At 74.1% G+C, this 53,201-nt stretch carries 46 protein-coding genes and 1 tRNA gene; 21 read left to right on the top strand and 26 right to left on the bottom strand.

What is annotated here, in order from left to right; all coding sequences use genetic code 11:
* Positions 1 to 148: 148 nt before the first annotated feature.
* Both ACZ7IF_RS19040 and ACZ7IF_RS19035 read right to left on the bottom strand, forming a co-directional pair.
* On the bottom strand, positions 149 to 565 hold the full coding sequence (locus ACZ7IF_RS19040) for a GNAT family N-acetyltransferase (RefSeq protein WP_470972518.1): 417 nt from the start codon (positions 563 to 565) through the stop codon (positions 149 to 151).
* Between the two features lie 6 nt (positions 566 to 571).
* On the bottom strand, positions 572 to 1,273 hold the full coding sequence (locus ACZ7IF_RS19035; RefSeq protein WP_470972516.1) for a 4'-phosphopantetheinyl transferase family protein: 702 nt from the start codon (positions 1,271 to 1,273) through the stop codon (positions 572 to 574).
* Positions 1,274 to 1,355: 82 nt separating this feature from the next.
* Here ACZ7IF_RS19035 and ACZ7IF_RS19030 point away from each other — a divergent pair, with 82 nt between their 5' ends.
* Entirely contained in the window at positions 1,356 to 2,132 is a 777-nt protein-coding gene (locus ACZ7IF_RS19030; protein WP_470972514.1) for an alpha/beta fold hydrolase, read from the top strand.
* A gap of 9 nt (positions 2,133 to 2,141) precedes the next feature.
* On the opposite strand, the gene ACZ7IF_RS19025 is transcribed toward ACZ7IF_RS19030, so the two are convergent.
* Positions 2,142 to 2,684 carry a hypothetical protein gene (locus tag ACZ7IF_RS19025; protein WP_470972512.1) on the bottom strand — a complete coding sequence of 181 codons (543 nt, stop codon included), beginning with the start codon at positions 2,682 to 2,684 and terminating at the stop codon, positions 2,142 to 2,144.
* 268 nt (positions 2,685 to 2,952) lie between these two features.
* Between ACZ7IF_RS19025 and ACZ7IF_RS19020 the strand changes: the two genes are divergently transcribed.
* The gene (locus ACZ7IF_RS19020) at positions 2,953 to 3,471 is read left to right on the top strand and encodes a phospholipase (protein ID WP_470972510.1); all 519 of its coding nucleotides are present in this window, start codon (positions 2,953 to 2,955) and stop codon (positions 3,469 to 3,471) included.
* A gap of 234 nt (positions 3,472 to 3,705) precedes the next feature.
* On the opposite strand, the gene ACZ7IF_RS19015 is transcribed toward ACZ7IF_RS19020, so the two are convergent.
* A tRNA-Arg gene (locus ACZ7IF_RS19015) sits at positions 3,706 to 3,778 on the bottom strand.
* 332 nt (positions 3,779 to 4,110) lie between these two features.
* On the opposite strand from ACZ7IF_RS19015, the gene ACZ7IF_RS19010 reads away from it, so the two are divergent.
* From ACZ7IF_RS19010 to ACZ7IF_RS18990, 5 genes are all read left to right on the top strand, one after another.
* Entirely contained in the window at positions 4,111 to 5,724 is a 1,614-nt protein-coding gene (locus ACZ7IF_RS19010) for a dynamin family protein (protein WP_470972508.1), read from the top strand.
* 4 nt (positions 5,725 to 5,728) lie between these two features.
* A complete protein-coding gene (locus tag ACZ7IF_RS19005; protein ID WP_470972506.1) occupies positions 5,729 to 7,699 on the top strand; it encodes a GTPase in 1,971 nt (656 codons plus the stop codon).
* Positions 7,700 to 7,798: 99 nt separating this feature from the next.
* Positions 7,799 to 8,206 carry a single-stranded DNA-binding protein gene (locus ACZ7IF_RS19000; protein ID WP_470972504.1) on the top strand — a complete coding sequence of 136 codons (408 nt, stop codon included), beginning with the start codon at positions 7,799 to 7,801 and terminating at the stop codon, positions 8,204 to 8,206.
* A 68-nt stretch (positions 8,207 to 8,274) separates the two neighbouring features.
* Positions 8,275 to 9,648, top strand: a complete 1,374-nt coding sequence (locus ACZ7IF_RS18995) for a TQXA domain-containing protein (RefSeq protein WP_470972502.1) — start codon at positions 8,275 to 8,277, stop codon at positions 9,646 to 9,648.
* Between the two features lie 32 nt (positions 9,649 to 9,680).
* Positions 9,681 to 11,162: a phosphatase PAP2 family protein gene (locus ACZ7IF_RS18990; protein ID WP_470972500.1), complete on the top strand. Its 1,482-nt coding sequence runs from the start codon at positions 9,681 to 9,683 to the stop codon at positions 11,160 to 11,162.
* On the opposite strand, the gene ACZ7IF_RS18985 is transcribed toward ACZ7IF_RS18990, so the two are convergent.
* The gene (locus ACZ7IF_RS18985) at positions 11,147 to 11,722 is read right to left on the bottom strand and encodes a hypothetical protein (RefSeq protein WP_470972498.1); all 576 of its coding nucleotides are present in this window, start codon (positions 11,720 to 11,722) and stop codon (positions 11,147 to 11,149) included. The genes ACZ7IF_RS18990 and ACZ7IF_RS18985 overlap by 16 nt on opposite strands.
* Positions 11,723 to 11,900: 178 nt before the next feature.
* Here ACZ7IF_RS18985 and ettA point away from each other — a divergent pair, with 178 nt between their 5' ends.
* From ettA to ACZ7IF_RS18970, 3 genes are read left to right on the top strand one after another with little or no spacing between them, the layout of a single operon-like run.
* Positions 11,901 to 13,565, top strand: coding sequence for an energy-dependent translational throttle protein EttA (ettA, locus tag ACZ7IF_RS18980; RefSeq protein ID WP_125598948.1), 1,665 nt, complete (start codon positions 11,901 to 11,903; stop codon positions 13,563 to 13,565).
* Positions 13,566 to 13,574: 9 nt separating this feature from the next.
* A complete protein-coding gene (locus ACZ7IF_RS18975; protein WP_405980640.1) occupies positions 13,575 to 14,042 on the top strand; it encodes an acyl-CoA thioesterase in 468 nt (155 codons plus the stop codon).
* Positions 14,039 to 14,758 (top strand): DUF8010 domain-containing protein, encoded by a 720-nt coding sequence (locus ACZ7IF_RS18970; RefSeq protein WP_470972496.1) that lies wholly within the window; start codon positions 14,039 to 14,041, stop codon positions 14,756 to 14,758. The genes ACZ7IF_RS18975 and ACZ7IF_RS18970 overlap by 4 nt, the downstream gene beginning before the upstream one ends.
* A 69-nt stretch (positions 14,759 to 14,827) precedes the next feature.
* Here the strand turns inward: ACZ7IF_RS18970 and ACZ7IF_RS18965 are convergent, their stop codons facing one another.
* From ACZ7IF_RS18965 to ACZ7IF_RS18955, 3 genes are all read right to left on the bottom strand, one after another.
* On the bottom strand, positions 14,828 to 15,175 hold the full coding sequence (locus tag ACZ7IF_RS18965) for a DUF1036 domain-containing protein (protein ID WP_470972494.1): 348 nt from the start codon (positions 15,173 to 15,175) through the stop codon (positions 14,828 to 14,830).
* 10 nt (positions 15,176 to 15,185) lie between these two features.
* Positions 15,186 to 15,389: a hypothetical protein gene (locus tag ACZ7IF_RS18960; protein WP_470972492.1), complete on the bottom strand. Its 204-nt coding sequence runs from the start codon at positions 15,387 to 15,389 to the stop codon at positions 15,186 to 15,188.
* A 208-nt stretch (positions 15,390 to 15,597) separates the two neighbouring features.
* Positions 15,598 to 16,002 (bottom strand): globin, encoded by a 405-nt coding sequence (locus tag ACZ7IF_RS18955; protein WP_470972490.1) that lies wholly within the window; start codon positions 16,000 to 16,002, stop codon positions 15,598 to 15,600.
* Positions 16,003 to 16,110: 108 nt separating this feature from the next.
* On the opposite strand from ACZ7IF_RS18955, the gene ACZ7IF_RS18950 reads away from it, so the two are divergent.
* Complete coding sequence (locus ACZ7IF_RS18950) at positions 16,111 to 17,100, top strand: methyltransferase domain-containing protein (RefSeq protein WP_470972488.1); 990 nt, start codon at positions 16,111 to 16,113, stop codon at positions 17,098 to 17,100.
* Here the strand turns inward: ACZ7IF_RS18950 and ACZ7IF_RS18945 are convergent.
* On the bottom strand, positions 17,024 to 17,383 hold the full coding sequence (locus ACZ7IF_RS18945) for a transposase (RefSeq protein WP_470972486.1): 360 nt from the start codon (positions 17,381 to 17,383) through the stop codon (positions 17,024 to 17,026). The two genes, ACZ7IF_RS18950 and ACZ7IF_RS18945, sit on opposite strands and share 77 nt — an antisense overlap.
* 106 nt (positions 17,384 to 17,489) lie before the next feature.
* On the opposite strand from ACZ7IF_RS18945, the gene ACZ7IF_RS18940 reads away from it, so the two are divergent.
* On the top strand, positions 17,490 to 18,722 hold the full coding sequence (locus ACZ7IF_RS18940; protein WP_470972484.1) for an RCC1 domain-containing protein: 1,233 nt from the start codon (positions 17,490 to 17,492) through the stop codon (positions 18,720 to 18,722).
* A 237-nt stretch (positions 18,723 to 18,959) separates the two neighbouring features.
* On the opposite strand, the gene ACZ7IF_RS18935 is transcribed toward ACZ7IF_RS18940, so the two are convergent.
* The 14 genes from ACZ7IF_RS18935 to ACZ7IF_RS18870 form a co-directional block, all read right to left on the bottom strand.
* On the bottom strand, positions 18,960 to 19,922 hold the full coding sequence (locus ACZ7IF_RS18935; RefSeq protein WP_470972482.1) for an FHA domain-containing protein: 963 nt from the start codon (positions 19,920 to 19,922) through the stop codon (positions 18,960 to 18,962).
* Between the two features lie 46 nt (positions 19,923 to 19,968).
* On the bottom strand, positions 19,969 to 21,297 hold the full coding sequence (locus tag ACZ7IF_RS18930; RefSeq protein WP_470972480.1) for a VWA domain-containing protein: 1,329 nt from the start codon (positions 21,295 to 21,297) through the stop codon (positions 19,969 to 19,971).
* A 38-nt stretch (positions 21,298 to 21,335) separates the two neighbouring features.
* Entirely contained in the window at positions 21,336 to 22,949 is a 1,614-nt protein-coding gene (locus ACZ7IF_RS18925; RefSeq protein ID WP_470972531.1) for a protein phosphatase 2C domain-containing protein, read from the bottom strand.
* A gap of 9 nt (positions 22,950 to 22,958) precedes the next feature.
* Positions 22,959 to 25,760 carry a serine/threonine-protein kinase gene (locus tag ACZ7IF_RS18920; protein ID WP_470972478.1) on the bottom strand — a complete coding sequence of 934 codons (2,802 nt, stop codon included), beginning with the start codon at positions 25,758 to 25,760 and terminating at the stop codon, positions 22,959 to 22,961.
* Positions 25,757 to 27,016 carry a hypothetical protein gene (locus ACZ7IF_RS18915; RefSeq protein ID WP_470972476.1) on the bottom strand — a complete coding sequence of 420 codons (1,260 nt, stop codon included), beginning with the start codon at positions 27,014 to 27,016 and terminating at the stop codon, positions 25,757 to 25,759. The genes ACZ7IF_RS18920 and ACZ7IF_RS18915 overlap by 4 nt, the downstream gene beginning before the upstream one ends.
* Positions 27,017 to 27,126: 110 nt before the next feature.
* Positions 27,127 to 28,218, bottom strand: coding sequence for a glutamate ABC transporter substrate-binding protein (locus ACZ7IF_RS18910; RefSeq protein WP_470972474.1), 1,092 nt, complete (start codon positions 28,216 to 28,218; stop codon positions 27,127 to 27,129).
* Positions 28,215 to 29,621 (bottom strand): hypothetical protein, encoded by a 1,407-nt coding sequence (locus ACZ7IF_RS18905; protein WP_470972472.1) that lies wholly within the window; start codon positions 29,619 to 29,621, stop codon positions 28,215 to 28,217. Before ACZ7IF_RS18905 ends, ACZ7IF_RS18910 begins: the two co-directional genes overlap by 4 nt.
* Positions 29,622 to 29,839: 218 nt before the next feature.
* On the bottom strand, positions 29,840 to 30,829 hold the full coding sequence (locus ACZ7IF_RS18900; protein ID WP_470972470.1) for an N-acetylglucosamine kinase: 990 nt from the start codon (positions 30,827 to 30,829) through the stop codon (positions 29,840 to 29,842).
* Positions 30,820 to 32,085, bottom strand: a complete 1,266-nt coding sequence (locus tag ACZ7IF_RS18895) for a 6-phospho-beta-glucosidase (RefSeq protein ID WP_470972468.1) — start codon at positions 32,083 to 32,085, stop codon at positions 30,820 to 30,822. Before ACZ7IF_RS18895 ends, ACZ7IF_RS18900 begins: the two co-directional genes overlap by 10 nt.
* Before the next feature lie 5 nt (positions 32,086 to 32,090).
* Positions 32,091 to 32,939: a carbohydrate ABC transporter permease gene (locus tag ACZ7IF_RS18890; RefSeq protein ID WP_470972466.1), complete on the bottom strand. Its 849-nt coding sequence runs from the start codon at positions 32,937 to 32,939 to the stop codon at positions 32,091 to 32,093.
* The gene (locus ACZ7IF_RS18885) at positions 32,936 to 33,901 is read right to left on the bottom strand and encodes a carbohydrate ABC transporter permease (protein ID WP_470972464.1); all 966 of its coding nucleotides are present in this window, start codon (positions 33,899 to 33,901) and stop codon (positions 32,936 to 32,938) included. The genes ACZ7IF_RS18890 and ACZ7IF_RS18885 overlap by 4 nt, the downstream gene beginning before the upstream one ends.
* Before the next feature lie 6 nt (positions 33,902 to 33,907).
* The gene (locus ACZ7IF_RS18880) at positions 33,908 to 35,242 is read right to left on the bottom strand and encodes an extracellular solute-binding protein (protein ID WP_470972462.1); all 1,335 of its coding nucleotides are present in this window, start codon (positions 35,240 to 35,242) and stop codon (positions 33,908 to 33,910) included.
* Between the two features lie 132 nt (positions 35,243 to 35,374).
* On the bottom strand, positions 35,375 to 36,589 hold the full coding sequence (locus ACZ7IF_RS18875) for an ROK family transcriptional regulator (protein ID WP_470972460.1): 1,215 nt from the start codon (positions 36,587 to 36,589) through the stop codon (positions 35,375 to 35,377).
* A gap of 133 nt (positions 36,590 to 36,722) precedes the next feature.
* Positions 36,723 to 37,796 carry a mechanosensitive ion channel family protein gene (locus tag ACZ7IF_RS18870; protein ID WP_470972458.1) on the bottom strand — a complete coding sequence of 358 codons (1,074 nt, stop codon included), beginning with the start codon at positions 37,794 to 37,796 and terminating at the stop codon, positions 36,723 to 36,725.
* A 273-nt stretch (positions 37,797 to 38,069) separates the two neighbouring features.
* Between ACZ7IF_RS18870 and ACZ7IF_RS18865 the strand changes: the two genes are divergently transcribed.
* Positions 38,070 to 38,603, top strand: coding sequence for an HNH endonuclease (locus tag ACZ7IF_RS18865; RefSeq protein WP_388938867.1), 534 nt, complete (start codon positions 38,070 to 38,072; stop codon positions 38,601 to 38,603).
* A gap of 79 nt (positions 38,604 to 38,682) precedes the next feature.
* On the opposite strand, the gene ACZ7IF_RS18860 is transcribed toward ACZ7IF_RS18865, so the two are convergent.
* The gene (locus tag ACZ7IF_RS18860; RefSeq protein ID WP_470972455.1) at positions 38,683 to 41,682 is read right to left on the bottom strand and encodes a beta-N-acetylglucosaminidase domain-containing protein; all 3,000 of its coding nucleotides are present in this window, start codon (positions 41,680 to 41,682) and stop codon (positions 38,683 to 38,685) included.
* 258 nt (positions 41,683 to 41,940) lie between these two features.
* Here ACZ7IF_RS18860 and ACZ7IF_RS18855 point away from each other — a divergent pair, with 258 nt between their 5' ends.
* From ACZ7IF_RS18855 to ACZ7IF_RS18845, 3 genes are read left to right on the top strand one after another with little or no spacing between them, the layout of a single operon-like run.
* Entirely contained in the window at positions 41,941 to 42,153 is a 213-nt protein-coding gene (locus tag ACZ7IF_RS18855; protein ID WP_470972453.1) for a hypothetical protein, read from the top strand.
* Positions 42,154 to 42,171: 18 nt separating this feature from the next.
* Entirely contained in the window at positions 42,172 to 44,172 is a 2,001-nt protein-coding gene (locus ACZ7IF_RS18850) for a 4-alpha-glucanotransferase (RefSeq protein WP_470972451.1), read from the top strand.
* A gap of 20 nt (positions 44,173 to 44,192) precedes the next feature.
* Complete coding sequence (locus ACZ7IF_RS18845) at positions 44,193 to 44,426, top strand: hypothetical protein (protein WP_385770679.1); 234 nt, start codon at positions 44,193 to 44,195, stop codon at positions 44,424 to 44,426.
* A 120-nt stretch (positions 44,427 to 44,546) separates the two neighbouring features.
* On the opposite strand, the gene ACZ7IF_RS18840 is transcribed toward ACZ7IF_RS18845, so the two are convergent.
* Complete coding sequence (locus ACZ7IF_RS18840; RefSeq protein ID WP_470972449.1) at positions 44,547 to 45,056, bottom strand: MarR family winged helix-turn-helix transcriptional regulator; 510 nt, start codon at positions 45,054 to 45,056, stop codon at positions 44,547 to 44,549.
* Positions 45,057 to 45,224: 168 nt separating this feature from the next.
* On the opposite strand from ACZ7IF_RS18840, the gene ACZ7IF_RS18835 reads away from it, so the two are divergent.
* The 4 genes from ACZ7IF_RS18835 (at position 45,225) to ACZ7IF_RS18820 (ending at position 49,186) form a co-directional block, all read left to right on the top strand.
* Positions 45,225 to 46,166, top strand: coding sequence for an EamA family transporter (locus ACZ7IF_RS18835; RefSeq protein WP_470972447.1), 942 nt, complete (start codon positions 45,225 to 45,227; stop codon positions 46,164 to 46,166).
* A 45-nt stretch (positions 46,167 to 46,211) separates the two neighbouring features.
* Positions 46,212 to 47,171, top strand: coding sequence for a DMT family transporter (locus ACZ7IF_RS18830; RefSeq protein WP_470972445.1), 960 nt, complete (start codon positions 46,212 to 46,214; stop codon positions 47,169 to 47,171).
* Positions 47,172 to 47,181: 10 nt separating this feature from the next.
* Positions 47,182 to 48,084: a LysR family transcriptional regulator gene (locus tag ACZ7IF_RS18825; protein ID WP_470972443.1), complete on the top strand. Its 903-nt coding sequence runs from the start codon at positions 47,182 to 47,184 to the stop codon at positions 48,082 to 48,084.
* Between the two features lie 634 nt (positions 48,085 to 48,718).
* Positions 48,719 to 49,186, top strand: coding sequence for an NUDIX hydrolase (locus ACZ7IF_RS18820; protein ID WP_470972441.1), 468 nt, complete (start codon positions 48,719 to 48,721; stop codon positions 49,184 to 49,186).
* A 652-nt stretch (positions 49,187 to 49,838) separates the two neighbouring features.
* On the opposite strand, the gene pepN is transcribed toward ACZ7IF_RS18820, so the two are convergent.
* Positions 49,839 to 52,421: an aminopeptidase N gene (gene pepN / locus ACZ7IF_RS18815; protein ID WP_470972439.1), complete on the bottom strand. Its 2,583-nt coding sequence runs from the start codon at positions 52,419 to 52,421 to the stop codon at positions 49,839 to 49,841.
* Positions 52,422 to 52,560: 139 nt separating this feature from the next.
* Between pepN and ACZ7IF_RS18810 the strand changes: the two genes are divergently transcribed.
* Positions 52,561 to 53,079, top strand: coding sequence for a DUF1203 domain-containing protein (locus ACZ7IF_RS18810; RefSeq protein ID WP_470972437.1), 519 nt, complete (start codon positions 52,561 to 52,563; stop codon positions 53,077 to 53,079).
* Positions 53,080 to 53,201 lie beyond the last annotated feature (122 nt).

Raw genomic sequence — 53,201 nt, 5'->3', positions numbered from 1 at the left:
ATCTTCGTGGATCAGGCCGCGGGGTCTGGTGCGGTGCATCGCAAGGCGGAGGAGCGCAGCTCGTACTCGGCCGTACTCGCGCGCTCCGACAACGCTGCGAGGTGCCGTGCCGGACGTCGCGGGCCCGCGAAGATCGCCCGGACAGGGCCTAGGCGTCGCCCAGGGACCAGCCGCGCATCGAGAAGAGGCCCTCGTCCTCGGCGCCCGCAGACGCGTACGTGGCCAGCGCCTCCTCGTTGTCCGTGTCGACCCCCACCCACATGCCGTAGCAGCCGCGGGCCTTGGCCTCGTCGGCCAGGGCCAGGGTCAGGGCCCGGCCGATGCCGCGCCGGCGGTACCCCTCGGCCACGGACAGCTCGTACAGGCACATCTCGGTGCCCTTGTCGGGGTGGGTCATCTCGACGCCGGAGACCATGCCGGCGGGCACGCCGTCGACGTACGCGATGAGCATCAGGTGTCCGGTCTGGGCGAGGAAGCGCTCGGACCACTCGGGGCGGGCGGGCCCGTCGAAGAGGCCCTCGGCGGCCGCGAGTTCGGCGACGCTACGGGCGCGGCGGATGTCCATGGCGGCTCAGGCGGCGCGGACCGCGACGGCCGCGGCGTAGGCGTCCGGGGCGGGGAGGTCGCGCAGGGTCCAGCCCGGGACCGGGGCGGGGGCGAGCCCCGAACTCACGTACGGCTCGGCCAGGCCGAAGGCGACCCCCACGCCGGTGCCCTTCAGGCAGGCCTCCTTGCGGGCCCACACCCGGGCCAGCGCCGTCTGCCGCTCCGCTTCCGGGAGCGCGGTGATCTCGCCGGCCTCCGCCGGATGCAGGCTGCTCAGGACGTCGGCCACCGCGCTCGCCCTCGGCACCCCCTCCACGTCGACGCCCACCGGCACCCCCGCGAAGGCGAAGTACGCCACGTTCTCGCTGTGGGACAGCGAGAAGTGCACCGCGCCCCCGGCCACGGCGGGACGGCCGTGCGGGCCCCCGCACCCCGGGCAGTCCTCGCGGACCAGGACCACCTCCTCCGGCGGCAGCCCCAGGTACCCGCCGAGCAGCACGCGCAGCCCCAGGTGCGAGGCGAGGTAGCTGCGCTGGTCGTCCGGGCGCAGCAGCCTGGCGGCCCGCTCCCGTTCGGTCGCGTCCAGCAGCGCCCGCGCCCCGCCGGCCTCGTGACCGCCGATCGCCTCGCGCGTGGTGTCCAGCGACCACACGGCCACACCGGACCCGGCAGGGGGTGGTCCGGTCAGGGGCGCGGCACCGTCGAGCTGGTTCACGTACAAGGTCATCCGACGAGGGTAGACGAGGCAGTTGGAGCCCCGGTTACCCTCGTGCTGGACTTGTCGATCATCACTTCAGGGGGAACTCACCGTGCACAGTGCCGTCGTGACGCCGGAAGGCGACCGGATCCGCTGGGTCGAACTCCCGGGAGCGGAAGCGCCCCGCGTCTACCTGCACGGGCTCGGCTCGACCTCCCCCGCCTACTTCGCGGCGAGCGCCGTGCACCCGCTGCTGGCCGGGCGGCGCTCGCTGCTGCTCGACATGCTGGGGCACGGCCACAGCGACCGTCCCGAGGCGTTCTCGTACACCCTGGAGGCGCACGCCGACGCCGTGGCGGAGGCCATGACCGCGGCCGGTGCCGGAGGGGCCGAGGTGATCGCCCACAGCATGGGCGGAGCGGTGGCCATCGTGCTGGCCGCCCGGCACCCCCGGCTGGTCTCCCGCCTCGTCCTGGTGGACGCCAACCTGGACCCGCTGCCGCCCACCCCGGGCACGGCCGGCAGCAGCGGCCTCGCCTCCTACACGGAGGAGGAGTTCCTGGCCGGAGGCTGGACGGAGGTCCGCGACCGGGTCGGCGCGCACTGGTGGTCGACGATGCGCCTGGCCGGCCGCACCGCTCTGCACCGCAGCGCCGTGAACCTGGCCGCGGGCACCACGCCCACCATGCGGGAGCTGCTGCTGGAGCTGAAGGTCCCGCGCGGCTTCCTCTTCCCGGCGGAGGACGGATCCCTCGCCGGCGCCGAGGCCCTGGAGGCCGCCGGAGTCGCCGTGGTGGCCGTACCGGACTGCGGGCACAACATCATGCTCGACAACCCGGAGGGCTTCGCCCGGGCCACGGCGGCGCTCCTCGCCCGCGACACCGTCTGAGCGGCTCCCCTACCTGGCGGTGGTGCCGCCGGACACCGCGGCGGGCGCGACGGCCGGGGCCCCGCCGTCCGGTATTCGGGCTCCGGGGGAGGGCGTCCCGTCGGTCCAGGCGTAGACCTGCCGGCCGCGTACCGAGACCTGGTACTGGTAGCGGTCCCGGCACTCGGGGCGCTCCTCGCGCCGGGTGTCGCCGGGCCACCAGCGGGCGCCCAGGCGGGGACCGCCCGCCTTCTTCGGCGCCCCGGCGGCGCACTGCGGACCGTCGAGCGGGGTCTTGCCGAGGGTGAACCGGATCAGCCGGGCCCCGCCGTCACGGCGCGCGCGGATCCGTATGTCGGTGGCGTCCCCCGGTATCCAGGTGGGCAGGACGAACGCCCGGTCGCCCTTCTTGGGAGCGTCGGCGGCACTGGCGTACCGCTTGCCCTTCTCCCGCAGGACCTGCTTCTCAAGGGCGTCCGTGACCGGGTTGGGCGGCAGGTTGGGCAGCGCGAAGGCGGCCAGGGCGAGTACTCCCGCGACGGCGGCGGCGATGACGAGCGGACGGCGGTTCATACCCATAAGTGTTCGGGCCGGGAGTCACGCGCGCGTCCCTCCCCGGTATCAACCTCGAATCTGCCGCAGGTCGGATACGGGGTCATACCTGAGAGGGGCGCGGTCCAGGGCGCACCGGGCCGACACGTATGCGTCCGGGCCGCGTTATAGGGGCGGTAGGGGTCGGGGATATGGCGTGCTCCGAGGGTGAGTCCCGACGCCGCACCGGGAGTTGGACCGGGCGGCCCCGTCGCCCGCTCGCCCCGCCGCCCCCACTCGGAGGAATGCCATGCGCCGCCGTCTCGTCCCCCTGCTCGCGTCCGTGTCCGCCGGCCTGCTGGCCGTCGCCACCCCGGCCTCGGCGGTCCCGGCGGACAAGCCGCAGGTGCTGAGCGGCTGGACGCAGACCAGCGCCTCCAGCCACAACGCCTGGGTCGCGGCACGCGGCAGCCAGGGCAACTGGGGCTCGTACGCCTTCGACTGGTCGACGGACTACTGCTCCTCGTCCCCCGACAACCCCTTCGGCTTCCCCTTCCAGACGGCCTGCGCCCGCCACGACTTCGGCTACCGCAACTACAAGGCGGCCGGCGCGTTCCCCGCCAACAAGTCCCGGCTGGACGACGCCTTCTACGCCGACCTGAAGCGGGTCTGCTCGCAGTACTCGGGCGTCAAGAAGGGCTCCTGCGACAGCACGGCCTGGACGTACTACCAGGCGGTCAAGGCCTTCGGCGTCTCCCCGCAGGACGCTCCGGCCGGCTCGGCCGACTCGGCCACCGCCGAGTCCGCTCCCGCCTCCCCGGCCCACTGATCCCGGACCGGGCCCCCGCCCGAGCCCGGAGCCACCCCGCACTCCGTCCCGCCCGAACGAACCCCCGTCGGGCGGGACGGTGCTCTTCCGGTTTTCGGCTTTCCGGTTTTGCGGGTGCAAGGATCCCGCAAGGGTCCTGTCGAGTGAATTTCCGCCAATCGCGGACGCCGCGGCGACCCCTGGTCCAGGCGGCCCGGACGGCCCCGGGAGACCTCTCGGGGAGGTGGAAGGAAGTGCCCCCGGCAGGACTCGAACCTGCGGCCAAGCGCTTAGAAGGCGCCTGCTCTATCCACTGAGCTACGGGGGCCGGAAGGTGACCGTGGTGGCCTGGAGCCCCTTGGTGGGGGTGGGACTGCGGTCCGTGCCGGGTCAAGGATAGGGCTCCGGTTGCCTTGTCCCGGTTGCTTCACTCGCGTGCCACGTTGTGGAGGTTCGGTGAAGCGGTCCCGATAATCGCAGGCAGGTGCGATTCTCGCACCGCTTTTGCGCCGCGTCGGCCTGGGTGTTGTGCACTCGTTATGCCTGCGTCCCACTCGTCCGCCGTGTCCATGATGTCCCTCTGGAGTCGCGGTCGGCGCGCAGAGGGCGTATAAGCTTCAAAAATGGTCCTAAATTGGGCATTCTTCGCATGTGGTGACCTTGGATGTTCGGCCTCAGCTGCTCGATGCCCTGTCCGCCCTGCGCGACCGGGTCGCGTCCGTGCGTCTGCCGCTGCCCCTGCCCGGCGCCCCACGCGCCCGCCAGACCAGAGCCGAGCTGCTCGCGCAGCTCGACGACTACCTCGTCCCCCGGCTGAAGTCGCCCGAGGCGCCGCTCCTCGCCGTCGTCGGCGGCTCCACCGGGGCCGGTAAGTCCACCCTCGTCAACTCCCTCGTCGGCCGCCAGGTCAGCGAAGCCGGAGTACTGCGCCCCACCACCCGCACCCCGGTCCTCGTCTGCCACCCGGACGACCACCACTGGTTCGCCGGGATGCGGATCCTCCCCGACCTCATGCGCGTCTGGGCGCCCCAGCCGGACGAGGAGCTGGTGCCCTCCTCCAGGAAGCACCCCGTGCGCGCACCCGGCCACCCCGCCGCCACCAGCGAGCTGCGGATCGAGACCGTGGCCACCCTCCCGCGCGGCCTCGCCGTCCTCGACGCCCCCGACATCGACTCCCTCGTCGTCGAGAACCGCACCCTCGCCGCCGAGCTGATCTGCGCCGCCGACGTCTGGGTGATGGTCACCACCGCCTCGCGGTACGCCGATGCCGTCCCCTGGCACCTACTGCGCACCGCCAAGCAGTACAACGCCACCCTGATCACCGTCCTCGACCGGGTCCCGCACCAGGTGCTCGCCGAGGTCTCGCGCCAGTACGGAGCGCTGCTGACCCGCGCCGGGCTGGGCGACGTACCGCGGTTCACGGTGCCCGAACTGCCCGAGTCGGCCGGCGGCGGCGGGCTGCTGCCGGCCAGCGCCGTCGCGCCGCTGCTCGCCTGGCTCACCCACCACGTCCACGACCCCGCCGCCCGGCAGTACGCGGTCGGCCGGACCGCCCTCGGCGCGCTCGACTCCCTCAAGCGCCGCATGCCGGAGCTGGCCTCCGCCGTCGCCGCCCAGCACGCCGCAGCGGTCCGGCTGACCTCCGCCGTCGAGGACGCGTACCGGCAGGAGGGCAAGCGGGTCCGCAACCGCCTCGACAAGGGCGCCGTGCTCGCCGGCGACGCCCTCACCCGGTGGCGCGGCTACCCCCTCGACACCAGCGCCGACGAACTCCTCGACTCCCTCGCGGAATCCCTCGCCGCGCTCCTCCAATGCGCCGTCGCCGCCGCCGACGAGCGGATCGCGGAGGTCTGGCGGCGCGAGCCCGCCTCCGGGGCGGTGCCGCTGCCCGCGCCCGACCGGGAGGCGGCGGAACGTATCGGCATGGCCGTACGCCGCTGGCGGCGCGTACTGGAGGAGCTCGCCGAGGAGGAGGTCGCCAAGCTCGACAAGCAGCCCGCGCCCGACCCCGACGGCGTCGCCGCCCTCCTCGTCGCCGCCCTCCTCGGCGGCAAACGGGCCCGTCCGGCGGGGGAGAAGCTCGCCGAGCGGATCGGCGTACAGGCCGCCGTACGCCTGCGCGACCGGGGCGGCGAGCTGGTCGGGGACCACCTCGACGAGGTCCTGCGCGCCGAACGGGACCGCAGGCTCGCCCCCCTCCAGGCCCTCGAAGTCACCCCCGAACCACAGGCCGAGCTGATCGCCGCGCTGTCCGTACTGCAGAAGGAGAGGTGACGCGGTGACCGCCGTGACCGACCGCGACCACGCCGGCGACCGGTGGGACGACGGGTTCATCGCGCGCTCGCGCCACCGGGCCACCCGAAAGGGCGGCTCGCGCGGCACCGGCACGCGCGCCGGCGACGCCCTCATCGACGACGCGCTGCTCGACGCGGCCCTCCTCGCCCACGACCTCGACGAGGAGGCGGAGGGCGGACGGGACGGAGGGGACGGAGGGGACGCCGAGGGCGACGAGGCGGTCGTGCGGGCCGTCTCCGGCGCCGGGAGCGACGGCGGCAAGGCCCCCGCGCCCCCGTTCAGCCCCGAGGCCCAGGCCCTGCGGACGCGCCTCGACGCCCTGCGCCAGCTGGTCGGACTGTCCCGCACCCGCCTCGACGGCAAGACCCTCGCCGAGGCCGGACGGGTCCTGGACGAGGCGGCCGCGCGCCGGGGCCTGTCCCCCCAGCACACCGTCGTCGCCATCGCCGGAGCCACCGGAAGCGGCAAGTCCACCCTCTTCAATTCACTCGCCGGAGTGCAGATCTCCGAAACCGGACTGCGCCGCCCGACCACCGCCGCGCCCATCGCCTGCAGCTGGTCCGACGGCGCGGCGGGCCTGCTCGACCGGCTGGAGATCCCCGGACGGCTGCGGCGCAGGCCCCGCGAGACCTCGGAGGCCGAGGTGCTGCGCGGCATGGTCCTCGTCGACCTGCCCGACCTGGACTCGGCGGTCGGCGCGCACCGGGACCACGTGGACCGGGTGCTGGCGCTGGTCGACGCCGTGGTGTGGGTGGTGGACCCGGAGAAGTACGCGGACGCGGTCCTCCACGAGCGGTACCTGCGGCCGCTGGCCGGGCACGCCGAGGTGACCTTCGTCGTGCTGAACCAGGTCGACCGGCTCCCCGGCGACGCCGCCGACCTCGTACTCGACGACCTGCGGCGGCTGCTGGACGACGACGGGATCGCCCTCGGCGAGCACGGCGAGCCCGGCGCCACCGTCCTCGGACTGTCCGCCCTGACGGGTGAAGGGGTCGGGGAACTCCGCGAACTCCTCGGACAGTTCACCCAGGAGAAGGGCGCCGCGACCCGGCGGATCTCCGCCGACGTCGACCGGGCCGCCGTGCGCCTGCGCCCGCTCTACGTCGCCGCCGGGCACTCCGGACCCTCCGGACCCGAGATCGGCGAGGCGGCGCGCGCCGAGTTCGAGGACCGGCTCGCGGAAGCGGTCGGGGCGTACGCGGCCGGCCTCGCCGCCGAGCGGGCCTGGCGGCGCAACGCGGGCAAGGCCTGCGGTACGCCCTGGCTGCGGCTGTGGCGCTGGTACGAGAGCCGGCGCGCCCCGCGCTCGCTCGCGTCCCTGGCCCTCATGTCGGCCAAGGGCCGCAGCTCCAGCTCCGGCGCGTCCGCCTTCGCGCCCGGCGAGGAGGAGGTGACCGCCCGCCAGCGCGTGGAGCAGGCCGTGCGAACGGTCGCCGACGAGGCCGTCGTCGGCCTGCCCGACCCCTGGGCGCAGGCCGTACGGGAGACCGCGGTGCGCGGCGCCGAGCGGCTGCCGGAGGCGCTGGACGAGCTGGCGGTGACCCTGGGCGCGGCCGTCGCCGTGCCCGGCGCGAAACCGCCGAGGCCCGCCTGGTGGCCGGTCGCGGTGCTGGCGCAGGCGGCCATGACGCTGGTGCAGATCTTCGGCGGCCTGTGGCTGGTCGGGCAGATCGTCGGGGTCCTGGAACCGAAGCTGCTGCCGCCCGTCCTGTTCATGGTGGCCGGCATCGTCGGCGGGCCGCTGGTGGAGTGGGCCTGCTCGATCGCCGCCCGGGGGCCGGCGCGCAGGTACGGCCAGGACGCCGAACGGCGGCTGAGGCAGGCGGCGGCCGGCTGCGGCCGGGCCCGGGTCCTGGAACCGGTGGCCGCCGAGCTGCTCCGCTACCGCGAGGTGCGCGAACAGTACGCGGCGGTGGCCGCAGGGGGGACGAAGTTGTCCACAACCCGCCAGTAATCCACAGGCCGGAGCGGGGGACCGCGGCCCGGAGCCAGCATGGTCGTACCTCGTGCGGATGGTCCGCACGGGTACGGAGTTCGGGGGAGGGCGGCCGGGATGAACGACACCCTGGTGACGCTGGTGGGGCACGTGGCGACGCAGATCGACTTCAAGGAGACGGTGACCGGGCCGTCCGCGAGATTCCGCTTCGCCGTGACCCCCCGGTACTTCGACCGGCGCACGGACACCTGGGCGGACGCCCCCACCAGCTTCTACACCGTGTGGGCGCGCCGGGTGCTGGCGGTCAACCTGGCGAGTTCCGTCTCGGTGGGGGAACCGCTGGTGGTGCACGGGCGTCTGCGGGTCCGGGAGGCCCCGCCCGACGGCGAGGGCGTCCGCTGGTTCTCGGCGGACATCGACGCGATCGCCGTCGGACACGACCTCAACCGCGGAACGGCGGCCTTCCGCAGGGTCGTCAAGACGGACACCCCACTGATGGGCCCTCAGAAGGCGGCGGTGGTCTGAGTGTTCGAGGCAGCTAGGATTCCCCGGTACTCACGGGCACCTTGGTCTTCGGCCCGAAGGGGAGAACTGTGTCGATTGCTGTTCCCGCATCCTCCGCATCCTCCGAGCCCCGCGCGGCGTCCACCGCGTCCGCGGGCGGGCCGGCCTCCGCGTCCACCGTCCCACCCGAGGCCGGACCGGTCCGGCCGGAGGTTCCGCTTCCAGCCGGTGGTGGTCCCGGTGCGGCCGTCGGCGCCGCGAGTGCGGTACGCGGCTCCGTACGCCGGCCCCTGGCGGCGGCCCTGCTGGCCGCGGCCCTCACCGCCGCGCCCGGCGCCCGCGCCGCGGCGGACTCCCGCCCGGCCACCGCCGGCCGGGCGGCCGGGGGCGCGAGCGCCGTGCTCGACGGCCTCAAGACGTACGGGCAGGCGGTCCTGCGCGCCGGGGACGGCTCGGTCCGGCAGATCCCCGCCGGCCTGTACGAGATGCGGGTCGACGGCGGCGGCATGCTCCAGACGTACGGAGTCGGGGTCGCGGGCTACGCGCAGCCCCAGGCCCGGTACACGGAGAGCGGCTGGGGCGGCAGCCCCCTCGCCGGGAACACCGAGGCGGGCGGCCGGATCCGCTGGGTCCTGGAGCACTCCTACCCCCAGCACAACGACCTGGCCGGGCTGGCGAAGGCGGCCGGGGCCGGGGCGCTGACCGCGGAGAGCGCGGCCGCCGGGACCCAGGTGGCGATCTGGCGCCTGGCCGACGGGGCGCAGGTGGAGGCGGCCGACCCGGCGGCCGAGCGGCTCGCCGACTACCTCCAGCGGGAGGCCGGCCGGCTGCCGGAGCCGCCGGCCTCGCTCGGGCTGGACCCCGGTCAGGTGTCCGGGCCGCTGACGGGCGCCGTCGGCACCCGGCTGGGCCCGGTCACCGTCCGGACGGGGGCGCAGAGCGTGACCGTCACGCCCGACGCGGCCGCCACCGCCATGGGGGTGCGGGTGGTCGACTCCGAGGGGCGTCCGGTGACCACCGCGGCGAACGGCAGCCGGCTGTACTTCGAGGTGCCCGCCGGCACCCCGGACGGGACGGCCTCGGTGACCGTGCACGGCTCCACGAAGGTGCCCGTCGGGCGGGTCTTCACCAGCGGGATCCCGGCCGAGGCGCAGATCGTGGCGGGCTCCAGCGAGTCCGCGGCGGCCGCCACCGCCACGGCGGTCTGGCCGCAGCCGCCGGCCGCCGCGGCGGGCACGGCCGGCGCCGTGGGCCAGCTGGCCGGTGCGTCCGAGGTGGCGGTGGCCGCCGAATCCGCGACGGCCGGGTCGGACACCCCGGACGAGGAGCGGCTGGCGACCAGCGGAAGCTCCGCGGCCACCCCTGTCATCGCCTCCCTCGCGGTCGGGCTGGTGGTGCTGGGCGGCATGGTCGTCCTGCTGCTGCGCAAGCGGCCGCTGGAGGGGGAGGACGGCGAAGGCTGATTCCGGGCGGCGGACCGGGGTAGGGGCGAGAGGTGGCTGATCAGAGACTGACCTGGCGGGGCACCCTCGCGGCCTGGGACCGGCGGCTGTTCGACCTGGTGGCACGGCGGCACTGGCCCGGAGCCGAACGGGTGCTGCCCGCCCTCGGCCGGGCCGCGAACCACGGGGTGCTGTGGGGCGGGACCGCCGCGGCGATCACCGTCCTCGGGTCGCCCCGGGCCCGCAAGGGGGCGGTGACCGCGACCGCCTCGCTGGCGCTGGCCTCGGCGACCATCAACACCGTCGGCAAATGGTCCGTGCGCAGGCCCAGGCCGCTGCTGGAGGGGGTGCCCACGGTGCGGCGGCCGGCCGTGCCGCCGTGGACCACCTCCTTCCCGTCGGGCCATTCCGCCTCGGCCGCGGCCTTCACCGCCGGCCTCGCCCTGGAATCCCCCGGCTGGGGGGCGGCGGTGGCTCCGGTGGCCGCGTCGGTGGCCTTCTCGCGGGTCTACACCGGCGTGCACTACCCGTCCGACGTGCTGGCGGGCGCGGCCCTCGGGGTCGCGGCGGGGTTCGCCGTACGCGGCCTCGCGCGGCGCGCCCAGCAGGCGCGTGTCGTCCCCGGCGGCGAGCGCCCGGCAGCCGACGCGCCGGCGCTGCCGGACGGGGCCGGGCTCACGGTCGTGGCGAACACCGCGTCCGGCACGGCCGGGGGCGCGGCGCTCGACGTACTGCGCGAGCGGCTCCCGCGGGCGGAGGTCGTGGAGTGCGCGGGAGACGAAGTGGAGGCCGCGATGGCAGCGGCCGCCGCCCGGGCCGCGGTGCTCGGGGTGTACGGGGGCGACGGCACCGTCAACGCCGCCGCGACCGCCGCCCTGCGGGCCGGGGTGCCGCTCGCGGTGTTCCCCGGCGGCACCCTCAACCACTTCGCGCTGGACCTCGGACTCGCCGGCCCGGAGGACACCTGCCGCGCCCTCACCACCGGCCGGGCGGTCCGCGTCTCCCTGGGCCGCATCACCCCGGCCGACGGGGGCGGGGAGCGGGCCCGGTACTTCCTGAACAACTTCAGCATCGGGGCCTATCCCGAGCTGCTGCGGCACCGTTCGCGGTGGGCGCCGCGGATCGGGGGCGGGCCGGCCGCGGTGCTGGCGGCCTGGCGGGTGCTGCGGGCCGAGCGGCCCGTACGGCTGACCCTGGCCGGGCGGCCCCGCAGCGCGTGGCTGCTCTTCGCGGGCAACGGCACCTACCAGGGCACCGGCCCCGCCCCCCGCCGCCGGGCCGGCCTCGGCGAGGGCCTGCTCGACCTGCGGCTCGTCCACGGTGGCGGCCGCCCCGGCCCGCGCCTGCTGGCCGCCGCGTTCGCCGGCCCGCTCAGCCGGTCCCCCGTCCACGTCGCCACCCGGCTGCGCGGCCTGCGCGTCGCGGACATCCCGCCCGGCACCCCGCTCGCCTACGACGGCGAGTACGCCCCGGCCCCCGCCGCGCTCGTCCTCGACGCCCTCCCCGACGCCCTGGTCGTCTACCGGCCCGGCTGAACCCCGGCGTCCGTCCCGAGGTCGGCCCGCATCACGGCGCGCATCTCCCGCCACCGCTCCCCGAGCCCGAGCAGATCCGCCTTGACGGCGTCGAAGGAGCCGTCCGGCGCCGGGTCGCCCTCCTCCAGCCGCAGGATCCGGTAGAAGACCCCGGCGAGCAGCTCGGCCGTCGCGTCCAGCTCGGCCACGACCGCCTCGGAGCCGACCAGCTGCGCCTCCGCGAAGGCCAGGTGCATGGCCTGCCGGGCGGCCTCCAGCCCGGCCCGGCCCTCCGCCCTGGCCTCCGCGGCGGCGTCCGCCCGGTGGACGAGCCACAGGAAGTTCATGAGCTCGATCCGGTAGCGCCGGTACCCGGCCATCGCCGCCACGTAGCAGGCCCGGCGGACGTCCAGCTCCGCCACCAGCCGCTCGCGCCGCCACTGCCCCTCGGCGGTCCGTTCCTCCCGCTCGAACTGCTGGGACTGGACCCGTCCCACGAGCCGCTGCGTCAGCAGCGGCGCGAAGAGCGTGCCCGCCATCCCGATGAGCGCTATCGCGAGCGGTAGCGGCCAGCCGTCCACAAGAACTCCCCCCGGAGCGTCGTACCCGTAGTCGTAATGCCAGTGGTACTCAGGGTCATCCTGCCCTGGCCGGGGACCCGCGGGGCCTCCGGGGCACCCGTACTGGTTTCCCCCGGGGGATGGACGTACGGCAGTATGGGGTGTATCTGCCCACCATCGATCTGCCGGACGGTTTCTCTTGGCTGAGTTCATCTACACCATGCGCAAGACGCGCAAGGCGCACGGCGACAAGGTGATCCTCGACGACGTCTTCCTGAACTTCCTGCCGGGGGCGAAGATCGGCGTGGTCGGCCCGAACGGCGCCGGCAAGTCCACCGTTCTGAAGATCATGGCGGGCATCGAGCAGCCGTCCAACGGTGACGCCTTCCTGTCGCCGGGCTACTCCGTCGGCATCCTCATGCAGGAGCCCAAGCTCGACGAGTCCAAGACCGTTCTGGAGAACGTCGAGGACGGTGTCGGCGAGATCAAGCAGAAGCTCAACCGGTTCAACGCGATCGCCGAGGAAATGGCGACGAACTACACCGACGAGCTGATGGAGGAGATGGGCAAGCTCCAGGACGACCTGGACCACGCCAACGCGTGGGACCTCGACGCCCAGCTGGAGCAGGCCATGGACGCCCTGGGCTGCCCGCCCGGCGACTGGCCCGTCACCAACCTCTCCGGTGGTGAGAAGCGCCGCGTGGCCCTCTGCAAGCTGCTGCTCGAGGCCCCCGACCTGCTGCTCCTCGACGAGCCCACCAACCACCTCGACGCCGAGTCCGTGAACTGGCTGGAGCAGCACCTGGCCCAGTACAAGGGCGCCGTCGTGGCGGTCACCCACGACCGCTACTTCCTCGACAACGTCGCCGAGTGGATCCTCGAGCTCGACCGCGGCCGCGCGCACCCCTACGAGGGCAACTACTCCACCTACCTGGAGAAGAAGGCCGAGCGCCTCAAGGTCGAGGGCAAGAAGGACGAGAAGCGCGCCAAGCGCCTCAAGGAAGAGCTGGAGTGGGTCCGCTCCAACGCCAAGGGCCGCCAGGCGAAGTCCAAGGCCCGTCTCGCTCGCTACGAGGAGATGGCGGCCGAGGCCGACAAGATGCGCAAGCTCGACTTCGAGGAGATCCAGATCCCGCCGGGCCCGCGCCTGGGCTCGATCGTGGTCGAGGTCAACAACCTCTCGAAGGCGTTCGGCGACAAGGTCCTCATCGACGACCTGTCCTTCACGCTGCCGCGCAACGGCATCGTCGGCATCATCGGCCCGAACGGCGCCGGCAAGACCACGCTCTTCAAGATGATCCAGGGCCTTGAGACCCCGGACTCCGGCGAGATCAAGGTCGGCGAGACCGTCAAGATCTCGTACGTCGACCAGGGCCGCGCCAACATCGACCCCAAGAAGACCCTCTGGGCGGTCGTGTCGGACGAGCTGGACTACATCAACGTCGGCAACGTCGAGATGCCGTCCCGCGCGTACGTCAGCGCCTTCGGTTTCAAGGGCCCGGACCAGCAGAAGCCGGCCGGGGTCCTCTCCGGTGGTGAGCGCAACCGCCTGAACCTCGCGCTCACCCTCAAGCAGGGCGGCAACCTGCTGCTCCTCGACGAGCCCACCAACGACCTCGACGTCGAGACCCTGGGCTCGCTGGAGAACGCGCTGCTGGAGTTCCCCGGTGCGGCCGTGGTCGTCTCCCACGACCGCTGGTTCCTGGACCGAGTGGCCACCCACATCCTCGCCTACGAGGGCGAGTCCAAGTGGTTCTGGTTCGAGGGCAACTTCGAGTCCTACGAGAAGAACAAGGTCGAGCGGCTCGGCCCGGACGCCACCCGTCCGCACCGCGCCACCTACAAGAAGCTCACCCGGGGCTAGGTCGCGGTCATGGCCAGACACCACTACCGGTGCCCCCTCCGCTGGGCGGACATGGATGCCTTCGGGCACGTCAACAACGTCGTCTTCCTCCGCTACCTGGAGGAGGCGCGCATCGACTTCATGTTCCGCCTGGCGCCGGGGGAGGGCAGCGAGTCCTTCACGGGCGGTTCCGTCGTGGCCCGTCACGAGATCGACTACAAGCTCCCCCTCGTGCACCGGCACGAGCCGGTGCTCATCGAGTCCTGGGTGACCCGGATAGGCGCCGCGTCCCTGACCATCCGCTACGAGGTCAAGGACGAGGCGACCGAGGACGCGCCGGAGACCGTCTACGTCCGCGCCGAGACGGTCGTCGTGCCCTACAACCTCGCCGAGGGGCGGCCCCGCCGCATCACCGAGGAGGAACGGCACTTCCTGGAGCAGTACCTCGACAAGCCCGAGAACGCTCCCGCGGCCGCCGAAGGGCGCCTCGCGGCATGAGCGGGCAGCTGCGCCTCGTCGACTCCGGGGAGGCGGCGGACCTCGCCGCCTTCCTGGGCCGGCTGGTGCACTACGACCGCGCCGCCGCCGTACGCCTCCAGGCGCCGGCGGGCGGCGGCGCGCTCGCCGTCTTCGGACGGCCTCCCTCCTTCGAGGTCCTGGCCGTCCGTACGGCACGCCTCGCCGAGCCCCTCTCGACCCCGCTGGACGTCACCGTCTCCGCGGGCGAGCTGCTGGAGGCCGTCGACGAGAGCGGCGCCGCGGTGACCGTGCCCGGCCCCGTCACCGGCCCGCCCTGGGCGGGGGTCCTGCCGCCCCGCGGCGGCTGGCGTCCCGTTCCCGGCCTGCCCGCCCCCGAGGCGGTACGCGCGGCCGTGGCCGCCGCCGTCGCCGAGTTCCGCGCCCGCGACGAGGCCCTGCCCCCGCAGCACCGGACCCGCTCCGAGCGGGACCGCATCGGCCGCGAGATCTGGTCGCGGACCCTGGGCGACACCGAGCTGCCGCTGCGCGCCGTGCACGCCGCCCAGTCCCTGGGCTTCCTGCGCCCGGTACGCACCACCGTGCCCGCCGGCGCCCCCGGCGCGGGCGGTCCCGCCCCGGTGGCCCTGTTCGCCTCCGGCGGCTGGCTGCGGCTCAGCACCCCGTACGGGTCCGTCGCCACGCGCCGCCCCGGCGGCCTCGCCGGCCTGGGTGCCCTCCAGGTGCGGCCGGTCTGACGCCGCCCGGGCCGCCCGCCCACCGGACCCCGGGGGCGGACGGCGCTGTCCCGTGCGCTGTGGGCCGGGTTACGGGTTGAACGAGTGCACGTGGTTCGGGCGGCTCACGACGAACTCGTTCATGAGGATGGTCCGCGAGTCGCCGTCCGACGTGTTCGAGCACCACTCGAAGGCGCGGTGCGGGACCGTCTCCCGGAACCGGTCCCGCCACTCGACGCCGTCGCCCGAGTACGCGTAGCAGTACCAGATCTGGTTGACGGCATTGACGTCACCGCCGTAGACGACGGCGCTCTCCCCGGGGCCGATCCTCCACCAGCCCTCCTTCACCCAGTTGCTGCCGTCGGAGCAGCTGGGCTGGTGCCGCTCGACCATCGCCCAGATTTCCCGGTGGTAGTTGTTCTGGAACCTCATGGACATGACGCGCCTCCTATTCCGAGTCCGGTTGCCTGCGGGCGGCGGGGCGTCCGTTGGACTGGTAGTCGGGTGCCGGCCCGCGGCCGGGTTGGGACGCGCTCGTACTCTCGTGCGGACCGGGAGCCGCGGCGGGCCGGCCCGTGGCGAGGGCGCGGTCCAGTGCCTCCTCGTCCGCGTCGGTGGTCGGATCCACCGCGTCCGCAGTGTCCTGTGACATGGAACCTCCAGTTCCGTCGGTGCTGGTGCGACGGAGGGGTTCCCGGAGAGGGGCGCCGGGTATCGCGGGCCGCCTGCCCGTGCCCCGTACGGGCCTGGAAGGGGCGCTCGTCCGGGGGGCCGCGTACGGCCGCTTGCAGGGGCCACTGCACGGCCGGGCGCCGACCAGGCCGGATGCGGCGCGCAGCCCGGCCCGCGGCGCTCGCGGGCTAGCCCGCGGTGTTGATCATCGAGGCGGCCGCGTAGGTCAGGTACCGCCACAGCTGCGCCTCGTGCTGCGGCGCGAGCCCCAGCTCGTCCACCGCCACGCGCATGTGGGCCAGCCACGCGTCGTGCGCGGCCGCGTCCACCTGGAACGGCGCGTGCCGCATGCGCAGGCGCGGGTGCCCGCGATGCTCGCTGTACGTCGTCGGGCCGCCCCAGTACTGCATCAGGAACAGCGCGAACCGCTCCTCGGCGGGCCCGAGGTCCTCCTCCGGGTACATCGGGCGCAGCAGCGGGTCCCCCGCGACTCCCTGGTAGAAGCGGTGGACCAGACGGCGGAAGGTCTGCTCGCCGCCCACCTGCTCGTAGAAGGTCGTCTCCTGGACCGTGCTCTGCGCGTCGTCATTCACCCGACCATCGTCTCAGACGCCCGGACGGAGGACCCCGGTCCTAGGACCACCGGTGCCCGTCCGGGCGGCGAGGTCGCACCCGGGGCCCGCCCGCAGGACAGTGGAGACATGGGCACGGCGAAGGCCGCGGAGAAGGACCTGCGGGAGAGGGCGCACGCCGCCCAGGTACGGGAACTCACCGCCGCCGGCGTGCTGGAGGACCCGGCCTGGCGGGCGGCCTTCGCCGCCGTGCCCCGGCACCTGTTCGTGCCGTACTTCTGGACCGGCCGTGGAGCGGGACACGAGCGGCTGTGGGACGAGGACCCGGACCCCGAGCGCCGGGCCCGCTGGCTGCGCGGGGTGTACGCCGACGCCCCGCTCGCGACGCGGCTGCGCGACGGTGAGCTCGTCTCCTCCAGCAGTCAGCCCTCCCTGATGGCGAAGATGCTGGACTCGCTCCAGGTGCGCGACGGGGACAACGTGCTGGAGGTCGGCGCCGGTACCGGCTACAACGCGGCCCTGCTCTGCCACCGGCTCGGCGACGGCCTCGTCACCACGGTCGACCTGGACGAGGAGATCACCGAGTCGGCCCGCTCCCACCTGGCCCGGCTCGGCTACCGGCCCGCCGTGGTCACCGGGGACGGGGCGCGCGGCTGCCCCGCCCGGGCGCCCTTCGACCGGATCCTGGTGACCTGCACCCTGCCGCTGGTCCCGCCCGTCTGGCTCGGCCAGTGCCGGCCGGGGGCGCGGATCCTGGCCCCGCTGTCGACCGGGCTGATCGCGCTGACCGTCCGGGACGCCGGCTTCGCGGAGGGCCGCTTCCTGCACACCTCCGCGTACTTCGTCCCGCTGCGCGGGGCCACGGCCGCACCGGGGCCGCCCGGGGCGACCAGGCCGCTGCACGGGATTCCGTACGAACTGGTGGAGAACGAGCGCTTCCAGTTCCTGCTGATCCTGACCGCGGACGTGCTCCACCCGCGCGAGGCGCTCGACCTGTGGCGCGGCGAGGGCCGGCCGGCGCGCGAGCGGTTCGGGGTCACGGTCACCCCGGAGGGGCAGTGGGCCTGGCTCGACGATCCCCAGGGGCCCTACGTGTGGCCCCTGGGGGAGGCGGACTAGCCGTTTCCTGTGGATCACGAAGCTGGGACCTCCGTCCCCTGCGAGGAGTGCCGGTGCGGTACTTGAACGCGATCGCGTCGATCACCTCCCGGTGATCACGCCACCGCCCTCCCCGCCGAGGTGTCCGATCGGGCAGCGACGGCTCGATCCTCGCCCACTGGGCGTCGGTCAACGACACGCACAACCAACGATCAGATGATCCGAAGGAAGGAAGCGCCCTGGCCGGGTTCGCGCAGCGCCTTCTGGGCGGACGGCCGATCACCAGTCGCGAATGTCCAGCCATGTCACTCAGATCCCTAGTTGCCCGACTGGTATGTGTATGGGCGGCTTAGCCTGCTCCTGCCATGAGAAGGCAGTCGGGCAGGGTCCGAACTGAGACGAAAAGGTTCATGGTTGAAGCGACTGGCCCGGTCCGCCGAGGACGCCTGAAGACCGCGGTGGCCGGTGCCCTGGTGGCATTCCTCGCCTGGACGCCCACCGCCCATGCCGACGGTGCGCCGGCCCCGGACCGTGCCGCGGCACCGTTCGCGCAGGCCTGGGGTGACAACGACAACGGGCAGCTCGGCAACGGGACCAACGCCGACAGCCCGATCCCGGTCACCGTGTCCAACCTGACGAACATCGCCGGCCTGGCCGCCGGCTTCAACCACAGCCTGGCCTTGCTGAAGGACAACACGGTGCGGTCCTGGGGCGACAACCTCAACGGGCAGCTGGGCAACGGCACCAACACCGACAGCAACGTCCCCGTCCAGGTCCTGAACCTGAGCCGGGTGAAGGCTGTCGCCGCGGGCGACCAGCACAGCCTGGCGTTGCTCGAGAACGGGACCGTCTGGACCTGGGGAGCCAACAGCGAGGGGCAGCTGGGCAACGGCACCACCACCGACAGCAACGTCCCCGTCCAGGTGCAGGGCCTCACCAATGTGAGGGCCATCGCCGGCGGCGACGAACACAGCCTGGCAGTGCGCAAGGACGGCTCGGTCTGGGCCTGGGGTGACAACGACAACGGGCAGCTGGGCAACGGCACCACCACCGACAGCAACGTCCCCGTCCAGGTCCAGGGCCTCACCGGCGCGACCGCGGTTGCCGCTCCCGCCGGCGGTGACCATAGTCTGGCGCTCCTGAAGGACGGCACGGTCCGGGCCTGGGGGCGCAACCTGGAGGGGCAGCTGGGCAACGGCACCAACACCAGCAGCAACGTCCCCGTCCAGGTCCTGAACCTCACCCGGGTGAAGGCCCTGGCCGCCGGCTTCAACCACAGCGTGGCACTGCGACGGGACGGCACGGTCCGGGCCTGGGGATCCAACAGCGACGGGCAGCTGGGCAACGGCACCAACAGCAACAGCAACGTCCCCGTCCAGGTCCGGGGCCTCACTGGCGTGAAGGCCATCGCCACCACCGAGAGCCACAACCTGGCCATCCGCACCTTCTGTGACTGCGGCAAGCGCGGCGACGACCGGAACGGCACCACCACCGGCAACGTCGTCTTCACCTGGGGCGACAACGACAACGGCCAGCTGGGCAACAACAGCACCACCGACAGCAACGTGCCCGTCGCCGCGGTCACCGCGATCAAGAACGTCACCCTCATCGCAGGCGGAGGCGACCACAGCCTGGCGGCCTGACCCCCACCAGCACAGACCCGAAATGCACTGACACCCAAGACCGGGGTTGCCGGCGACCACGCCCTCCCGGCAACCCCGCCGTCAGCCAGGAATGCCGGGCCCGATGCCCGTCGGCCCGCCGGGAAGCGTCTGGGCGCAGCAGCGCGGTGCGGCCGACCCGCGCAGCCCCGGGTGCTGCTCCAGCGGCGCAGCCGGGGACCAGTGGCCGCGGCAGGGACCGAGGTCGAGAGACAGCCCTTAGCCGCGGCGGACCGTGATGGTGGTCCAGGCGCCGACGTGGACGCGGTCGCCGTCGGCGAGGGGCACGGGCACGTACGGCTGGATGGGGTCCTCGCCGCCGTTGATGGTGGTGCCGTTGGTGGAGTTCTGGTCGACCACGGCCCAGGTCAGGTCCGGCTGCTGGACGAGCACCGCGTGCTGGTGGGAGACGCCCGGGTCCTCCGGGGGAACCGACAGGTCGATGTCCGGGGACTCGCCGGTGGAGGCGCGGCGGCGGCCGATGGTGATCTGGCCGCCGGAGAGCGGGAGGTGGAGCTCCGGGGAGTACGCGGGCAGGTTGAGCGCGGCGGCCTCGGGACCGCTGCGCTGCATCATCGCCATGAAGTACGAGCGGTCGGGGCCGATCGTCGCCGACCAGGAGGTGCTGCCGTTCCGGTCCGGGGCCGCGAAGGGCTCGGGCTGCGGCGGCTGCTGGTGCTCGGGCTGCGGCACGGGCTGCACCGGCGGCTGTACGGGCTGCTCCTGCGCGGGCGGCTGGAGCAGCCAGTCGTCCTCGCCCTGGAGCGGCTCCGCGGGGCGGTTGACCCGCGACGGGCGGGAGCCCTGGTACTCGAAGTGGTCCTGGGAGAACACCGGCTGGGGCGGGGCCGGCGGCGGGGGCGGCGGGGTGGCCACCGCTCCGGTGCCGGGCCCGGCGGCGCTCTGGCCCGCGCCCGGTGCGGGCTCGGCGGCGTACGGGGTCGCCGAGCGGGTGAGGAAGTTGTACCGGCACTCCTCGCAGAAGGGGGCCATCGCCTCGCGCGGGGTCCGGCACTGCGGGCACAGTTCGGCCTGGGCGGTCGGCTCCCCGCCGGTGGGAGGGTAGCCGTAGCCGTAGGAGGGGGCGGCGGAGGCGGCGCCGGCGGGGGCGGTCATGCGGAGGCCGCAGACCTCGCACCAGTCGTCGGAGGCGGACTGGTGGCCGTTCGGGCAGGTCGGCATCGCGGCGTTTCCCCCTTTTTCCTGCGTCATCGCGTCAGGCTTCTTCTCAGGTCTTCTTCACTCGGACGGTCTGCGTCGAACGCGTTTCAAGGGTCATCTCGTCGGCATCGGCGACCTTCGCCTTCAGCCGCACAGTACCCGCCACCGCGTCCACGACATCCACCACCTTCGCGAGCAGTTTGGCGGTGTCGGCGTTCCCGGAGGCGCTCGCCAACTGCACGGCACGGCCCAGTTTCGCCGTCGCGCTGTCGACATCGCCCATTTTGCGGGCTTCCAGGCCCTGCTGGATAGCCTCCGCGAGCTCCGCCTGCCCGGTGTAGTGCGCCACCTGCGGGCTGATGGCCGTCGAGGCGGCCAGGTCGTCCGTCCACACCGCCCGGACCAGTCCCTGCGCGAGCGGGGGCCGCGGCTCGCCGTCCGGCCCCGGCAGGACCAGCGAGGCACGGGCGGCCAGCATCTCCTGGCCCACGGAGGCCCCCGGCACCCGGACGCACACGTGGTACTCGCGGGACTCGTCGCCCCACGAGCCGGTCGGGTAGTCGCCGGCGCGCGGGCCCGCCTCGGTGCGGCGGCCGGTCAGGTCGTGGACGGAGGGCGAGACCTGCTTGACGTACTGGACCTCCGAGCCGACCGGGGTCCACAGGCGCAGCGCGACGTCCGCGACCTCCTTGCCCATGACCTGCTCCATCATGCGCGTGAAGTCCTCGGCGAGATGGGCCGGATCGGCGACGATGTCGGCGGAGCCGAGCAGCGCGCTCGCGATCCCGGTCACCTCCTTCACCTCCCAGTCCGTGCCCACCCCGCGGGCGTCGCAGGTGAAGCGGCCGGCGCAGGCGTCGAGGGTGGCGCGCAGCACGGCCGGGTCCTCGTGCTCGTTTCGGCCGTCGGTGAGCAGGATGCCGTGCCGGATCGTCGCCGGGGTCCGGCGCAGCAGGCCGTCGGCGAGCCGCAGCCAGGTCCCGATGGCCGTGCCGCCGCCCGACCGCAGGCCGCGCAGGGCCTCCTTGGCCTGGGCGCGGGTGGCGGGCCCGGCGGTGGCGAGGCCGCCCTGGCCGGGGTAGACCTCCCTGGCCTCGTGCGTTCCGGCGATCACGGCGAAGGCCGTGCCGTCGCGCAGGGTGTCGATCGCGGCGGCGGTCGCCTCGCGGGCGCCGCGCATCTTGTCAGGCGGGTACTCCATGGACCCGGAGCAGTCCACCATGATCACGACGGCCGCGTCCTGGCCGCCGGGCGCGTGCGCGGCGGTGGCCGTGGCTCCGCCGGTGGAGGTGACCGTCACGATGGCGTGCACGTCCCGACCGCCCTCGGGCAGGAACTCGTTCTGGTACACCTCCACGCTGAAGCGGGGTGCGCTCGGCTTGGCGAAGTTCGCCATCGGTCGGTCTCCTCCTCCGGGCTGGCTGGGGCAGGCGGTCAGGCCCGGGGACGGACCTGCGGTTCCGCTTCGGGTTCCGCTTCGGGTCCCGCGTGCGCTTCCGCGGGGGCCTGCGGCGGTGCTTCCGCCGGGCCGGCGAAGGGCACGACGGCGACGGTGATGTTGTCGTGGCCGCCCCCGTCCAGGGCGTGCCCGACCAGGACCTGCGCGCTGTGCAGCGGCCGGTCGGCGGCGTCCGCGGGCAGGACCTGCGCCATCTCCCGAGCGGACTCGGCGTAGTTCCACAGGCCGTCCGTGCAGACGACCACCACGCCGGGGTGGTCCGGTCTGAAGCTGGCGGTGTGCGGTTCGAGGTCGTAGGCGTCGGCCCCGAGCCAGCCGGTGATGGCGTGGGCCCGGACGTCGGCGTAGGCCTCGGCCTCGCCCATCAGGCCCGCCGCGACCATCTGCGCGGCCCAGGAGTCGTCCTCGGTGAGCCGGCGGGCCAGGGCGGCGCGGTCGTCCGGCACCCAGTAGGCGCGGCTGTCGCCGACCCAGCCGATGGTCAGCACACCGCCGCTGACGACGGCTCCGACCAGCGTGCAGGCGGGGGCGTTCTGCGCGCCGGGGGCCGGCGGGGCGAGCGCGGTCACCGCGGCGGCCGCCGCGAGGATCGCCCCGTGCATGGCCTCCACCGGGTCGGCGCCGCGCGGAAGCGCTTCGAGCAGTGACTCGTTGGCGGCGCCGGCGGCGGCGGCCGAGGCCTCGTCGGGGCGGCTGGCGGAGGAGACGCCGTCGCAGACGATCGCGACGGTCGCGGCGGAGCCGTCGGGCAGGGCGGTGGCCGACACGGCGAAGGAGTCCTCGTTGCGGTGGTGGCGCAGGCCGCGGTCGCTGACGGCGGCGACGCTGCAGAGCTCCTCCTCCAGGTGGTCCCGCTCGCGGGGCTGCGCGTGGCCGCAGTGCTCGCAGTACCCGTCGGTGTCCACGTGCCCGGCGCGGCAGGCCACGCAGGTCCTGCCGTCGCCCTGCGGGGCGGCGGCGTACGGGTTCTCCTGCGGGGCGGCCGCGTACGGGTCCTCCTGCGGGGCGGCCGCGCAAGGCTCCTCGCCCCCGGTGCCGGGCGGGTCGTGGCGAACCCCGCCGGTGCCCTGCGGGGCCGAGCCGTACGGGGGCTCCTGCGGGCTGCCGGCGTACGGCTCCTCGGGGCCGGTGGCGGCGGAGGCCCAGGGGGCGGCCGGGCCGGGCTCGCCCTCCCAGCCGGGCGCGGGCACGCCGTACCCGGCCGGAGTCCCGCCGTAGCCGGGGGCGGAGTAAGCGGCCCCGGCCGGGACGGGCGCGGGCTCGGGCTCGGCGCCGGGCGCGGCCGGGACCCCGCCCGCCGGGGCGCCGCAGCCGGCCTCCCAGCCGGGCGCCGTCACCGCGGCCGGAGCCGGAGCCGGAGCCGGAGCCGCAGCCGGAGCCGGCGGGGCAGGGGCCGGAGCCAGCGGTGGGGCCGCCGGGGGCTCGTGACCCGCTCGGACCGTCGCGCCCGTGGCCGGGGTGACCGGGAGGGTCGGGGTGGGATCCGCGTCCGGGGGCGCGGCGGAGAGGGCGTATCCGCACACGCCGCAGAAACGGTCACCCTCCTCCAGTGGTTCCGCGCAGCTGGGGCAGCCCGACAGCCGATGCATCGACATCACTCACACCCACGTCCGGGGACGGAAACGGTTTGCCCGTTCCACCAGTTCGATCCGCTCCTCGCCCCGCTGCGCCAGCCGGGCGAGGACGCGGTAGGAGCGTTCCAGGCCGAAGCGCAGCCCCCGCTCGTCCAGTTGACAGCCGAGCAGCGAGGTCCGGCCGGGGTCGGCACCCCGGCTGCCCGACAGTACCCAGTCCAGGGCGGAGCCCAGAACCTCCGTCGCCAGCCGCTCCTGCCGCTCCGGGTCCAGGCCGAACCGCCGCAGCGCCTCCACCTGGTCGGAAGCCGCCGCGAGGTCGGCCAGCAGCTCCTCGCCCGGGGACCGGTCGCGCAGGCGTGCCCGTACCGCCGCCACCCGTGCGGCGGTGTAATGGATCGACGCCTCCGGTACGGATTCCAGGGTGCGCACCGCCGCCTCCCGGTCGCCGGCGGCCAGTTGGACCCGGGCCAGCCCGAAGGCCGCGCTCACGAAGCCCGGGTCGGTGATCCAGACGAGCCGGTAGTACTCGGCGGCGTTGTCCAGCTGGCCCAGGATCTCCGCGCACAGCCCGAGCGCGAGCTTCGGCGCCGGCTCGCCCGGGAAGGCGTCGTAGACGGCGTCGAAGGACAGGGCCGCTATCTCGTCGTCCCCGGTGGCCAGGGAGGCGATCCCGCGCGCCCACACCACCCGCCAGTCGTCCGGATGACGGGCCTCCAGCTCGGCCAGGGCGTCGGCGGCCACGGCCAGTTCGCCCAGTTCGAGCCGGGCGCGCAGCTCCCGCAGCCGCAGCTCGGCGGAGTCGGCCGGGGCCGCGCCCAGTGCGCCCAGCAGGTCGGCGGGCGCGGAGGCGAGCAGTCCGGCGAGGAAGCCTGCATTGGGGTCGGCCGGGTCCACCAGCGGCACCGGCAGGGCGAGCGCGGTGTCACGGGCGTCGAGCACCGCGAGCCCCGCCGTGGCCGGCGCGGGCGTACGGGGCGCCGGGAGCGGTGCGAACGACTGCGCGGGGGCCGCCGCTGCCTGCCGGGGCCCGGGCACCGGGGCCCCGGCCACGTGCGTGGCGGTGGTCCCGAGCGCGGGCAACGCCCCGGCGCCGACGGGCGGAACGGGCGCGGAGGCGGCACCGGGCAGGCCCGCGTACACCGCCCCGCTCCCGGGCGCGCCGGCAGCCCCGGCCCCACCCGGGGCCACGGCGGCGGCCTCCGACGCCGCCCCGGCTCCGGCAACGGCCTCGCCATGGGCGCCGGCCGCGCCGCCGCGCCGCCGGCCGAAGAGGGACCCGCCCCGCCGGGAGGTCACGGACCGCACGCCCAGCCGGGACACCTCCGTCCCCGGCGCGTCCTCGTACAGCTCGGTGTCCGGAACCCGCAGTTCCGGCGCGAAGAGGGTCGACAGCCACGGCCGCGGCCGGCCCGTCTGGAGCGAGACCACCTCCCGCAGCACACCCGTCAGCTGGTCCGCCATCTCCTGCGCCGAGGCGAACCGCCGTCCCGGATCCGGATCCGTCGCCCGTACCAGCAGCCGGTAGAAGGACTCGTACCGCTGGAACACCTCGATGTGCTCCGGATCCGGCAGCGAGTCCACGAACACGTTCGTGTAGCCCTGGAAGTCGAACGTCAGCACCGCCAGGGTGCGCGCCACCGTGTACAGGTCCGAGGCCACCGAGGGCCCCAGCTCCGCCACCTCCGGCGCCTGGTAGCCCACCGTGCCGTAGATGGCCGACTCCTCGTCGTCCATCCGCCGCACCGCGCCCATGTCGATCAGCTTCAGCTGGTCCTGCTGCTGGATCGCGTTGTCGACCTTGAAGTCGCAGTACAGCAGGTTGCGGCTGTGCAGGTGCCCGAGCGCCTCCAGGGCCTCGATCCCGTACGCGCACGCCTGCTCCACCGGCAGCGGATCGCGCCGCCCGTCCGGCCGCCGCCGCTCGTTGGCGATCTCCTTCAGCGACTTGCCGCCCACGTACTCCATGACGATGTACCCGTCCAGCGAACCCGTCCGCTGGTCCAGGTGCTCCACGAAGTTGTAGATCCGCACGATGTTCGAGTGCTCGATCTCCGCGAGGAAGCGCCGCTCGGAGATCGCCGCCTCCATCGCGTCCTGGTCCCCGGTGTCGAGCAGGCCCTTGAGCACCACCCACCGGTCCGACACCGCACGGTCCACCGCCAGGTAGACCCAGCCGAGCCCGCCGTGCGCGAGGCAGCCCGCCACCTCGTACTGGCCGTGCACCACGTCCCCGGCGCGCAGCTTCGGCACGAAGGAGTACGGGTGCCCGCACTTGGTGCAGAAGCCCTCCGTACGCCCCGGCCGGTCCCCGCGCGCCCGGCCCACCGGAGCCCCGCAGTCCGAGCGCGAGCAGAACCGCTTGCGCTCCGGCACCTCCGGGTTCTCCAGCACCGCCGCCGAAGGATCCGGACGCGGCACCAGTGGGACGCTGACCAGCCCCGCGCCCAGCCGGCTGCGCCCCGACGAGGACGACGACGAGCCCGAACTGCGCACCGACACCGACCGGGTGGACGCGGACCCGGGCAGCGAGCGCGAAAGCCGCCCCGACACCGAACGCCGCGAGGACGAGGACCGCGAGGACCGCGACGAGCGGGCCGACGCCGAGGACCGCCCCGAGCCGTGCGAACCCGCCGAACCCCGGGAGTCGCCCTGCCGGGCGGCGCTCGTCATCCCCGTCGGCGGTGACACCAGCTCCTCCGCGCCCGCCGCGACCGCACCCACCGGCGCGAGCCCGCAGGTGTCGCAGTACACCTCGCCGCCGCCCATGTCCTCGTACGCCCCCGGGCAGCCGGGACGAAGGCAGGGCGATCCGATCAGGCTCATGCCTCCTCCTCCCCCGGCCGCTCGGGCCGGTGGTCCTGCGGCGCCAGCGCCTCCGCCGTCGCCTGCTGGTAGCGCCACACCGCCTGCTCGGCGGCCCGCAGGTCGCAGGGCGCGCTCCACAGCATCCGCCGGGCCGCGTCGTACCGCTCGATCAGCAGCGGGTCCTCCGCCAGCCCGTGCCGGGCCGCCTTCGCCTTGTACGCGTCGAGCCGCCCGCGCAGCTCCGCACGGACCGCCAGCGGAGCCGTCACCGCGGTCAACGATTCACGGGCCCGCCGCAGTTCCTCCTCGGCCCGGTCCTCCAGCGCGTCGAGCAGCGGGGACAGCCGGTGCCACTGCGACCGCCGCCGGTACTCGGCCGCCGCCGCCAGCTGCTCCTGCAAGGCCGTCGGCGGACCGCTGACCGCCGGCACCTCCGACGCCGCGATCTTCGCCAGCACCTCGCCGCGCGCCGTCCGCGCCTCCGCCAGGGTCCGGTCGGCCCGCGACAGCAGGTCCCGCACCGCGATCAGCCGCTGCTCCGCGTCCTGCCGGACCGTCAGGACCGCCTCGACCTCACGCCGTACGTCGTCCAGCGCGCGCGCCGCCCGGTCGTAGCGGGCGGTGTCCGGACGGCCCCCGCCCGGGGCGGAACTCCCCGCCACCGCCACCCAGAAGGCCAGCGGGTCCGCGATCACCGCCTCCCGCAGCTCCGCCAGCTCGGCGGTGATCTCCTCCAGGTCGTCCCCCGAGGGGTGCTCGCCCGGCCGGACCCCCACCGAGTGCGCCAGCGAACGCGTGCGGTGCAGCTCGGCGGCGAGCAGGTCGATCCGCGCGGGCAGCGCAGACCACACCGCGTCGGCGGCGACCACCACGTCCAGGGAAGCCGCGTACAGCTCGTTCATCCGGGACACCAGCTCGGCCAGCGAGAAGCGCTCCGCCAGCGCCACGCCCTCCACCCCGGCCCCGGCGATCGTCACCCCGGGCCCGCGCAGCCGCTCCGTCAGCTCGGCCAGGTCCTCCCGGCTGGGCCAGCGGCGCCGCTCGCGGATCTCCCGGGCGGCGGCGAGCGCCCCGCTGTACGCGTCGAAGTACGTCCACAGCCGGGTCACCGACGCGTCCGCGGCGGCCCACCGCTCCTTGGTGACCCCGCGCAGCGCGGCCCCCTCCAGCAGCCGCCGGCCCGCATGGTCCTGGAGCGCGAGCAGGGACGTCTCGACGGCCTCGTGCTCCGCGCCCAGGCGCGCCAGCGCACGGTCCACGTCGTCCCGGTCCATCACCGCGGACCCCGTTCCCGGCCGGCCCGCACGGAACTCACCCGCATGGGCACCGCCCGCATGAAGCCCGTTCCGCTCGCTCACGTACCGCTCCGAATCCGCCATGGGCCTCAGCCGTCCCGGTACTTGGGCGCCGGCGGCACGCTCGCCTTCGGCAGGACGTCCTCGAAGTGCTTCTTGTAGGAGGTCGCCCACGGGCTCTGGTCACCGCCCGCCCGGTAGTTCTCCAGCACCTTGTTCACCCTGCGCACCAGGTCGGAGGCGTCCTTGTTCATCGCCACCCCGTAGAACTCGCGGGTGAACGGCGCCCCGACCAGCTGGACCGACGGGTCCTGCGCCGCCTGCCCGGCGGCCAGCGCGTTGTCCGTGATGATCCCGTCCACCTCGCCCAGCTGGAGCCGCACCAGGCAGTCCAGCTGGTTCGCCACCGACACCCCGACCGACCCGTACGACTGGGACTTCAGGGCCGCCTCCGCCGTGGAACCGGCCGCCGTGCAGATCCGGCGGCCCTTCAGCGAGGCGTCGTACCCGGTGATCGGCGAACCCTTGGGGGCCAGCACCTGCTGGCCCGCCTCGAAGTAGGCCGTCGAGAAGGCGACGTCCTCCAGGCGCTTGCAGTTGATCGTCATGGTCCGCACCACGATGTCGACCCGTCCCTCCTGGAGCGCCGGGACGCGCTGGCTGGTCGGGATCGCCCGGTAGATGACCAGGTCCTCGTTGCCCAGGATGTCCTTCGCTATGGCCTTGACCAGGTCGATGTCGAAACCGTCCAGGTGGCCGTCCGGATTGCGGTAGCCCCACTTGAAGCTGTTCTGGTCCACGCCCGCCACGAGCTTGCCCGCCTTGCGGATCCGCTCGATCGCCGGGCCGTCCAGCCCCGACGGGCGCAGACTCGCCTCCGGGTCCTGGCAGGTGTCGGCCGGCGCGTACGGGACCACCGCCACCGAAGCCGGCTCGTGGACCACCCCGGACCCGCCGGAGGGCGAGGACCCGGCCAGCGGCAGCAGCACCGCCGCCGCCGTCACCGCGCAGGCCGCGGCCATCGCGCTCACCCCGCCCCAGCCCCGCAGCCGGCCCGCCGCGCGCCGCACCCGGGCCGCGCCGGACGGCCGCGGCGCGCCGCACCCGGCCCGCTCCGGCGTCCCCGTGCCGTACGGCTCCTGCCGCTCCGGCCGTGTCCCTCGTATCCGCATCGATCTCACCTGTACTCCGAAAGCCTGCGACCGATGCCGAGGAGGGCCGCCGCCGCGCCGGCGACCGCCAGCACCGCCGAGCCCGTCACCAGCCCGCCCAGCGCGCCGAGGCCGTCCCGGGCGGCCAGGGTGAACTGCTTCTGCTCATGGGCCACGGCCCGCTCCAGGGAGGCGTCCACCGTGTCGAACGAGGCCCCGCTGCTGTCCTTGTGCTTCTCGTCCCCGATGACCTGGGGCAGGGCCTGCTCGTAGTCGCCCTTCATGTCGGCGTCCCGCGCCGCCGCGTGCCGCTGCTTCCACTGCGCCACACCCTCGACGGCCTTCGAGACCGGCTCCCGGCCGCTGCCGTCGTCGGCCAGCCGCAGCGCCCGCGCCAGCCCGGCGTCGAGCTGCTTCATGTTCTTCTCGTAGTCCACGTCGTACTTGTCGGACTTCTTGTCCTCGGCCAGTACGGCACCCCGTGCGATCAGCGTCAGGTTCTCGTTCGCCCGCGCCTGGAGCGAGGCGATCCGGGCGTCGTTGAGCACCTTCAGGGACTCCTGGCCGTCGGCCCTGGCCTCGCCCAGCCCCGCCCGCGCGACCGACTGCCCGACCGTCAGCCACAGCAGCACCACCGCCGCCGCGGCCGAAGCCGCCAGCAGCCCGTGGTTGAAGACCCGGTTGGTACGCCGGTAGCTGCGCCGCTGCGCCCACACCAGGGCGCCCAGCGCGAGCACGCCCGCGCCCGTCGCCGCCACCGGCCAGGACCGGGCCTCGTCGTAGTCCGTGTACAGCCGGCCCGTCTCCGCCTCGTACAGCCGCTGCGCGGCGGGCAGCAGCACCGTGCTCATCTGCTCGTTGGCGTAGCGCAGGTAGGCGCCGCCCAGCGGCAGGCCCTGCCGGTTCGTGGCGCGGGCCTGCTCGATCAGACCGGTGTACCGGGGCAACTGCTCGCCGAGCAGCGCGATCTCCTTGCGGGACTCCCCGCCGGCCCCGGTGTTGGCGGCCGCGCTCACCAGCAGCCGGGAGGCGTTCGCGATGTCCTTCTCGTAGCGCTGGCGGACCTCCCGGGGTTCCTGGGCGCCCGCGAGGAAGCCGCTGGAGGAGGCCGTGTCGGCGTCGGCGAGGGACCGGTAGATGCTCGCCGCGTCCGCGCTCAGCGGCTGGCTGCGCCCCACCACGTCCTCCGCGGCGGTGACCCGGCCGGACACCTCCCACACCGCGACCGTGCCGAACAGCACGACCAGGGCGGCCAGTACCGCGCCGATGATCCGCAGCCGGCCCGGCTCGGTCGTCGCCGCGGCGCGCACCCGCTCCACGCCCTCGGCCCAGGCGGTACTGCGCCCCGGCGGCGCGGACGGTCTCCCGGCCGGTCCGGCGGGCGCCCCGGAGGTACCGCCCCCGGGCGCGGACGCGCGTGTCGTGATGGCCACCGTGACCTCCCCCTCGGTCCCTCTGCTCCGCAGCAGTATGGCCGTAGCGGCGCCCGGCCACAGCACCCGGTGCCCGATCTTGGACGATCCCCCTCCCGGACCGGCCGGCCGCCGCCCCCCCCCGGCTCCTACCCCTGCGGTTTCCCCCTGTCACCCTTCAACGTGAATACGCCGCAGCGGCCCCGGTGGTTCCAGACGTACGCTCCGGCGGCGCGGGTTCACCCGAATCGGGCACGCAGCCTCGCCATCGCCCCGGCCGGCGCGCCCAGCGCGTCCAGGCCCAGCAGGGCCGCCCCCAGCACCGGCGGGGCCGTGACCACCGACACCCGGGCCAGGGGGGCGCGGACCGCCAGCAGTTCCTCGATCCGGCCGTTCAGCCGCGGGTGCCGGGCGGCGAGCACGCCGCCGCCCAGCAGCACCGGCACCTCCCGTTCCAGCAGCCCGAGCCGCTCCAGAGCCACCGAGGCCAGCGCCACCACCTCCTCGGCCTGCCGCTCCACCAGCGCCGCCGCCACCGCGTCGCCCGCCGCGGCCACCGCGAACAGCACAGGCACCAGCTCGTGCAGCCGCCCCCGGTCCAGCGGCCCCAGGTGCAGCGCCTCGATCAGCGCCGCCATCGAAGCCAGCCCGAAGTGCCCGGGCAGCGCCGCCGCCAGGGCCGTCGGCCCGCCGCGCCCGTCCTCGGCGCGCGCCGCCCACCACAGGGCCTCCTGGGCCAGGCCGCCCCCGCCGCCCCAGTCCCCGGAGATCTGCCCCAGCGCGGCGAAGCGGGCGGTGTGCCCGTCGGGCAGCATGCCCACGCAGTTGATGCCCGCCCCGCAGACCACGGCGACCCCGAGCGGGCCGTCCGCGCCCGCCCGCAGGATCGCGAAGGTGTCGTTGCGCACCTCGGTGGCCGCGCCCCAGCCCCGCGCCGCCACCGCCTCGGTGAGCCGGCGCTCCTCCACCGGCAGGTCGGCGTTGGCCAGACAGGCCGAGACCCGGTCCGCCCTCGGCACCCCGGGCAGCCCGGCGGCCGCCGCCGCCCCGGCGACGGCCTCCGCGAGGACGTCCACGGCCGCCTCCACACCGGACACGGGCGGCTGGAAGCCCCCGGCGCGCCCGGTGCCGAGGACCGTGCCGTCGGCGGCGACCAACGCGGCGTCGGTCTTGCTGTTGCCCGCGTCGATCGCGACGACGGCGCAGGCGGGCGGGACGGCTACGCCCACGGCAGGTGCTCCTTGTTGTGCGCGAGCAGCCGGTCGGCCAGCCCGTCGGCCAGGTCGTACTGCCCGACGAGCGGATGGGCCAGCAGGGCCTTGAAGACCCGCTCGCGCCCGCCGCGCAGGGCCGCGTCCAGCGCGAGGTCCTCGTACGCGCTGACGTGCGCGACCAGCCCCGCGTACAGGGGGTCGAGCCGGGGCGCGGGCAGCGGTACCGGGCCGTCGCCGTCGACCCGCGCCTGCACCTCGATCACGGCGTCGTCGGCCAGGAAGGGCAGCGTGCCGCCGTTGCGGGCGTTGACCACCTGTACGGACGGGCCGCCGCCGCCCAGCAGGGCCGCCGCGAGGTCCACGGCGGCCTCGGAGTAGAAGGCCCCGCCCCGCTTGGCCAGCAGCGCGGGCTTCTCGTCGAGCGCGGGATCCCCGTACAGGGCGAGGAGTTCCCGCTCCATCGCGGCGACCTCGGCGGCCCGCGAGGGCTTCTCGCCGAGCTCCCGGACCACCTCGTCGTGGGCGTAGAAGTAGCGCAGGTAGTACGAGGGCACCACGCCGAGCCGGTCCAGCAGCGGGCGCGGCAGGTGCAGGTCGGCGGCGACGGCGTCCCCGTGCTCGGCCAGCAGCCGCGGCAGCACGTCGGCGCCGTCCGGGCCGCCGAGCCGGACCCCGAGTTCCCAGGTCAGGTGGTTGAGGCCGACGTGGTCGAGGTGGACCTCCGCGGGCGCCACGTCCAGCAGCCTCGCGAACTTGCGCTGGAAGCCGATGGCGACGTTGCACAGTCCGACGGCCTTGTGCCCGGCCTGGAGCAGGGCCCGGGTGACGATCCCGACCGGGTTGGTGAAGTCGATGATCCAGGCGTCGGGGGCGGCCCGGCGGACCCGTTCGGCGATGCCGAGGACCACCGGGACGGTCCGCAGGGCCTTGGCGAGCCCGCCCGCGCCGGTGGTCTCCTGGCCGACGCAGCCGCACTCCAGCGGCCAGGTCTCGTCCTGGAGCCGGGCGGCCTGCCCGCCGACGCGCAGTTGCAGCAGCACCGCGTCGGCGCCGGCCACGCCCGCGTCCAGGTCGGAGGTGGTGGTGACGCGCCCCGGGTGGCCCTGGCGGGCGAAGATCCGCCGGGCCAGGCCGCCGACCAGCTCCAGCCGTTCGGCGGCGGGGTCGATCAGTACGAGTTCGCTGACGGGCAGGGTGTCGCGCAGCCGTGCGAAGCCGTCGACCAGTTCGGGCGTGTAGGTGGAACCGCCGCCCACCACTGCGAGTTTCATCGGGATCAGCCTTTCACTCCTGTCAGGGTGACTCCCTCGACGAACGCCTTCTGGGCGAAGAAGAAGAGGACGATCACCGGGGCCATGACGAGCACCGTCGCCGCCATGGTCAGGTTCCAGTTGGTGTGGTGCGCCCCCTTGAAGGACTCCAGGCCGTAGCTGAGCGTCCAGGCGGCCGGGTTGTCCGAGGCGTAGATCTGCGGGCCGAAGTAGTCGTTCCAGGCGTAGAAGAACTGGAACAGGGCGACGGCCGCGATCGCGGGCCTCGCCATGGGCAGGACGACGCGCAGCAGGGTGCGCACCTCGCCGCAGCCGTCGACGCGGGCCGCGTCCAGGTACTCGTCGGGGATGGTCAGCAGGAACTGCCGCAGCAGGAAGACGGCGAAGGCGTCGCCGAAGGCCAGCGGGACGATCAGCGGCCACAGGGTGCCGGACAGGTCGAGCTGCTTCGCCCAGAAGAGGTACATGGGGATGACGGCCACCTGCGGCGGCAGCATCATCGTGGCGATCACCAGGAGCAGCGCGAGCCGCCGTCCGCGGAAGCGGAACTTGGCGAGGGCGTAGGCGACGGGCAGTGAGGACGCCACGGTCAGTACGGTCCCCAGCCCCGCGTACAGCAGGGAGTTGCGCCACCAGGTCAGGAAGCCGGGGGTGTGCCAGACCTGCGCGTAGTTGCCCCATTCCCAGGTGCGCGGCCACAGCTCGCGGGTGAGTGCCTGCTGGTCGCTCATCAGGGAGGTGAGGAGGACGAAGACGAAGGGGAGGACGAAGAACAGGGCGGCGGCGACGGCCAGGGAGTGCACCCCGATCCAGTGCAGCACGGCCTTGCGGCGGTGGCGGCGTACGTCGGTCATCGGTCACCGGCTCCGATCAGTCCGCCCCGCCGGCGCATCAGGAGCGCGGTGAAGGCCATGGAGAGGGCGAACAGCACCAGGGCCAGGACGCAGGCGGAGCCGTAGTCGAAGCGCTGGAAGCCGAGGTGGTAGACCGTCTGGGGGAGGGTCAGCATGGATTTGTCGGGGTAGCCAGGCTCGGCCTGCTGGCCGGAGCCGCCGATGACCCCGGCGGCGGCCTTCGAGGCGACCGTCGGCTGCGTGTAGTACTGCATGGCCTGGATGACCCCGGTGACCACGGCGAACAGGACGACCGGGGAGATGTTCGGCAGGGTGATGTGCCGGAAGCGGGCCCAGGCCCCGGCCCCGTCCAGCTGGGCGGCCTCGTACTGCTCCTTCGGTACGTCGAGCAGCGCGGCCATGAAGATCACCATCAGGTCGCCGGCCCCCCACAGGGCCAGGGCGGTGAGCGCGGGCTTGGACCAGCCGGCGTCGGTGAACCAGCCGGGCGCGGGCAGCCCGGCGGCGTCCAGCAGGGTGTTGACCGGGCCCGTGCCGGGGTTGAGGAGGAAGACGAAGGCGAGGGTCGCGGCCACCGGCGGGGCCAGGTAGGGCAGGTAGAACAGGGTCCGGAAGAGGCCGGCGCCGGTCTTGACCTTGGTGACGAGCAGTCCGACGCCGAGGCCGAAGACGACCCGGCAGCTCACCATGACCACGACGAGCCACAGGGTGTTGCGCATGGCCGGCCAGAAGAGCGGATAGTCGGTGAAGACGTAGCTCCAGTTCTCCAGGCCGTTGAAGACCGGGGGCCGGAAGCCGTCGTAGCGGGTGAAGGAGAAGTAGACGGTGGACAGCAGCGGGTAGGCGAAGAAGACGGCGAAGCCGATCAGCCAGGGCGACAGGAAGGCGAGGGTCCGCAGGGCGGAGCGCCGGTGCCTGGCCCGCAGGGCGGCGGTGTTCGGGGCGTTCGCGGCAGGGGTCATCGGGGGCTACTCGGCCTTCGCGATGTCCGTGTCGATCTGCCGGTCGGTCCTGGCGAGCCCGGCGGCGAGGTCGGGGACGTCGCCCTTCTCGACGGCGTACGCGAAGTCCTGGAAGGTCAGCTGGTAGGCGCCGCCGTCGGCCCGGGCGGGGGTGGTGTTCGACTTCGGGTGCCGGGCGATGTCGAGGAACGTCTTCGACTCGGGGGTCACCTGGAGCTGCGGGGAGCCGAGCGCGGCCAGTGTGGAGGGCACGTTGTGGATGGCGTTGGCGAAGGCGACGACGGCCTCGGTGTCGGTGGTCATGTACCGCACCAGCTCCCAGGCGGCGTTCTGCTTCCGGCTCGCGGAGGAGATGCCCATGATGGTGCCGGAGAGGTAGCCCTTGCCGTAGTCGGCCCGCTGGTCGTCCGGCACGGGCAGCGGGGCGGTGCCGATCTCGAAGGGGACGCCGGCCGCCTTGGCCATGGCCGGGCGCCACTCGCCGTCGATCTGCATGGCGACGAGCCCCTTGTGGAAGGGGTGTTCGGGGCTCCACTCGTCGCCGAAGCCGGCGCGGAATCGTTCCAGCTTCTCGTAGCCGCCGAGCTTGGACACCAGGTCCTTCTGGACGGTCAGCATCTTCGCGAAGCCCGGGTCGCCGGCCAGGTTCGACTTGCCGTCGGCGGTGAAGTAGGCGGGGCTCCACTGCGCGGCCAGCCGCATCGGGGTGGTCTCGTAGCCGTGGAAGGTGGGCATCACGCCCAGCTGTTCGTACGAATCCCCCTTGGGCTTGGTGAGCTTCTGCGCGACCTCGGCGAACTGGCTCCACGTCACGGGCGGTTCGGTGATCCCGGCGGCGGCGAACGCGGTCTTGTTGTAGACGAGGCCGTACGCGTCGTGCAGCAGCGGCAGGGTGCACTGGTTGCCGTTGTACCGCGTGTACTCCAGCAGGGTCGCGGGGAAGACCTTCGCCTTGTCGATCCCGGACTTCTCCAGGAAGGGGCCCAGGTCGGCGAAGGCGCCGGAGTTGCAGAACTTGCCGACGCTGTCGGTGGCGAAGGAGGAGACCACGTCGGGGGCCTTGTCCCCGCCCGCGCGCAGCGCCTGGTTGATCTTGGCGTCGGTCATGTTGCCGGTGGCCCTGACCTTGATGTTCGGGTGCGCCTTCTCGAAGCGGGCGATGCTGTCCTGGATGGCCTTGACCTCGGAGGGGGCGGACCATCCGTGCCAGAAGCTGATGGTGACGTCGGCCTTCGGGTCGTCGGCGGCGGTGGCGCCGCTCTGGCTGGTACAGGCCGTGGCGAGTACGGATATGGCGGCAAGGGCGGCCGCGGTGGTGGTCAGGCGTGCGGCTCGGGGCATGGTGGTGCTCGCTCTCTGGGGGAGAACTCCGGATGAGGGGTGCCGGGGCGCTGTTGCGGGAGGTCCGCGGCGGGATGGCGCTCCGGCGGGAGGGGTCTGCGGTGGGCGGGTTACGGGGCTGCCGTGGGCGGATTACGGGCGGGAGGTGTCGAAGACTTCCTCGCGGGTGGCGGCCAGGGCGCTCTCCAGGGCGCCGCGCAGCACGGGGTGCTCGCGCACCTCGCCGGTGACCAGCCGCGGCCGGGAGGGGGCCAGTTCGGCGAGTTCGTCCTCCAGCAGGGCGCGCAGCGGGTCGCCGCCCGCGGTGATCAGGGCGCCCGACAGGACCACGATCTCCGGGTCCAGTACGGCGACCAGCGAGGCCAGACCGGTCGCGAGCGCGGTGGCGTACGACCGGAGGAAGGCCAGGCGGGCTCCCTCCGGCGCGGCGGCGGCCCGCCGCAGCAGCTCTGCCCCGGCGGCCACCTGCGCGGCGTGCGGGGTGTCGGGGGCGGAGCCGGGGCCGAGTCCGGCCGCGGCGGCGAGCGCGGGCAGCACCTGCGCGCCGGCCAGCTCCTGGTAGCCGCCGCTGTTGGCCCGGGCGACCTGGCGTACCAGGGGGTGGCCGGGCACGGGCAGGAAGCCCACCTCGCCCGCGCCGCCGGTCCAGCCGCGGTGCAGCCGCCCGCCGAGGACGAGGGCGGCGCCGAGGCCCTCCTCGTTCCAGAGCAGGACGAAGTCCTCGTGGCCGCGGGCCGCGCCGAGGCGCTGCTCGGCGACCGCGGCGAGGTTCACGTCGTTCTCGTACTCGACCGGCAGGGGCAGGGCCGCGGCCAGCTCGTCGAGGAGGGTGGGGGAGTGCCAGCCGGGGAGGTGGCTGGCGTAGCGCAGCCGCCCGGTGCGGGGGTCGAAGGCGCCGGGGGTGGCGATGACCAGGCGGTGCAGGTCGGGCAGGGCCAGCCCGGCGTCCTCCAGGGCCCCGCCGAGGGCCCGGGTGACCTGGCCGACGGCGTCGGCGCCCTCGGTGTAGGGGAGCTCGAAGCCGCCGACCACGGTGCCGGTCAGGTCGGCGACGGCGGCGAGCACCCGGTCGGGGGTCACGTCGAGGCCGCCGACGTGGGCGGCGCGGGCGTTGAGCGCGTACAGCTGGGCGTTCGGGCCGGGGCGGCCGCCGTCGGTGCCGGTGGCGACGACGAGCCCGGCTGCCTCCAGCCGGGCGAGCAGCTGGGAGGCGGTGGGCTTCGAGAGTCCGGTGAGGTGTCCGATCCGGGTCCGGGACAGGGGGCCGTGCGCCAGCAGCAGCTCCAGGGCGGCGCGGTCGTTCATGGCGCGCAGCAGGCTGGGTGTTCCTGGAGTGGCGGCGGGCATGGCGGGGTCCCTCCCTCACCGAGGAGAACTGTTAGGTAAGTTTCCTATTGGCTTCCGAGGTGTGTCAATGCCGCTGCCCCGCCGGAAACGACCGGCGGGGCAGCGGGTTGGGTGGGGGCGAGGGCGGCGGGCCCTACTGCTTGGGCAGCCGGACCCCCGGCGCGGGCGCCTGCGGTATCGGGGCGGTGGCCAGGGACTGCGGCGAGGCCGGGTTGGCCAGGGCCGAGGGCGCCGCGACGGCCGCCGCCGTGTCGGCCGGGGCCGCCTCGTCCTCGCCGGGGGCCGGTGCGCCGCCGATGATCCGGATGCCGGCCGCGTCGAAGGCGTCCTTGATCCGCCAGCGCAGCTCGCGCTCCACCGCGAACTGCTGGCCCGGCATGGTCTTCGCCGACACCTTCACCGTCATGGAGGCCAGCAGCACCTCGTCCAGGCCCAGCACCTCCACCGGGCCCCACAGGCGCTCGTCCCACGGGGTCTCCTTCGCCAGGGTGTCCGCGACCTCCTGGACCACCTCGCGGATGTGGGCGAGGCTCTCCGTCGGCTTGACCTGCACGGCCACGCCCGCGGTCGCCCAGCCCTGGCTCAGGTTCCCGATGCGCTTGATCTCGCCGTTGCGGACGTACCAGATCTCGCCGTTGTCGCCGCGCAGCTTGGTCACGCGCAGGCCCACCTCGATCACCTCGCCGGAGGCCACCCCGGCGTCGATCTTGTCGCCGACGCCGTACTGGTCCTCCATGATCATGAACACGCCGGAGAGGAAGTCCGTCACCAGGTTGCGGGCACCGAAACCGATCGCCACACCGGCCACACCGGCACTCGCCAGCAGCGGCCCCAGGTCGATCTTGAGCGCCGCCAGGACCATCAGCGCGGCCGTACCGAGGATCAGGAACGAGGACACCGAACGCAGTACGGAGCCGATCGCCTCCGAGCGCTGGCGGCGCCGCTCGGCATTGACCAGCAGCCCGCCCAGCGCGGTGCCCTCGACGGCCTCCGCGCTGGAGTTCATCCTGCTTATCAGCTTGGTCAGGGCCTTGCGGACCACGGTACGGAGCGCCACCGCGATCACGATGATCAGCAGGATCCGCAGACCGATGCTCAGCCAGGTGGCCCAGTTCTCCTCGACGAAGCTCGCGGCGTTCGTCACGCTCTCGGCGGCGTCGTCGGTGGTGGACGCTGCCTTCGGTAGCAGGGTGGCGGGCGAGGGCACGGCGGGAACCTCCAGGGCATAGCGGTCCGCCCGCGGAACGGTCGTCGTGCTGACAGTGCGGGCAGGCCATCCACACTAACGGGGCACGGGACCGACCTCGTTGCGTTGTTCGAGGGAGAGACCGGACTCACCTGGGGATGAAAGGGAGTGTGGTTGAAAACACCCCGGGCCCGTTACCGGCGCGTGGTGGCGCTTCGACCAGCCGTAAGGGGAGACTGAGAGCAGATCGTCCCGGCGCGAGCCACGCGCCGCCGGCGTACAAGGAGGCAGTCCGTGCCGCACGTCCTGGTCCTCAACGCGTCGTACGAGCCCCTCGGCGTCGTACCGCTCCGCCGCGCGCTCGTCCTCGTCCTGGAGAACAAGGCAATCTCCCTGGAGGAATCGGGCGCCTTCCTGCACAGCGCGACACGCGCCGTCCCCGCTCCCAGCGTGGTCCGGCTCAAGCGCTTCGTGCGGGTCCCCTACCGGGGGCCCGTTCCACTCACCCGCCGCGCGCTGTTCGCCCGCGACGGCGGCCGCTGCATGTACTGCGGGGCCGTCGCCACGAGCGTGGACCACGTCATCCCGCGCAGCCGGGGAGGCCAGCACGCCTGGGACAACGTGGTCGCCGCGTGCCGGCGGTGCAACCACGTGAAGGCGGACCGGCACCTGCTGGAACTGGGCTGGCGCCTGCGCCACCAGCCGGCTCCGCCGTCGGGACTGGCCTGGCGGATCATCGGCACGGGGCACCGGGACCCGCGGTGGATGCCGTACCTCCAGCCGTACGGGGCGCAAGACGCGCTGGAGCGCATCGGGGCCACGGCTTAGGGGTGTCCGGCGGATCAGGGTCGGACACCCCCTAGGCCACCCCCCCTTCCTCACGCGCGGCTCGGCCGCGGGCGGCGCGTCAAGAAGGAGGAACCACCGCCTGGGCCGTCGCCGACCAGAGGCTGCAGCCGAAGCGCGTCGCGCGGCGGTCGCACGTCACGCGGAGGTAGCGCGTGTCCGGCGCGTCCAGGCGGACCGCGTCCACCCCGCCCCGGGAGGACACCACCGCGCCCGGGTGCCACGTCACGCCGTCGCGGGACGTCTCCACCCGGAACTGCGAGGGGTACGCCTCCTGCCAGTGCAGGGTCACCAGGCCCACCCTGGCCGGGGAAGCCAGTTCGGCCTGCCACCAGGCGCCGTCCACCGCCGGGGACGACCAGCGGGTCGCGGCGGAGCCGTCCACCGCCGCCGACGCCGGGAACTGCGGGGCCTCGTCCCCCGAGGAGGCGGCGCGGGCCCCGCGCAGCAGGTCCGGGCCGCCGGTGCGCGGCACCGCCCGGACGGTGAGCACCCGCACCTCCCCGTCGAAGGCCAGCGGGACCTCGTACACCCCGGACGGGGTGCCCGCCGCGACGGTGACCTCCACCGGGACGGCGACCGTCGCACCCCGGGGCACCGCCACGTCCTGCGGCAGCCGGACCTGGACCCCGGCCGGCGGGGCCGCCGTCAGCGGGCCCCGGAACTCCCCGGGCCGCAGCCCGGACAGCTGCGCCGTCACCGTGCGCGCGGCGCCGCCGGCCTCCACGTCGGCCCGGCCCCCGTCGGCCAGTTCGAAGCGGGCCCGCGGACCGTCCGCGAACCACGGGACCACCTTGTGCACCACGGGGTCCGGGCCCGCCCACGACAGCCGGACCGCGTCCGCCCGTACGCCGCCCGCGTCGGCCTGCGTCCAGCCGGACACCGCCGCGTCGGCCAGCCGGCGCCAGCCCTCGCCGGGCACGTGCACCTCCACCGCCGCACCCCGGGCGCCCGGCGCCAGCGGGTCCGTCATCACCGTGACCGCGGCGAGCGGCCGCGCGGAGTCCAGCCGGACGGTGTGGGTGCCGGGTCCCCGCCGCACGGTGCCGTCCTTGCGGGCCGCACCCGTCCAGGCGTCCGACTCCGCCGCCGCCTTCGCGAGGAAGGGGTCCAGCACCGAGGCGTCCACCCGCACCCCGCCCGGTTCCGCCAGCTCCTCCCGCGCCGCCGCGAGTTCCCGCGAGGCCTGCCAGGCGGCCGCCCCGTCGCCCCGGGCCTCGGCCCGCAGCAGGTCGACCGCCAGCTCGCCCGCGGCCCCGTACCGCGACAGCCGCTCCAGCCACGGCCCCGCCTCCGCCGCCACCGGCGCGTCGAGGCGCTCCGGGGCTTCCCGGAGCACGGTGAACGCCGCGCGCAGCCGCTCCCCGGCGGCCTTGTCCCCGGCCGCGCGGGCCCGCCAGAACTCCTCCACCAGCGGCTTCAGATAGGCCGACTCCTCCACCTTCAGGCCGGAGGAGGCGGTGTTCCCCGCCAGCGCCGCCAGCGCGGCCCGGGTCTTCGGGTCGGGGCCGGACAGGTCGCGCACCGCCGCCGCCCACGACTCCCCGGCCCGGTAGCCGCGCGGGTTCCAGGCGTAGTCCGCCGCCGTGAACAGCGGGATCCGCGACAGGGTGCCCTGCGCCATCGCGTTGGCCAGCACCCCCGCCGAACCGCCCGCCACCGCCGGATCGCGCCCGGCGTACGGGCCCAGGAAGATGCGGCCCGGGTCCCAGTCGTTGACCGGGTAGTTGTCCATGGTGACCAGCGGGTGCGCGAGCGCCGCCCGCGCCCCGGCCAGCTCCCTGCCGGTGATGGTGCGCGGCACCACGCCCACGCCCGTCCAGGCCACTTCCACCCTGGGGTCCAAAGCCCCGGCCAGAGCCGTCCGGTAGGTGGTGGCGCCGTCCTGGAAGTACTCCGTCGGCAGCAGCGACAGCGGAACCGCCCCCGGATGCCGCGCGGCCAGGTGCGCGGCCAGCTCGCCCGCCACCTCGGCGTGCGCCTTCGCCGCCGCCGCGGGGCCCGTCCCGTACCGCACCCGGTCCGCCCGGCAGCCCCACTCGGTGTAGCTGACGTCCTGGAACTGCACCTGGAACGCCCGGAAGCCCAGCTCCCACATGGCGTCCGCCTTGCGCAGCAGCGCCGCCCGGTCGTCCGCCGACGCGAGGCACATGGACTGCCCCGGCGCCACCGCCCAGCCCAGCACCACCCGGTTGGCGCGGGCCCGTTCGGCCAGCGCCCGGAACTCCTCCTGCCGTTCGCGCGGGTACTCCTCGCGCCAGGCCGTGGTGCGGTACGGGTCGTCGCCGGGCGCCAGCAGCATCCGGTTCTGCTTGGTGCGGCCCAGGAAGTCCAGCTGCGCGAGGCGCTGTTCCCGGGTCCAGGGCTGCCCGTAGAAGCCCTCGGTGATCCCGCGCACGGGCGCGATGGGCCAGTCCCGCACCAGCATCCCGGGCACCTTGCCGCGCCCGGCCGCCAGCAGCTGGCGCAGCGTCTGCGCGGCGTGGAACAGCCCGTCCTCGCCCACCCCGGCCAGCGCGACCGTGTCCCGCCCGCCGGCCCGGCCCACCGCCAGCCGGTACCCGCCGGCCGGCAGGTCCCCGGCCGGGGCCGCGCCCAGCGACAGCAGGGCCTCCTCGGCGTCCGCGCCCTGGAGCCGTACGACGAGGGCCCGTTCGGGCAGTGCCGCGCCCGGGGGCCGCTCGTGCAGGGTCCGCACGCCGGCCGCGCGCAGGGCGGTGCGTACGACCTCGGCGGCGTAGGGGTCCACGTCGAACGGGAGCACCATCACGGCCTCCGCCGGCACCGGCAGCTCCCGGCCCGGATCGGCGGTCGCCGACTGCGGGCGCGGCCACACGGCCGGACCCTCGGAAGCGGCTCGGGGAACGTCGGAGCCCGGGTCGATGACGGGCCCGAGTCCCGCGGTGAAGACGGGAGCGGACCCGCTGTCAGGACGCGGGGAGCCCGAAGTCCCGGGCGCCGCGCCGATCCGCGGCGGAGCCGAGGCGACGGCCCCGCCGAGGAGCGTCCCGATCACCGCGACGGCTGCGGCCGTGGTCCGCTTCCTGCCCCTGAGCTGCACGGAGCCTCCCCCGTCCCGAGTCGTCCCCCGACCGTGTGAACGAGCCCGAGCCCACCACCCGTCCGGCGGGGGTGTCAATGCGCGTGGGGTGATCTGACCTGGAACCGCCAGGAATGCGATGCCCCTGACTGGGTATGGCTGCGGTGTTCGCCGCGGGTGTTGCATGGGCGGTCCGAAGAACCGCAGCGCGGTCCCGAGAACCGCACGGCGGTCCGAAGAACCGCACGGCGGTCCGAAGAACCGTAGAGGGAGGACCTCATGAACGCCCGCACCGCGTCCGGCAACCGCAGGAAACCCGCCCCGCTCGCCCACCTGCCGGTCCCGTCCGGCCCCGCCGACGAGCCGGCCGCCGACGCCGCGCACCCGCCGCTGACCAGTGAACCCCCGCTGGCCGGTTCCGCGTACGCGCCCCTGACCAGTGAGTCCCCGCTCGTCGCCGAGGCCCCCCTCACGAGCGAGCCGCTCACCTAACCCCTCACCCAGCCAAGGATGACGATGGACGACCTCGCCCGGCTCGCGGCCCTCTACGGCGTCGCCACCTCCTACCAGCCCGCCGAGGACGTCACCGTCCAGGTGCCCGAGGACACGGTCCGGGCCGTGCTGGGCCTGATCGGCGTCCCCGTCGACACCCCCGGGGAGGTGCGGGAGAGGGCGGACCGGGCCGAGCGGGAGCGGGCCGGGCGGCTGCTCCCGCCGACGCTGGTGCACTGGCGGGGCGAGCCCGCCCCCGGGGCCCTGACCGCGCTGCCGGCCGGGACCCGGGTGCGGGTGACCCTGGAGGACGGGGCCGGGCAGGCCGACTGGCACCCCGGCCTGCCCCTGGGGGTGCACCGGCTGACCGCCGAAGCACCCGGCGGGCGCAGCGCCTCCGCCACCCTGATCGTGGCCCCGGACCGGGCCCCGGCGGCGCCCGGCCGCGCCCACGGGCTGCTCGTCCAGCTCTACTCCCTGCTCTCGGAGCGCTCCTGGGGCATGGGCGACCTCGGCGACCTCGCGGAGCTGGCCCGCTGGGCGGCCCGCACCCACGGTGCCGGGTTCATCCAGGTCAACCCGCTGCACGCGGCCTTCCCCGGCACCCCGAGCGACCCGTCCCCCTACCGGCCCTCCTCCCGCCGCTTCCCGGACCCGGTGCACCTGCGAGTCGAGGACCTGCCCGAGTGGGAGGCCTGCCCGGACCGGGACGCCCTCGCCGAACTCGCCGCCCGCGGCGGGGAACTGCGCCGCGAGGTGCTGGAGAAGGGGGCGCTGATCGACCGGGACGCCGTGTGGGCCCTCAAGCGCGCCGCCCTGGAACTGCTGTACGCCGTCCCGCGCACCCCCGCGCGGGAGGCCGCCTACCGGGCGTTCCGCGCCGCGCAGGGAGAGGGGCTCGCGGCGCACGCCGCCTGGTGCGCGGCCGCCGCCGGGGAGGCCCCCGAGGAGCGCGCCGACTTCCACTGCTGGCTGGTCTGGCTGACGGACACCCAGCTGACCGCCGCCCAGCGGGCCGCGCGGGAGGCCGGGATGGAGGTCGGCATCGTGCACGACCTGGCCGTCGGGGTGCACCCGGACGGCTCGGACGCCCGTACCGGCTCCTTCCACGCCGGCAGCGCCTGCGTCGGGGCCCCGCCGGACGCCTTCAACGCCCGCGGCCAGGACTGGGGGCTGCCGCCCTGGCGGCCCGACGCCCTGGAGGAATCGGCGTACGCGCCCTTCCGGGCCCTGCTGCGCGGGGTGTTCCGGTACGCGGGGGCGGTACGCGTGGACCACGTCATGGGCCTCTTCCGGCTCTGGTGGATCCCGGACGGCACCCCGGCCGCGCAGGGCACGTACGTCTCCTACGACGGCGAGGCGATGCTGGCCGTGCTGGTCCTGGAGGCGCACCGGGCCGGGGCGCTGGTGGTCGGCGAGGACCTCGGGACGGTGGAGCCGCAGGTGCGGCGGGCGCTGGCCCGGCGCGGGATCCTCGGCACATCGGTGCTGTGGTTCGAGCGGGACTGGGCGGGCGGCGGCGAACCGCTGCCGGCCGGGGCCTGGCGGTCGCAGTGCCTGGCCACCGCCACCACCCACGACCTGCCGCCCACCGCCGCCAAGCTGGCCGGCTCCCACGTCGAACTGCGCGACCGGCTGGGCCTGCTGACCCGCCCTCTGGACCTGGAGCGCGCCGAGGACGCCGCCGACACCGCCGAGTGGCTGGCGGTGCTGGACCGGCTGGGGCTGGAGACCAAGGGCGAGGAGGCCGCCGTACGGGCCCTGTACGCCTTCCTGCTGAGCACGCCCGCCCGGCTGGTCGGCGTGTGGCTGCCCGACGCGGTGGGGGACCGGCGGCCGCAGAACCTGCCGGGCACCTGGGACCAGTACCCCAACTGGCGGCTGCCGGTCGCCGACGCGGAGGGGCGCCCGCTGACCCTGGAGGCGCTGACCGCCTCACCCCGGGCGAACGCCCTGCTGAGCGCGGTGCGGGAGGGGGCGCAGACCCGTACGGCACCCCCGGGCGCGCGCCCCGTTTAGGTGTTCGCTACGTTTGCACCGTGGACAAGAAGAACGCTCTGCGCGCCGGCGCCGTCACGGCCGGAACGACGCTGATGATGCTGCTGATGACGTCTCCCGCCCTCGCGCTGACCCGCGACGACGGCGACGACCCGGGCCCGGGCCTGAGCATTGGCGAGACGCTCGGCCTGTTCGTGGCCGCGCCGATCGTGCTGTTCCTGGTCATCGCGGGTCTCGTGATGGTCGGCGACAAGTCGCGCAAGAACCAGGCCTGACCCGACCGGGCAGGTCCCTTCATCAAGACTTCCGGGCGCCGGAGGTCCGCGGAACCGGTGTGAGCCGGTCCCGACGCGGCCTCCGGCGCCTTGGCGTACCCGGAAGCGTCCCGTGCCGCGCTAGGACACGTCGGCGAGCAGCTTGCGCAGCATCCCGGTGAGCTGTTCGACCTCTTCGGGGTCGAAGCCCTCCAGGGCCTGGCGGTGTACGGCCAGGCCGGCGGAGACCGCCTCGTCGGCGAGGGCGAGCCCCCGGTCGGTGAGGGTCACCTGGAGCCCGCGCCGGTCGTGCGGGTCGGGGCTGCGGGTGAGCAGTCCGGCCTTCTCCAGTTTGTCCAGGCGCCCGGTCATCCCGCCGGTGGTGAGCATCAGCGTGGCCGACAGCTGGCGCGGGGAGAGGGTGTACGGGGCCCCGGAGCGGCGCAGCGTCGCGATGACGTCGAACTCGCCCCGGCTGATGCCGTAGCCGTTGTAGGCGCGCTCCACGGCGTCTCCGACGGCTTTGGCGATCCGGTAGATCCGGCCGAAGACGGCCATCGGGGTGGTGTCCAGGTCCGGTCGTACGGCGGCCCACTGCGTGGTGATCGCGTCGACGGCGTCCGGCGGGGCGTCCTTCTTCACCTCGGTCATAACTGAAGTATCCGGTTCCGGTCGCTCGTTCGCAAGAAAGTAGCTTGCGAAAAAGTAGCTTAGGAGTAAGCTACTTATCAGCGACCTACTCGGGGAGGTCCGGGGACGGGCCCCCGGGTAGGTCGCGGCCAACCCGCACCTGCCAGCCCATCCTCATCTGCCCGAGGAGTGACCGTGAACCGCGTCACCACCACCATCCTGACCGCGCTCGCCCCCGTCTCCTGGGGCTCGACCTACTTCGTCGCCAGCGAGCTCCTGCCGGCCGACCGGCCCCTCTTCACCGGGGCCATGCGCGCCCTGCCCGCCGGCCTGCTCCTGGTCGCCCTCTCCCGCGTCCTGCCCAAGGGCGCCTGGTGGTGGAAGTCCGCGGTCCTCGGCACCCTCAACATCGGCGCCTTCTTCCCGCTGCTCTTCCTCTCCGCCTACCGGCTCCCCGGCGGCGTCGCCGCCGTGCTGGGCTCGGCCGGGCCGCTCTTCGTCGTGGGGCTCGCCGCCCTCCTCCTGGGGGAGCGGGCCAGGCTGCGGACCGTGCTCGCCGCCGTGGTCGCCGCGTTCGGCGTGAGCATGGTCGTGCTGACCGCCGAGGCGAAGCTCGACCTCATCGGAGTCGTGGCCGGCGTCGTCTCCTCCGCCTCCATGGGCGCGGGCACCGTGATGACCAAGCGCTGGGGACGCCCCGAGGGCGTCGGCCCGCTGGCCGTGACCGGCTGGCAGCTCACCGCGGGCGGCCTGGTCATCATCCCGATCGCCGCGCTGGTCGAGGGGGCGCCGCCCGCGCTCGACGGCAAGGCCTTCCTCGGCTACGGCTACATGATGCTGATCAACACCGGGGCCGCGTACTTCCTCTGGTTCCGAGGCATCGGCCAGCTGACCGCCACCTCCGTCACCCTGCTCGGCCCGCTGTCCCCGCTCACCGCCGCCGTCATCGGCTGGGCCGCGCTCGGCCAGGCCCTGTCGCCCGTACAGCTGGTGGGCATGGCCCTCGCCTTCGGCGCCACGGTCTTCGGCCAGCTCCCGGGCCGGGCGGCGAAGGCCAAGGTGGAATCGTTCAGCAAGACTGAAGAAACCGATCGAAATCTTTCGATGGACCTGGGCAAAGCGAAGGTGTGAGAGTGGGCCCACGACCCACACCACACTCTCAGGGGGAAACCACCAGTGACCGTCATGGCCCGCATCCGCACCGCACCCACCGCCGCCGGCACCCTCGCCGGCGGCGGCGCCGTTGCCGGAAACAAGGCGAGGAAGGGAGCCGCCGGACTCGGCGTACTCCTCGCCCTGGTCGCGACGGTCGTCTGGTCCGGCAGCTTCGTCGCCACCCGGGGCATGGCGGACACCGTCCCGCCCGTCCAGGCCGTCTTCTGGCGGTGGATCATCGCCGCCGTCGCGGTGACCCCCTTCGCCGCCCGCCAGGCCTGGCAGCAGCGGGCCCTGCTCCGCAAGCACCTCGGCTACATCGGCCTCGCCACCCTCTTCGGCGTCACCCTCTACAACACCCTGGTCCACCAGGCCGGACTGACCACCTCCGCCTCCAACATGGGCATGATCATGGCGGCCTCGCCGGTCGTCATGGCCCTGTACGCCCGCCTCGACGGTGAGCGGCTCGGCGCCCGGCGCTCCTTCGGGATGCTGCTCGCGGCCTTCGGGGTGCTGCTGCTGGTCGGTGACGGCTCGCTCGGCTTCGACTTCGGAGCCGGCGACCTGTGGATGTTCGGCGCCGCCCTCTCCTTCGCCACCTACAGCGCCCTCCTGAAGCGCAAGCCCGCCGAGATCGGCGGCCTGGCCTTCCTCCTCACCACCTTCGTCCTGGGCGCCCTGATGCTGGCCCCCGCGTACGCCGTCTCCCTCACCGTCCAGGGCGGCTTCGAGGCGACCCCCCACACCGTCGGCCCCCTCCTCTACGTCGGTGTCTTCTCCTCCGCCGTCGCCTTCTTCGCCTGGAACAAGGCGATCTCCCTCATCGGGGCGGCCCGCGCGGGAGTCGTCTACTACCTCCAGCCGGTCTGCGTCGCGGTCCTCGGCCTGCTCCTGCTCGGCGAGCGCACCGGCCCGGCGCAGCTCCTGTGCATGGCGCTGATCCTGGGCGGAGTGGCCTTCGGCACCACGGCCCGCCGGTAATTTCCTCCCCGTGACCGACTGGGACATCAAGAAGCTCCGCATCCTGCGGACCCTGGCCGACCAGGGCACCGTGACCGCGACGGCCGAGGCGCTGCACATGACGCCCTCGGCCGTCTCGCAGCAGCTGACCAACCTCGCCCGCCAGCTGGGGGTGCCGCTCCTCGAACCCCAGGGCCGCCGGGTCCGCCTCACCGATGCCGCCCACCTGGTCCTGCGCCACACCGAAGCCGTCTTCGCCCAGCTCGAACGCGCCGACGCCGAACTCAGCGGCTACCTGGCCGGCGAGGCGGGGGAGGTCCGCATCGGCGCCTTCTCCACGGCGGTCCCGGTCCTCGTGGTCCCGGCGGTCGCCGCCCTCAAACTCAGCCACCCGGGGATCGAGGTGAAGGTCCAGGAGACCGAAGCCGCCGAGTCCTACGAACTCCTCTCCGCCGGCGCCGTGGACCTGGCCCTTTCCCTCGCCGCACACGCCCCGACCGCCCGGGACGCCCGCTTCACCCGGATCACCCTCCTGGAAGACCCCCTGGACGTGGCCCTCCCTCCGGACCACCCCCTGGCGGCCGCCCCCGTGCTCCGCCTGGCGGACCTTTCGGCGGACCGGTGGATCTACGGCGGCAGCGGCCCCTGGTCGCAGATCACCCGCTCCGCGTGCGAACCGGCGGGCTTCGTCCCGGAACAGGCCCACTCGGCCTCCGGCTGGACCGCGATCCTGGCGATGGTGGAGGCGGGCATGGGCGTGGCCCTGGTCCCCCGCATGGTCTCGGCCCGAGCCTCGGGCGTAACGGTCCGCACCCTCACCCACGACCGCCCCACCCGCCACGTCATCGCCGCCCTCCGCCGAGGCACGGAAGCCGCCCCGGCGGTCTCCCGAGTCCTGACGGCCCTCCAGACCGCCGCGACCGCCCTCGCCTGAGGGGGTATCGGGGGGCGGGGTTTCGGCTGGGCGGTCTCATGGCCGGTTTGGGGGTTTCCCGGCAGTCCCATCGTCCTTCCGTGTCGTGCCGGTCCCTCAAGGGCGCTCCCTTCGGTCGCGTCGCTACGCGATCGCCTTCGGCGACCCTTGACCGACCGACCCGCCCCGGAAAGCCGAAAGACTGCCGGGAAACCCCCAAAAGAACGGCACGGTCCATGGTTGGAGGGGCGGGTCCGTCAGCGATGAGGCGAGGGGCCGGGCCCCGGCCCGCCGGGCATCCGGGCCCTCAGCGTCCCGATTCCGGGCCAGGGGTCCGACTACCCGCACCACATGCCGATCAGGGCCCCCTGCGGAGCACCCAGACGCAGCAGATCGCTACGCGCTCCTCTTTTCTCGGCGCCCGACGGCCGCCTTGGGTCGATACCCGCACCTCATGTTGATCAGAGCAGCCTGGGAAGCGGATGGGCGCGTCAGATCGCTACGCGCTCCTCATTGCCTGACGTCCGACGGCCGTCTCGGGCTGGTCGTTTGACGGATCATGGCACCCGTCCTGGGTCGCCACGGCGGGCACGATTCGCCGATGACGCACCACGGCGAGGAACTGTGGAGCTCAGCCGAGACAGCAGGGAGAGCAATGCCCAGGCGTGACTACGAAGACGACCCCAGCGCCCCGCCGGCGAACAGCCTCGTCCCGGCAGCCTCCGCCGTCGTGGTGGACGACGACGGCCGAGTACTGCTTCAGCGCCGCACCGACAACGGAATGTGGGCCCTTCCCGGCGGCATGATGGAACTCGGCGAGTCGATCGGCGACTGCGCGGTCCGGGAAACCCGCGAGGAAACCGGCATCACCATCGAGATCACCGGCATCGTCGGCACCTACACCAACCCCGGCCACGTCCTCGCCTACGACGACGGTGAGGTCCGTCAGGAGTTCTCCATCTGCCTGCTCGCCCGGCCCACCGGGGGCACCCTCCGCGCCTCCGACGAATCCTTCGAAGTCGCCTGGTGCACACCCCACGAGACCGATGAACTCCCCATGGTCCCCAGCATCCGCAAACGCCTCGACGACTGGCGAGCCGGCAACGGTCCAGCCATCCGATGACGACCGCCAGACGCCGAGACCGGAGGAGCGCGTAGCGATCTGTCGCGCCCATGCGCTTCTCGCGCTGCTCTGATCAACATGAGGTGCGGGTATCGGCCCAAGACGGCCGCCGGACGCTGAGACGCGAGGAGCGCGTAGCGATCTGGTGCGTCTGGGGGCTCCTCGGGCCGCTCTGGTCGGCATGTGGTGCGGGTAGTCGCGCCCCTGGTCCGGGATCGCGGATATGGGGCCCGGATGCCCGGCGCGCCGGGCCCCGTCCCCTCGTCTCATCGCTGACGGACCCGTCCCTCCGACCATGGACCGTGCCGTTCTTTTGGGGGTTTCCCGGCAGTCTTTCGGCTTTCCGGGGCGGGCCGGTCGGTCAAGGGTCGCCGAAGGCGATCACGAAGTGACGCGACGAAGGAGCGCCCTTGACGGACCGGCCCGACACGGAAGGACGATGGGACTGACGGGAAACCCCCAAACCCTCCCTGAGACCGCCCCAGGGGCTACCGCTCCCCGGCCACCCCGCCCCGCACCCGGGGAGGCGGGTGGGCAACCGCCGCCCGGCCCCGGGGGGTCGAGGGGGAGATGGCGGGCCCGCACCGTGACCCGAAACGGGACGGCCCCCGCCCCCCCGGCAGGGGGGCAGGGGCCGTGCCGGCAGGGCCCGTCAGGCCTGGGCCGCGCCCGCCGCCGCGTCCGCGGACTGGGCCTTCAGGGCGCGCTCGACGCCCGAGCGGGACTCCGAGACCAGGCGGCGCAGGGCGGCGTTCGGCTCGGCCGAGGCCAGCCACGCGTCCGTCGCGTCCAGGGTCGCCTGCGACACCTGGAGCGACGGGTACAGACCGACCGCGATCTGCTGCGCGATCTCGTGGCTGCGGCTCTCCCAGATGTCCTTGACCACCGCGAAGTACTTCTCCGCGTACGGCGCGAGCAGCTCCCGCTGGTCGGTCTGGACGAAGCCGCCGATCACGGCCTCCTGCACCGCGTTCGGCAGGTCGGCCGACTCCACCACCGAGGCCCAGGCCTCCGCCTTGGCCTCGGCCGTCGGCCGGGCGGCCCGCGCCGTCGCCGCGTGGCGCTCGCCCGCGGCGGTCGCGTCCCGCTCCAGCTCCGCCGCGATCGCGGCCTCGTCCGCGAGACCCGTGGCCGCCAGGCGCTCCAGGAACGCCCACCGCAGCTCCGTGTCCACGACCAGGCCCTCGACCTCGGCCGAGCCGTCGAGCAGCGCCGCCAGGTAGGTCAGCTGCCCTTCGGTACGGGCCGTCGCCGCGAAGGCGCGCGCCCACGCCAGCTGGTGGTCACTGCCCGGCTCGGCCGCGCGCAGGTGCTCCAGCGTGGCCTCGGTCCAGACGGCCAGGCCCTGGTCCCGCCACGCCGGGTCGGCGTACAGGTCGACGGCCAGCTTCACCTGGCGGTGCAGGGACTGCACCACACCGATGTCCGACTCCTTGCCGATGCCCGACAGGACCAGCGCCAGGTAGTCGCGCGTGGCCAGCTCGCCGTCGCGCGTCATGTCCCACGCCGACGCCCAGCACAGCGCCCGCGGCAGCGACTCGGTGAAGTCGCCCAGGTGCGCGGTGACGTTCGCCAGCGAGACCTCGTCCAGGCGGACCTTGGCGTACGACAGGTCGTCGTCGTTGAGCAGCACGACCGCCGGACGGGCACGTCCCGCCAGCTCCGGCACGGCCGTCCGCTCGCCGTCGATGTCCAGCTCGATCCGGTCCGTGCGGACCAGCTTGCCGCCCTCCAGGTCGTACAGGCCGACCGCGATGCGGTGCGGGCGCAGCACCGGCTCGCCCTTGGCACCGGCCGGCAGGGCCGGGGCCTCCTGGCGCACGGCGAACGACGAGATCAGACCCGACTGATCCGTCTCGATCTCGGGCCGCAGCACGTTGATGCCGGCGGTCTCCAGCCACGCCTTCGACCAGGCGGTCAGGTCGCGGCCGGAGGTCTCCTCCAGCGCGCCCAGCAGGTCCGACAGGCGCGTGTTCCCGAAGGCGTGCGCCTTGAAGTACGCCTGCACGCCCTTGAAGAAGGCGTCCATGCCCACGTACGCGACGAGCTGCTTGAGCACCGAGGCGCCCTTGGCGTACGTGATGCCGTCGAAGTTGACCAGGACGTCGTCCAGGTCGCGGATGTCGGCCATGATCGGGTGCGTGGACGGCAGCTGGTCCTGCCGGTACGCCCAGGTCTTCATGGAGTTCGCGAACGTGGTCCACGCGTGCGGCCACTTCGAGCCCTCGGCGTAGGCCTGGCAGGCGATCGAGGTGTAGGTGGCGAACGACTCGTTCAGCCACAGGTCGTTCCACCACTCCATGGTGACGAGGTCGCCGAACCACATGTGGGCGAGCTCGTGCAGGATGGTCTCGGCGCGCACCTCGTACGCCGCGTCCGTCACCTTCGACCGGAAGACGTACTGGTCGCGGATGGTGACCGCGCCGGCGTTCTCCATCGCGCCCGCGTTGAACTCCGGCACGAAGAGCTGGTCGTACTTCGCGAACGGGTAGTCGTACGCGAACTTCTCCTGGAACCAGTCGAAGCCCTGCCGCGTCACGTCGAAGATCGCGTCGGCGTCGAGGAACTCGGCGAGCGAGGGCCGGCAGTAGATGCCGAGCGGCACGGACTGCCCGTCCGGGCCCTCGTACGAGCTGTGCACCGCGTGGTACGGGCCGACGATCAGCGCGGTGATGTACGAGGAGATGCGCGGGGTCGGCTCGAAGGCCCACACCCGGTCCTTCGGCTCCGGCGTCGGGGAGTTCGAGATGACCGTCCAGCCCTCGGGGGCCGTCACGGTGAACTGGAACGTCGCCTTCAGGTCGGGCTGCTCGAAGCTCGCGAAGACGCGCCGCGCGTCCGGCACCTCGAACTGGGTGTACAGGTACGCCTGCTGGTCGACCGGGTCGACGAAGCGGTGCAGGCCCTCGCCGGTGTTGGTGTAGGCGCAGTCCGCGACGACACGGAGCTCGTTGGCCCCGGCGGCCAGGTGGTCCAGCGCGATCCGCGAGTCGCGGAAGACGGCGGCCACGTCCAGCGACTTGCCGTTCAGGACGACCTCGTGCACGGCCGGCGCGACCAGGTCGATGAAGGTCCCGGCGCCTGCCTCGGCCGACTGGAAGCGCACGGTGGTCACGGACGGGTAGGTCCCGCCCTCCTGCGCGCCGCTGAGATCGAGTTCGATCTCGTACGAGTCGACGGTGAGCAGCTTCGCCCGCTGCTGAGCCTCTTCACGGGTGAGATTCGTGCCAGGCACGCGTTCATCTCCTTTGATGGTGACGTTGCCCCGCCATCCTTCCACGCGGGCCGGGCCGCCGGGCGGGACTAATCCAGAGGCGAACACGAGGTCCGATTTCCGCCGGACCCGGCCGGGCCCGCCCGCGCACTCTGGACCCATGACCGCACACCCCGCACCCCTGACCGCGCACACGGCCCTCCCCATCCCGCCGGCCACCCTCACCGCCCTGCGGGCCCGCGACGACGCCGGGCGGCCCGGCCTGCCGTACGAGGACCCCGAGGGCGGAGCCCCGCTGCGCTGCTGCCTGCGCCGCAGCCGCCCGGGGGAGCTGATCGCCCTCGTCTCCTACGCCCCGCTGAGGCGCTGGGCCGCCGGGACGGGCGTCGACCCGGGCGCGTACGACGAACAGGGCCCGGTCTTCGTCCACGGTGCCGACTGCGAAGGACCTGCCGCCGGGTCCGGCCACCCCTTCGCGCAGGCCGGAGCCCTGCGCACGGTCCGCCGCTACGACTCCGCCGGCCGCATCCTCGGCGGTCGTCTCCTCACCCTCCCCGAGGCCGCCGACGAGGCGGTCGAACAGGCGCTGGGGGATGCCTTCGCCGACCCGCGCACCGCGCTCGTGCACGTCCGCGCGGTCGAGTTCGGCTGCTTCCTCTTCGAGGTACGCAGGCCCTGACACGCCGGAGGGGGGGGGGGGGGGGGGGGGGGAGGCCCCCCCCCCCCCCCCCCGGGGGGGGGGGGGGGGGGCAGCTCTTGTAGCACCACCCCCAACGTTGTTTGGTTTTTTTCTGGGGTCTC

The sequence above is a fragment of the Streptomyces sp. NPDC037421 genome (assembly GCF_055602105.1).
This window is presented reverse-complemented; position numbering and strand designations above follow the sequence as displayed.

Excerpts from the sequence above, each read along its gene's own strand:
- ACZ7IF_RS19040 (WP_470972518.1), bottom strand. The coding sequence starts at position 565 with ATGGACATCCGCCGCGCCCGTAGCGTCGCCGAACTCGCGGCCGCCGAG.
- ACZ7IF_RS19035 (WP_470972516.1), bottom strand. The coding sequence starts at position 1,273 with ATGACCTTGTACGTGAACCAGCTCGACGGTGCCGCGCCCCTGACCGGA.
- ACZ7IF_RS19025 (WP_470972512.1), bottom strand. The coding sequence starts at position 2,684 with ATGAACCGCCGTCCGCTCGTCATCGCCGCCGCCGTCGCGGGAGTACTC.
- ACZ7IF_RS19020 (WP_470972510.1), top strand. The coding sequence starts at position 2,953 with ATGCGCCGCCGTCTCGTCCCCCTGCTCGCGTCCGTGTCCGCCGGCCTG.
- ACZ7IF_RS19000 (WP_470972504.1), top strand. The coding sequence starts at position 7,799 with ATGAACGACACCCTGGTGACGCTGGTGGGGCACGTGGCGACGCAGATC.
- ACZ7IF_RS18975 (WP_405980640.1), top strand. The coding sequence starts at position 13,575 with ATGGCCAGACACCACTACCGGTGCCCCCTCCGCTGGGCGGACATGGAT.
- ACZ7IF_RS18970 (WP_470972496.1), top strand. The coding sequence starts at position 14,039 with ATGAGCGGGCAGCTGCGCCTCGTCGACTCCGGGGAGGCGGCGGACCTC.
- ACZ7IF_RS18965 (WP_470972494.1), bottom strand. The coding sequence starts at position 15,175 with ATGTCCATGAGGTTCCAGAACAACTACCACCGGGAAATCTGGGCGATG.
- ACZ7IF_RS18960 (WP_470972492.1), bottom strand. The coding sequence starts at position 15,389 with ATGTCACAGGACACTGCGGACGCGGTGGATCCGACCACCGACGCGGAC.
- ACZ7IF_RS18950 (WP_470972488.1), top strand. The coding sequence starts at position 16,111 with ATGGGCACGGCGAAGGCCGCGGAGAAGGACCTGCGGGAGAGGGCGCAC.
- ACZ7IF_RS18945 (WP_470972486.1), bottom strand. The coding sequence starts at position 17,383 with ATGGCTGGACATTCGCGACTGGTGATCGGCCGTCCGCCCAGAAGGCGC.
- ACZ7IF_RS18940 (WP_470972484.1), top strand. The coding sequence starts at position 17,490 with ATGGTTGAAGCGACTGGCCCGGTCCGCCGAGGACGCCTGAAGACCGCG.
- ACZ7IF_RS18935 (WP_470972482.1), bottom strand. The coding sequence starts at position 19,922 with ATGCCGACCTGCCCGAACGGCCACCAGTCCGCCTCCGACGACTGGTGC.
- ACZ7IF_RS18930 (WP_470972480.1), bottom strand. The coding sequence starts at position 21,297 with ATGGCGAACTTCGCCAAGCCGAGCGCACCCCGCTTCAGCGTGGAGGTG.
- ACZ7IF_RS18925 (WP_470972531.1), bottom strand. The coding sequence starts at position 22,949 with ATGCATCGGCTGTCGGGCTGCCCCAGCTGCGCGGAACCACTGGAGGAG.
- ACZ7IF_RS18920 (WP_470972478.1), bottom strand. The coding sequence starts at position 25,760 with ATGAGCCTGATCGGATCGCCCTGCCTTCGTCCCGGCTGCCCGGGGGCG.
- ACZ7IF_RS18915 (WP_470972476.1), bottom strand. The coding sequence starts at position 27,016 with ATGGACCGGGACGACGTGGACCGTGCGCTGGCGCGCCTGGGCGCGGAG.
- ACZ7IF_RS18895 (WP_470972468.1), bottom strand. The coding sequence starts at position 32,085 with ATGAAACTCGCAGTGGTGGGCGGCGGTTCCACCTACACGCCCGAACTG.
- ACZ7IF_RS18890 (WP_470972466.1), bottom strand. The coding sequence starts at position 32,939 with ATGACCGACGTACGCCGCCACCGCCGCAAGGCCGTGCTGCACTGGATC.
- ACZ7IF_RS18885 (WP_470972464.1), bottom strand. The coding sequence starts at position 33,901 with ATGACCCCTGCCGCGAACGCCCCGAACACCGCCGCCCTGCGGGCCAGG.
- ACZ7IF_RS18880 (WP_470972462.1), bottom strand. The coding sequence starts at position 35,242 with ATGCCCCGAGCCGCACGCCTGACCACCACCGCGGCCGCCCTTGCCGCC.
- ACZ7IF_RS18875 (WP_470972460.1), bottom strand. The coding sequence starts at position 36,589 with ATGCCCGCCGCCACTCCAGGAACACCCAGCCTGCTGCGCGCCATGAAC.
- ACZ7IF_RS18855 (WP_470972453.1), top strand. The coding sequence starts at position 41,941 with ATGAACGCCCGCACCGCGTCCGGCAACCGCAGGAAACCCGCCCCGCTC.
- ACZ7IF_RS18850 (WP_470972451.1), top strand. The coding sequence starts at position 42,172 with ATGACGATGGACGACCTCGCCCGGCTCGCGGCCCTCTACGGCGTCGCC.
- ACZ7IF_RS18840 (WP_470972449.1), bottom strand. The coding sequence starts at position 45,056 with ATGACCGAGGTGAAGAAGGACGCCCCGCCGGACGCCGTCGACGCGATC.
- ACZ7IF_RS18820 (WP_470972441.1), top strand. The coding sequence starts at position 48,719 with ATGCCCAGGCGTGACTACGAAGACGACCCCAGCGCCCCGCCGGCGAAC.
- ACZ7IF_RS18810 (WP_470972437.1), top strand. The coding sequence starts at position 52,561 with ATGACCGCACACCCCGCACCCCTGACCGCGCACACGGCCCTCCCCATC.